The sequence below is a fragment of the Devosia sp. genome (assembly GCF_048261455.1).
GTDB lineage: Bacteria > Pseudomonadota > Alphaproteobacteria > Rhizobiales > Devosiaceae > Devosia_A.
The window spans coordinates 1-55029 of the sequence record NZ_JBLXGA010000001.1; the positions used below are offsets into that span (position 1 = coordinate 1).

The 55029-nt window shown below is 64.7% G+C and carries 54 protein-coding genes, 1 pseudogene and 1 riboswitch; of the genes and pseudogenes, 33 read left to right on the forward strand and 22 right to left on the reverse strand.

Going from position 1 to position 55029, the window contains the following annotated elements:
- Positions 1 to 141, forward strand: a pseudogene (locus tag ACN0TK_RS00005) (signal protein PDZ); the annotation flags it as partial.
- A 104-nt stretch (positions 142 to 245) separates the two neighbouring features.
- Here ACN0TK_RS00005 and ACN0TK_RS00010 read toward each other — a convergent pair.
- On the reverse strand, positions 246 to 1472 hold the full coding sequence (locus ACN0TK_RS00010; protein ID WP_417307375.1) for an MFS transporter: 1227 nt from the start codon (positions 1470 to 1472) through the stop codon (positions 246 to 248).
- A gap of 134 nt (positions 1473 to 1606) precedes the next feature.
- The gene (locus ACN0TK_RS00015; RefSeq protein WP_417307376.1) at positions 1607 to 2638 is read right to left on the reverse strand and encodes a GlxA family transcriptional regulator; all 1032 of its coding nucleotides are present in this window, start codon (positions 2636 to 2638) and stop codon (positions 1607 to 1609) included.
- Between the two features lie 259 nt (positions 2639 to 2897).
- Here ACN0TK_RS00015 and ACN0TK_RS00020 point away from each other — a divergent pair, with 259 nt between their 5' ends.
- Complete coding sequence (locus tag ACN0TK_RS00020) at positions 2898 to 3140, forward strand: hypothetical protein (protein WP_417307377.1); 243 nt, start codon at positions 2898 to 2900, stop codon at positions 3138 to 3140.
- 51 nt (positions 3141 to 3191) lie between these two features.
- Here the strand turns inward: ACN0TK_RS00020 and ACN0TK_RS00025 are convergent, their stop codons facing one another.
- Positions 3192 to 3944: an SDR family oxidoreductase gene (locus ACN0TK_RS00025; protein WP_417307378.1), complete on the reverse strand. Its 753-nt coding sequence runs from the start codon at positions 3942 to 3944 to the stop codon at positions 3192 to 3194.
- Positions 3945 to 4034: 90 nt separating this feature from the next.
- Between ACN0TK_RS00025 and ACN0TK_RS00030 the strand changes: the two genes are divergently transcribed.
- From ACN0TK_RS00030 to ACN0TK_RS00050, 5 genes are all read left to right on the forward strand, one after another.
- Complete coding sequence (locus ACN0TK_RS00030) at positions 4035 to 5033, forward strand: phosphotransferase family protein (protein ID WP_417307379.1); 999 nt, start codon at positions 4035 to 4037, stop codon at positions 5031 to 5033.
- Between the two features lie 32 nt (positions 5034 to 5065).
- A complete protein-coding gene (gene eno, locus ACN0TK_RS00035; RefSeq protein ID WP_417307380.1) occupies positions 5066 to 6346 on the forward strand; it encodes a phosphopyruvate hydratase in 1281 nt (426 codons plus the stop codon).
- A gap of 29 nt (positions 6347 to 6375) precedes the next feature.
- Positions 6376 to 7398, forward strand: a complete 1023-nt coding sequence (locus tag ACN0TK_RS00040) for a LacI family DNA-binding transcriptional regulator (protein WP_417307381.1) — start codon at positions 6376 to 6378, stop codon at positions 7396 to 7398.
- A gap of 156 nt (positions 7399 to 7554) precedes the next feature.
- Positions 7555 to 9369 carry an IlvD/Edd family dehydratase gene (locus ACN0TK_RS00045; protein WP_417307382.1) on the forward strand — a complete coding sequence of 605 codons (1815 nt, stop codon included), beginning with the start codon at positions 7555 to 7557 and terminating at the stop codon, positions 9367 to 9369.
- A gap of 175 nt (positions 9370 to 9544) precedes the next feature.
- Complete coding sequence (locus tag ACN0TK_RS00050) at positions 9545 to 10012, forward strand: Crp/Fnr family transcriptional regulator (protein ID WP_417307383.1); 468 nt, start codon at positions 9545 to 9547, stop codon at positions 10010 to 10012.
- A 6-nt stretch (positions 10013 to 10018) separates the two neighbouring features.
- Here ACN0TK_RS00050 and ACN0TK_RS00055 read toward each other — a convergent pair whose 3' ends face one another.
- On the reverse strand, positions 10019 to 10405 hold the full coding sequence (locus ACN0TK_RS00055) for a DUF3307 domain-containing protein (protein ID WP_417307384.1): 387 nt from the start codon (positions 10403 to 10405) through the stop codon (positions 10019 to 10021).
- Positions 10406 to 10600: 195 nt separating this feature from the next.
- Here ACN0TK_RS00055 and ACN0TK_RS00060 point away from each other — a divergent pair, with 195 nt between their 5' ends.
- Together ACN0TK_RS00060 and ACN0TK_RS00065 are read left to right on the forward strand one after the other, a co-directional pair.
- Positions 10601 to 11425, forward strand: a complete 825-nt coding sequence (locus ACN0TK_RS00060; protein WP_417307385.1) for a FecR family protein — start codon at positions 10601 to 10603, stop codon at positions 11423 to 11425.
- Positions 11426 to 11500: 75 nt separating this feature from the next.
- Complete coding sequence (locus ACN0TK_RS00065; protein ID WP_417307386.1) at positions 11501 to 13648, forward strand: CHASE2 domain-containing protein; 2148 nt, start codon at positions 11501 to 11503, stop codon at positions 13646 to 13648.
- On the opposite strand, the gene ACN0TK_RS00070 is transcribed toward ACN0TK_RS00065, so the two are convergent.
- Entirely contained in the window at positions 13597 to 15033 is a 1437-nt protein-coding gene (locus ACN0TK_RS00070; RefSeq protein WP_417307387.1) for a protein adenylyltransferase SelO, read from the reverse strand. The genes ACN0TK_RS00065 and ACN0TK_RS00070 overlap by 52 nt on opposite strands.
- Positions 15034 to 15163: 130 nt before the next feature.
- Between ACN0TK_RS00070 and ACN0TK_RS00075 the strand changes: the two genes are divergently transcribed.
- The 6 genes from ACN0TK_RS00075 (at position 15164) to ACN0TK_RS00100 (ending at position 20897) form a co-directional block, all read left to right on the forward strand.
- On the forward strand, positions 15164 to 16192 hold the full coding sequence (locus tag ACN0TK_RS00075) for a TIGR03557 family F420-dependent LLM class oxidoreductase (protein WP_417307388.1): 1029 nt from the start codon (positions 15164 to 15166) through the stop codon (positions 16190 to 16192).
- Complete coding sequence (cofE, locus tag ACN0TK_RS00080; protein WP_417307389.1) at positions 16189 to 17034, forward strand: coenzyme F420-0:L-glutamate ligase; 846 nt, start codon at positions 16189 to 16191, stop codon at positions 17032 to 17034. The genes ACN0TK_RS00075 and cofE overlap by 4 nt, the downstream gene beginning before the upstream one ends.
- A 2-nt stretch (positions 17035 to 17036) precedes the next feature.
- The gene (locus ACN0TK_RS00085; RefSeq protein WP_417307390.1) at positions 17037 to 17999 is read left to right on the forward strand and encodes a putative F420-0 ABC transporter substrate-binding protein; all 963 of its coding nucleotides are present in this window, start codon (positions 17037 to 17039) and stop codon (positions 17997 to 17999) included.
- The gene (locus ACN0TK_RS00090; RefSeq protein WP_417307391.1) at positions 17996 to 19021 is read left to right on the forward strand and encodes a putative F420-0 ABC transporter permease subunit; all 1026 of its coding nucleotides are present in this window, start codon (positions 17996 to 17998) and stop codon (positions 19019 to 19021) included. The genes ACN0TK_RS00085 and ACN0TK_RS00090 overlap by 4 nt, the downstream gene beginning before the upstream one ends.
- Positions 19018 to 19827, forward strand: coding sequence for an ABC transporter ATP-binding protein (locus ACN0TK_RS00095; protein ID WP_417307392.1), 810 nt, complete (start codon positions 19018 to 19020; stop codon positions 19825 to 19827). Before ACN0TK_RS00090 ends, ACN0TK_RS00095 begins: the two co-directional genes overlap by 4 nt.
- A 68-nt stretch (positions 19828 to 19895) precedes the next feature.
- On the forward strand, positions 19896 to 20897 hold the full coding sequence (locus ACN0TK_RS00100; protein WP_417307393.1) for a TIGR03842 family LLM class F420-dependent oxidoreductase: 1002 nt from the start codon (positions 19896 to 19898) through the stop codon (positions 20895 to 20897).
- Between the two features lie 175 nt (positions 20898 to 21072).
- Here ACN0TK_RS00100 and ACN0TK_RS00105 read toward each other — a convergent pair whose 3' ends face one another.
- The 3 genes from ACN0TK_RS00105 to ACN0TK_RS00115 all read right to left on the reverse strand — a co-directional run bounded on the left by ACN0TK_RS00105 (position 21073) and on the right by ACN0TK_RS00115 (position 26089).
- Positions 21073 to 22266 carry a class I SAM-dependent RNA methyltransferase gene (locus ACN0TK_RS00105; RefSeq protein WP_417307394.1) on the reverse strand — a complete coding sequence of 398 codons (1194 nt, stop codon included), beginning with the start codon at positions 22264 to 22266 and terminating at the stop codon, positions 21073 to 21075.
- Positions 22267 to 22268: 2 nt separating this feature from the next.
- Positions 22269 to 25130: an FAD-binding and (Fe-S)-binding domain-containing protein gene (locus tag ACN0TK_RS00110; protein WP_417307758.1), complete on the reverse strand. Its 2862-nt coding sequence runs from the start codon at positions 25128 to 25130 to the stop codon at positions 22269 to 22271.
- A gap of 155 nt (positions 25131 to 25285) precedes the next feature.
- Entirely contained in the window at positions 25286 to 26089 is an 804-nt protein-coding gene (locus tag ACN0TK_RS00115) for a PadR family transcriptional regulator (protein WP_417307395.1), read from the reverse strand.
- Between the two features lie 239 nt (positions 26090 to 26328).
- On the opposite strand from ACN0TK_RS00115, the gene ACN0TK_RS00120 reads away from it, so the two are divergent.
- Positions 26329 to 26790, forward strand: a complete 462-nt coding sequence (locus ACN0TK_RS00120; protein ID WP_417307396.1) for a hypothetical protein — start codon at positions 26329 to 26331, stop codon at positions 26788 to 26790.
- On the opposite strand, the gene ACN0TK_RS00125 is transcribed toward ACN0TK_RS00120, so the two are convergent.
- From ACN0TK_RS00125 to ACN0TK_RS00140, 4 genes are all read right to left on the reverse strand, one after another.
- Entirely contained in the window at positions 26763 to 27575 is an 813-nt protein-coding gene (locus tag ACN0TK_RS00125) for an MBL fold metallo-hydrolase (protein ID WP_417307397.1), read from the reverse strand. The two genes, ACN0TK_RS00120 and ACN0TK_RS00125, sit on opposite strands and share 28 nt — an antisense overlap.
- Before the next feature lie 38 nt (positions 27576 to 27613).
- On the reverse strand, positions 27614 to 28210 hold the full coding sequence (locus ACN0TK_RS00130) for a hypothetical protein (protein ID WP_417307398.1): 597 nt from the start codon (positions 28208 to 28210) through the stop codon (positions 27614 to 27616).
- A 92-nt stretch (positions 28211 to 28302) separates the two neighbouring features.
- Entirely contained in the window at positions 28303 to 28848 is a 546-nt protein-coding gene (gene rplS / locus ACN0TK_RS00135) for a 50S ribosomal protein L19 (RefSeq protein WP_417307399.1), read from the reverse strand.
- A 183-nt stretch (positions 28849 to 29031) separates the two neighbouring features.
- Positions 29032 to 29622, reverse strand: a complete 591-nt coding sequence (locus ACN0TK_RS00140; protein ID WP_417307400.1) for a HupE/UreJ family protein — start codon at positions 29620 to 29622, stop codon at positions 29032 to 29034.
- Positions 29623 to 29660: 38 nt separating this feature from the next.
- Positions 29661 to 29861: riboswitch (cobalamin riboswitch) on the reverse strand.
- A gap of 99 nt (positions 29862 to 29960) precedes the next feature.
- Between ACN0TK_RS00140 and ACN0TK_RS00145 the strand changes: the two genes are divergently transcribed.
- The 10 genes from ACN0TK_RS00145 to ACN0TK_RS00190 all read left to right on the forward strand — a co-directional run bounded on the left by ACN0TK_RS00145 (position 29961) and on the right by ACN0TK_RS00190 (position 40562).
- Positions 29961 to 30311: a hypothetical protein gene (locus ACN0TK_RS00145; protein ID WP_417307401.1), complete on the forward strand. Its 351-nt coding sequence runs from the start codon at positions 29961 to 29963 to the stop codon at positions 30309 to 30311.
- 68 nt (positions 30312 to 30379) lie between these two features.
- The gene (locus ACN0TK_RS00150; protein WP_417307402.1) at positions 30380 to 31390 is read left to right on the forward strand and encodes a copper chaperone PCu(A)C; all 1011 of its coding nucleotides are present in this window, start codon (positions 30380 to 30382) and stop codon (positions 31388 to 31390) included.
- 4 nt (positions 31391 to 31394) lie between these two features.
- A complete protein-coding gene (locus tag ACN0TK_RS00155; RefSeq protein WP_417307403.1) occupies positions 31395 to 31997 on the forward strand; it encodes an SCO family protein in 603 nt (200 codons plus the stop codon).
- A 111-nt stretch (positions 31998 to 32108) separates the two neighbouring features.
- Positions 32109 to 32726: a DedA family protein gene (locus ACN0TK_RS00160; RefSeq protein ID WP_417307404.1), complete on the forward strand. Its 618-nt coding sequence runs from the start codon at positions 32109 to 32111 to the stop codon at positions 32724 to 32726.
- 112 nt (positions 32727 to 32838) lie between these two features.
- Positions 32839 to 33129, forward strand: coding sequence for a YggT family protein (locus tag ACN0TK_RS00165; RefSeq protein WP_417307405.1), 291 nt, complete (start codon positions 32839 to 32841; stop codon positions 33127 to 33129).
- Between the two features lie 8 nt (positions 33130 to 33137).
- Positions 33138 to 33434, forward strand: coding sequence for a DUF167 family protein (locus tag ACN0TK_RS00170; RefSeq protein WP_417307759.1), 297 nt, complete (start codon positions 33138 to 33140; stop codon positions 33432 to 33434).
- Between the two features lie 146 nt (positions 33435 to 33580).
- The gene (locus ACN0TK_RS00175; RefSeq protein WP_417307406.1) at positions 33581 to 35752 is read left to right on the forward strand and encodes a sodium-translocating pyrophosphatase; all 2172 of its coding nucleotides are present in this window, start codon (positions 33581 to 33583) and stop codon (positions 35750 to 35752) included.
- A gap of 1550 nt (positions 35753 to 37302) precedes the next feature.
- Positions 37303 to 38481 (forward strand): mandelate racemase/muconate lactonizing enzyme family protein, encoded by a 1179-nt coding sequence (locus tag ACN0TK_RS00180; RefSeq protein ID WP_417307407.1) that lies wholly within the window; start codon positions 37303 to 37305, stop codon positions 38479 to 38481.
- Positions 38478 to 39230, forward strand: coding sequence for a phosphotransferase family protein (locus tag ACN0TK_RS00185; protein ID WP_417307408.1), 753 nt, complete (start codon positions 38478 to 38480; stop codon positions 39228 to 39230). Before ACN0TK_RS00180 ends, ACN0TK_RS00185 begins: the two co-directional genes overlap by 4 nt.
- Positions 39231 to 39326: 96 nt before the next feature.
- On the forward strand, positions 39327 to 40562 hold the full coding sequence (locus ACN0TK_RS00190) for an AGE family epimerase/isomerase (RefSeq protein ID WP_417307409.1): 1236 nt from the start codon (positions 39327 to 39329) through the stop codon (positions 40560 to 40562).
- Positions 40563 to 40598: 36 nt separating this feature from the next.
- On the opposite strand, the gene ACN0TK_RS00195 is transcribed toward ACN0TK_RS00190, so the two are convergent.
- Positions 40599 to 41063, reverse strand: a complete 465-nt coding sequence (locus tag ACN0TK_RS00195; protein ID WP_417307410.1) for a cyclic nucleotide-binding domain-containing protein — start codon at positions 41061 to 41063, stop codon at positions 40599 to 40601.
- Between the two features lie 440 nt (positions 41064 to 41503).
- Between ACN0TK_RS00195 and ACN0TK_RS00200 the strand changes: the two genes are divergently transcribed.
- Complete coding sequence (locus ACN0TK_RS00200; RefSeq protein WP_417307411.1) at positions 41504 to 43333, forward strand: ABC transporter ATP-binding protein; 1830 nt, start codon at positions 41504 to 41506, stop codon at positions 43331 to 43333.
- A gap of 55 nt (positions 43334 to 43388) precedes the next feature.
- Here the strand turns inward: ACN0TK_RS00200 and ACN0TK_RS00205 are convergent, their stop codons facing one another.
- Entirely contained in the window at positions 43389 to 43745 is a 357-nt protein-coding gene (locus tag ACN0TK_RS00205; protein WP_417307412.1) for a hypothetical protein, read from the reverse strand.
- Positions 43746 to 43911: 166 nt separating this feature from the next.
- Between ACN0TK_RS00205 and ACN0TK_RS00210 the strand changes: the two genes are divergently transcribed.
- Positions 43912 to 44910, forward strand: a complete 999-nt coding sequence (locus tag ACN0TK_RS00210; protein ID WP_417307413.1) for an LLM class flavin-dependent oxidoreductase — start codon at positions 43912 to 43914, stop codon at positions 44908 to 44910.
- A gap of 3 nt (positions 44911 to 44913) precedes the next feature.
- On the opposite strand, the gene ACN0TK_RS00215 is transcribed toward ACN0TK_RS00210, so the two are convergent.
- Positions 44914 to 45546: a TetR/AcrR family transcriptional regulator gene (locus ACN0TK_RS00215; RefSeq protein ID WP_417307414.1), complete on the reverse strand. Its 633-nt coding sequence runs from the start codon at positions 45544 to 45546 to the stop codon at positions 44914 to 44916.
- A gap of 250 nt (positions 45547 to 45796) precedes the next feature.
- Between ACN0TK_RS00215 and ACN0TK_RS00220 the strand changes: the two genes are divergently transcribed.
- A complete protein-coding gene (locus ACN0TK_RS00220) occupies positions 45797 to 46795 on the forward strand; it encodes a homocysteine S-methyltransferase family protein (protein WP_417307415.1) in 999 nt (332 codons plus the stop codon).
- Positions 46792 to 47034 carry a DUF1127 domain-containing protein gene (locus tag ACN0TK_RS00225; protein WP_417307416.1) on the forward strand — a complete coding sequence of 81 codons (243 nt, stop codon included), beginning with the start codon at positions 46792 to 46794 and terminating at the stop codon, positions 47032 to 47034. The genes ACN0TK_RS00220 and ACN0TK_RS00225 overlap by 4 nt, the downstream gene beginning before the upstream one ends.
- Before the next feature lie 20 nt (positions 47035 to 47054).
- Here ACN0TK_RS00225 and ACN0TK_RS00230 read toward each other — a convergent pair whose 3' ends face one another.
- The gene (locus ACN0TK_RS00230; RefSeq protein WP_417307417.1) at positions 47055 to 48470 is read right to left on the reverse strand and encodes a pyridoxal phosphate-dependent decarboxylase family protein; all 1416 of its coding nucleotides are present in this window, start codon (positions 48468 to 48470) and stop codon (positions 47055 to 47057) included.
- 43 nt (positions 48471 to 48513) lie between these two features.
- Complete coding sequence (locus ACN0TK_RS00235) at positions 48514 to 49614, reverse strand: LacI family DNA-binding transcriptional regulator (protein ID WP_417307418.1); 1101 nt, start codon at positions 49612 to 49614, stop codon at positions 48514 to 48516.
- Between the two features lie 37 nt (positions 49615 to 49651).
- Between ACN0TK_RS00235 and ACN0TK_RS00240 the strand changes: the two genes are divergently transcribed.
- Complete coding sequence (locus ACN0TK_RS00240; RefSeq protein ID WP_417307419.1) at positions 49652 to 50089, forward strand: hypothetical protein; 438 nt, start codon at positions 49652 to 49654, stop codon at positions 50087 to 50089.
- Here the strand turns inward: ACN0TK_RS00240 and leuB are convergent.
- The 4 genes from leuB to ACN0TK_RS00260 all read right to left on the reverse strand — a co-directional run bounded on the left by leuB (position 50086) and on the right by ACN0TK_RS00260 (position 52881).
- Positions 50086 to 51183, reverse strand: a complete 1098-nt coding sequence (gene leuB / locus ACN0TK_RS00245; protein WP_417307420.1) for a 3-isopropylmalate dehydrogenase — start codon at positions 51181 to 51183, stop codon at positions 50086 to 50088. The two genes, ACN0TK_RS00240 and leuB, sit on opposite strands and share 4 nt — an antisense overlap.
- A gap of 92 nt (positions 51184 to 51275) precedes the next feature.
- On the reverse strand, positions 51276 to 51698 hold the full coding sequence (locus tag ACN0TK_RS00250) for a GNAT family N-acetyltransferase (protein WP_417307421.1): 423 nt from the start codon (positions 51696 to 51698) through the stop codon (positions 51276 to 51278).
- The gene (locus ACN0TK_RS00255) at positions 51698 to 52087 is read right to left on the reverse strand and encodes a RidA family protein (protein WP_417307422.1); all 390 of its coding nucleotides are present in this window, start codon (positions 52085 to 52087) and stop codon (positions 51698 to 51700) included. The genes ACN0TK_RS00250 and ACN0TK_RS00255 overlap by 1 nt, the downstream gene beginning before the upstream one ends.
- A gap of 104 nt (positions 52088 to 52191) precedes the next feature.
- Positions 52192 to 52881 (reverse strand): DUF899 family protein, encoded by a 690-nt coding sequence (locus ACN0TK_RS00260; protein WP_417307423.1) that lies wholly within the window; start codon positions 52879 to 52881, stop codon positions 52192 to 52194.
- Positions 52882 to 52986: 105 nt separating this feature from the next.
- Between ACN0TK_RS00260 and ACN0TK_RS00265 the strand changes: the two genes are divergently transcribed.
- Positions 52987 to 53436 carry a MarR family winged helix-turn-helix transcriptional regulator gene (locus ACN0TK_RS00265; protein WP_417307424.1) on the forward strand — a complete coding sequence of 150 codons (450 nt, stop codon included), beginning with the start codon at positions 52987 to 52989 and terminating at the stop codon, positions 53434 to 53436.
- Positions 53437 to 53471: 35 nt separating this feature from the next.
- Here ACN0TK_RS00265 and leuD read toward each other — a convergent pair whose 3' ends face one another.
- Complete coding sequence (leuD, locus tag ACN0TK_RS00270) at positions 53472 to 54077, reverse strand: 3-isopropylmalate dehydratase small subunit (RefSeq protein ID WP_417307425.1); 606 nt, start codon at positions 54075 to 54077, stop codon at positions 53472 to 53474.
- A 136-nt stretch (positions 54078 to 54213) separates the two neighbouring features.
- Here leuD and ACN0TK_RS00275 point away from each other — a divergent pair, with 136 nt between their 5' ends.
- A complete protein-coding gene (locus ACN0TK_RS00275; protein WP_417307426.1) occupies positions 54214 to 54996 on the forward strand; it encodes a metallophosphoesterase family protein in 783 nt (260 codons plus the stop codon).
- The last annotated feature ends 33 nt before the right edge of the window (positions 54997 to 55029 follow it).

Here is a 55029-nt window from a genome sequence, read left to right on the forward strand (position 1 = left end):
GACATGTATCGCAAGGTGTGGAGCATCGGCCCGGCCGGCGCCGAAGTGCCCATGCGCATCGTGCGCGATGGCCGCGAAAACTGGGTGCGCGTCAAATCCGCCGACCGCAACGATTTCCTCAAGCGCCCGCTGCTGCAGTAGCGGGGTTGCGTGTCGGACGCTGAGCCGTCCGCCATCCAGAGCTAGTGCGATTTGCATGGATCACCGGGACGAGCCCGGTGATGCGGAGACCACGTGAGAACCTGCTAGCCCTCCAGGGTGTCCACCTTGCGAAGGTCGGGGAAAATCTTGGCCCAGACCGCGACCACGACCAGCGTGCCGATGCCGCCGAAGACCACCGCGCCGACCGGGCCCATGAACCCTGCGAACGTGCCGGCGCGGAACTCGCCGAGCTGGTTCGAGGCGCCGACAAACAGTGCGTTGACGGCATTGACGCGGCCGCGCATTTCGTCGGGCGTCATCAGCTGCACTAGCGAAGAGCGGACGACGACGCTGACGGTATCGGCGGCGCCGAGGATGGCCAGCATGGTCACCGACAGGATGATGTTGGTCGACAGCGCAAAGACCAGCGTCGCGACGCCGAAAATGGCGACGGCGATCAGCATGTCGCGCCCGACATTGTGCTTCAGTGGAAAGCGCACCAGCAGCAGCGACATCACCACCGCCCCAACGGCGGGCGCGGTTCTGAGAAAACCCAGCGCCCAGGGCCCGGCGAACAGGATATCGCGCGCATAGACCGGCAGCATGGCCGTCGCACCCCCCAGCAGCACGGCGAACAGATCGAGCGAGATGGCGCCCAGCATCACCGGCTTCGACCGGATGAAGGCCAGCCCGGCGAAGACGCGCTTGAGGGTGACCGGCGCCTTGATGGGGATGGATTTCGGCGGTGGCAGGGCGGTGACGGCGAAGCTCGCTGCCGCGAAACAGCTTGCTGCGAAGACGAAGGGCACGACAGGCCCCAGTCCATAGAGCAGACCGCCAAGCGCCGGGCCGATGATCATTGAGGTCTGCATCACCGAGGTGGAGGTGGCGACCGCCGTCTGCAGCTGGTTCAGGGGCACGATGGCCGGCAGCAGCGCCGCCATGGTCGGCCGCTCGAAGGCCTGCGCCGCACCGATCACCGCGACCCCGACGAATACGCCCCAGACCGGCAGCCAGCCCTGGAATACGCCCAGCGCCAGCACCCCCAGCGTCGCCGCTTCGATGATCTGGCACACGAGCCCGATGCGGCGGCGGTCGAACTGGTCGGCCACATGCCCCGCCACGAAGGCGAGGATCAGCATGGGCAGGAATTGCGCCAGCCCGACGAGCCCGAGATCGAAGGGGTTGCGGGTCGTGTCGTACACCAGCCAGCCGATGGCCACGGCCGAACCTTGAAAGCCGATGGACGACAGCGCCCGTGACACGAGGAAGAGCCGGAAGGCCGGCAAGCGCAGCACATGCGCCTCAGCAGCAGGGGCGGGGTCGGTCATGGTTCAGCCAGAAGGCGCCGGCCAGGGCGGCGCAAAGGTGGGAGGCCGAGGCTAGGCCGCGCCGCGCCTCTCGGCAAGCGCACGTTTCACGTGAATCCGTAACCAAAGCGATTCACGTGAAACGTTCCCCTCAGTCACGCCGCCATATTGCGCTGGTAGCGGCGGCGATAGGCCGAGGGCGTGACGCCGACGAGCCGTCGGAACAGGTGGCGGAAGGCCGAGGGCTCGGAATAGCCGACATCTTCGGCGATCTCGTCGAAACTTGTGTCGGTGGTCTCCAGCGCCTGCTTGGCTTCCTCGATCCTCAGCGTCTGCACATATTCGAGTGGCGACTGGCCGGTGGCCTTCTTGAAGCGGCGGTGAAAACTGCGTTCGGTCAACCCGCTCTGCGCCACCATGCAGGCGACCGGATTGGGTTCGCGATACTGGTCAGCAGCCCAGAGCTGGGCGTCCGAGACGATCTGGTCGTCGTGCTTGCGGCCGGCATTGAGGGCGGCGAAAGGCAATTGCCCTTCGACATGCCAGTCGAGCAGGAAGACCTTGGCGATACGGCGGGCTTCCTCGGGGCTGACCAGCCTGCCGATGAGGTAGAGCAACAGGTCGTTCCAGGACGAGAAGCCGCCGGTGGTGATCAGCCGGTGTCCTTCACCGGCGGGCACCAGCATTCGGTCCTTGCGGATGCGGATTTCGGGATGGCGGCGGGCGATGGTATCGCAAAAGCCCCAGTGCGAGGTGGCCTCGTGCCCGTCGAGCAGTCCCGTTTCGCTCAGCAACAGGGTGCCCGAGCAGATCGAGGCGACCATGGCGCCCCGGTCATGCGCGTCCCTGATCCACTCGGCAATTGGCCCCATGCTCTCGGGGATGGGGTCATCCGGCAATATGCCGAGTTCGGGTATGACGACGATGTCGGGATCGGGCATATCGGCCAGCGCGCCATGCGGAACGATCTGCAGCCCGTGCGGATCGCGATAGGGTTTGCCATCCAGCGACAACAGGCGCGGGGCAAAATGGGGCGTCGGCGTCTCGTCGTGCAGATGCTGCCAGATGCGCCCGACCGCAGCCAGCACATCCATGAAAATGAAGGCCCCGGCCGACCCGGTTTCAGGGCTCACGACCACAGCGGTCTGCAATGGGCTGAATGCGGCACGGGTGGGGAATTGCGACATGGGATCTGTCCGATTTGAACCGTTTGTGTCCGAACGCAGCCTATCTGGCCGGCCGTTCCAAGTCTAAAAGGCCGGCATCTCATACGCCTCAGGCGTCACACAGTCAAAGGACTTGCAAGATGAAGTCGAACGCAAATCGATTTGCGATCATGTCATCCGCCGGGGCGGGTGGTGTCATGGTCGATATTGCCCTGCAGCAGCTTGTGGTACGGGACGTCCGGAATGAATACCGGTCGATATTTCCGCCAGGAGCTGCGCCATGGACTTGCTGATCAACGCGGCCAATATCCTGTATGTCATCGCCTACTTCACGACGGACATGGTGATCCTGCGTGTGCTGACGATGATCGCGGCATCCTGCCTGGCGCTCTATTTCGGCACCCGGCCTGAACCGATGCTGAACGTTGTCGGGTGGAACCTGTTCTTCCTGGGGTTGAACGGCGTGCAACTGACCCGGCTGCTGCGGTCGCGGCGCCGCGATGCTGCCAGCGCGGCGGCGTAAGCCGTCACACGCGAATGGGCGCGGCTCTGGCTGCGCCCATCCGACTATTGCTCAAAGCGTAATGCCGCCGTCCGCGATGAAATTGGCGCCGGTCGCATAGGCGCTTTCGTCGCTCGCGAGATAGACGCAGAGGTTTGCGATCTCTTCGGGCGCCGCCATGCGGCCCATGGGCTGGCGGGCGACGAACTGCTCCCAGATCTCGTCGTGATCGCCCAGTTCGTGCGCCCGGGCATGCAGCGAGGGGGAATCGACGCTGCCGGGGCAGACCGCATTGGCGCGGATGCCATGCTGCATGTAGTCGAAGGCCACGGATTTGGTGAAACCGATCACCGCCGCCTTGGTCGACATATAGCTCACCCGGTTGGGCACGCCTTTCAGCGAGCTGGCGACCGAAGCGATGTTGATGATCGTCGCGCCGCCCTGGGCGATGAAGCCGGGCAGGAAGGCCTTGGTCAGAACGAACATCGGCGTGACGTTGATATCGAAGCTGCGCTGCCAGTCGGCCAGCTCGGTCGTCCCGAGCATCCCCTGATGTACCCAGCCGGCGCCATTATAGAGCACGTTGACGCCATGGTGCCGTTCGGCGGCATCGGCGAGCGCAAAATGGTCGGTGACGTCCAGCACTTCGGTCTGGTGGCCGGAACCGATTTCTGCCAGCTGCGCGTCCATCCGCGCGATGGCCTCGGCGTCGCGATCGGTGGCGATAACCCTCGCGCCCTCCCGGGCGAAGGCCAGCGCCGCCGCCCCGCCAATCCCCGCTGCCGCCGCGGTCATGAATATGGTCTTCCCGTCCAGCCGTCCCATGGCGTCCTCCTCCTGGTCGCTGCCCGCCTGCGCGGGTCTGTTGTTCCCATGCCTTCCATCGGCTAACATGTTAGTCAAGGGAGAGACGACATGCCGGAGGATAGCTGGGAGGGCTTGCTGCCGCCCCTTTTTGCGGCTGCAGGGTTGCAGGAAACGTCCGGGTTCACGGTCACGCCGCTCACCGGCGGTGTCTCGTCCGATATCGTGCGGATCGACCTTCAGAACGGCCGGCAGCTCTGCGCCAAGCGGGCGCTGGCAAAACTCAAGGTCGCCACCGACTGGCAGGCGCCGACCGAGCGCAACCATTACGAAATCGCCTGGCTGCGCTGCGCCGGGGCCATCGTGCCCGGTGCGGTGCCCGAAGTGCTGGGCGAGGATGCCGAGCACGGCGTGGCGCTGCTCGAATATCTGCCGGCCGAGGACTATCTGCTCTGGAAATCCGAGCTGCTGGCGGGCCGCGCCGATCCCGCTGTTCCCGTGGCGGTCGCCGACGCGCTGGGGCGCATTCATGCGGCGACGCGCGACGACGCTACGGTCGCCGCGGCCTTTCCCACCGACGCGCTGTTCGACGCGCTGCGGCTCGACCCTTACCTTCGCCATACCGCCGGTCGCCATCCCGAGCTCAGCGACGCGATCCTCATGGTGCTCGAGACCACCGCCAGCACCCATCAGGCGTTGGTCCATGGCGATGTCAGCCCCAAGAACATTCTCGTCTCGAAAGCCGACGGCCACCCCGTACTGCTCGATGCCGAGTGCGCCTGGTATGGCGATCCGGCTTTCGATGCCGCCTTCTGCCTCAACCATCTGGTGCTGAAATCCGTGCATCTTCCGGCGCAGCGCGGCGAGCTGCTGGCCCAGGCGGACGCGTTCGCACAAACATGGCTTGGCCATTTCCCCGCGGCGGGGCGCCCGGCGCTCGAAGCGCGCGTGGCCGCCTTGCTGCCCTGCCTCATGCTGGCGCGCGTCGATGGCAAGTCGCCGGTCGAATATCTCGACGCTGCGGCGCGCGAAAAGGTACGGGAGCTGGCCATTCCCGCCATTCGCACGCCGATGCCGGAACTCGCCCCGCTGTTTGCCACTTTTCACTAAGTCGACATCATCCTCAGGAGCCGTTCATCGCCATGGCAGGCATAAGGCAGATTTTGGGCCGTCAGGTGTGGGACTCCCGCGGCCGGCCCACCGTCGAGGTCGAGATCACGCTCGATAGTGGCGCCACAGGTCGGGCCATCGCCCCCTCCGGCGCGTCGACCGGACGGCGTGAGGCGCTGGATCGCCGTGACGGCGGCACGCGGCTCGGCGGCTATGGCGTCAATGGCGCGATCGATGCCGTCAACGGCGAAATTGCCGAACGTTTGCGGGGGTTTGCCTCGACCGAACAGGCGGCGATCGATCAGGCGCTGATCGCCTTAGATGGTACGGAACAGAAGTCGCGTCTTGGCGGCAACGCGCTGGTCGCGACATCGCTGGCGGTCGCCTGGGCCGCCGCGGCGCACCAGAAAATCCCACTGTGGCAGCACCTTCGCAGCCTTGCCGGGCTGGATGGTCCGGTGCAGATCCCGGCTCCGATGATCCAGATCTTCGGCGGCGGCCGCCATGCCGGTAACCGCATCGATATCCAGGACTATCTGGTGATCGCCAGGGGCGCCACGAGCTTCGCGGAGGCCGTCGAGTGGATCGCCGAAGTCCATATGGCGGCCAGCACAGCCATGAAGCAACAGGGCAAGCTCAATGGCGTTGCCGACGAAGGCGGGGTCTGGCCGGACTTTGCCTCGAATGCCGAGGGGCTGGAGCTCACCACCCGTGCCATCGAACAGGCCGGTTTCAAGCCGGGCGAAGACATTGGCATAGCGCTCGATATCGCCGCGAGTTCGTTCTTTGCTGATGGCCGCTATCGTCTGCAGCTCGAGGACCGGGCGCTGGACAGCTCTCAGATGGTCGAGCTGCTGGCCGACTGGGTCGATGCCTATCCCATCATCTCGCTGGAAGACCCGGTGGCAGAAGATGACGACGAAGGCTTTGCCGAAATCACCCGCCAGCTGGGTCATCGGGTGCAGATCGTCGGCGACGACTATCTGACGACCAATGCCGAGCGGATCGCCCGCGCCGGGGCGCTTGGCGCCTGCAACACCGTTCTGCTGAAGGCCAATCAGTGTGGTACGGTGAGTGAGCTCATTGCCGCGTCGGCAGCCGCCCGCCGGTTGGGCTGGAACACAATCCAGTCAGGGCGGTCGGGTGAAAGTGAAGATGTTAGTCTCGCGCATCTTGCAGTTGGATTGATGTCTGACCAAATCAAGGTTGGATCAATGACGCGGTCCGAGCGTACGGCGAAGTGGAATGAAGTCATACGGATCGCGTATAACTGCGTAAACACCCACTATTGGAATTTCGACGTTTCGATGTAGTGTTGTGTTAACAACGCCGGGGGGCGCAATTGAGCGATAAAAAGACTGACGGCACGAGCCGCAGGGTTCGCGTCGAAGATGTTGCGCGGGTCGCCGGGGTTTCGCCAATCACCGTTTCACGTGCGCTGTCCAATCCTGAAAAGGTCAAGGAAGAGACGCGTCAGCGGGTCGCCGAAGCGGTGGCGCAGACTGGTTATGTGGTCAACAGCTTCGCCTCGACTCTACGGTCGGGCCGCTCTTCGATTATCACGGTCTTCGTTTCCAGCCTGCAGAACCCGCATTACGCCGCGTCGATCCAGGGGCTGATCGATGCGCTGGAGGGGTCGCGGTTCCGGCTGATGTTCGCCCAGACCGGCTTTTCGGTCGATGCCGATAGCGATCTGTTCAACTCGCTGATGTCTTTCCGGCCCGCGGCGGTTGTGCTGTCCGAGGGCGTGCGCAGCGAAAGCCTGCGCAACACCCTGACCGATTTCGATGTGCCGGTGCTCGAGATGTGGGATGACGACCCCGACCCCATCGACATGCTGGTCGGCTTTTCCGTCGCCGACGCCTCGCGGATGGTCGGCGAGCATTTCGCCGAGCAGGGCTTCCGCCATGTCGCCTATTTCGGACATTCGAGCGGGCGCACGGCGGAGCGGCTGACGGGGTTTCGTGCCGGGCTGGCCCGGCATGGCATCGACGAGGTCTATGTGCACTCGTTCGAAGGCACCGGTACCATGATGATGGGCATGTCGGCCTTCGAGGAAATCGTCACCGAGCACCCCGATTGCGATGCGATCTTTTTTGCCACCGACCTTTTGGCCACCGGGGCCCTGTTGCGGGCGCGCGAAATGGGTATCGACGTTCCGGGCCGTGTCGCCATCGCCGGCTTCGGCGATCTCGATTATGCCGCGCACACCCAACCGCCCCTCACCACCATCCACGTCTCGGCCTATGAACTCGGCAAGGATGCCGGCCAGATGCTGCTGAAACGCCTCGACACCGGGCCGCTGCCGAACCGGCGGCTGATCCGCCCGGTGCGGCTCGAGGCGCGCGGCAGCACGGCGCGATAGACGGTTCGGGCGCGTCCCGTCCTTGCCGACCCGTCGGGCACCTGATATCGAAGTCGACCTATAGAGGGGCCGGCCGAACTTTCCAAAATTCGTACCGAATACTGCCGCGAAACGCAGCAGGGGAGGGCGCCGGACGCACTGCATGAGGAGAGCAGCATGAGTTCGGACAACGGAGCCAGCCCTGACGGGGCCAAGAAGCTCAGGTCGCGGGCGTGGTTCGATAATCCGTCCAATCCGGACATGACGGCGCTCTATCTCGAGCGCTATCTGAACTACGGCATTTCCCGCGAGGAACTGCAGTCAGGCAAGCCGATCATCGGCATTGCGCAGACCGGTTCGGATCTGAGCCCGTGCAACCGGCACCACATCGAACTGGCCAAGCGTGTCCGTGAAGGCATTCGCGACGCCGGCGGTATCGCACTCGAATTCCCCGTGCACCCGATCCAGGAAACGGGCAAGCGCCCAACCGCGGGGCTCGACCGCAACCTCGCCTATCTCAGCCTCGTCGAACTGCTCTACGGCTATCCGCTGGATGGCGTGGTGCTGACGATCGGCTGCGACAAGACCACGCCGGCCATGCTGATGGGCGCCGCGACGGTCAATATCCCCGCCATCGCCCTGTCGGTCGGCCCGATGCTGAACGGCTGGTTCCGCGGCGAGCGTACCGGTTCGGGCACGATCGTGTGGAAGGCCCGCCAGATGATGGCGGCTGGCGAAATCGGCTACGAGCAGTTCATCGAGCTGGTGGCGTCTTCGGCGCCGTCGACGGGCTATTGCAACACCATGGGCACCGCCTCGACGATGAATTCGCTGGCCGAAGCCCTGGGCATGCAGCTGCCGGGCTCGGCTGCCATTCCGGCGCCCTATCGCGACCGTCAGGAAATGGCCTGGCGCACCGGCATGCGCATCGTCGACATGGTGCATGAGGACATCAAGCCGTCGGATATTCTCACCGCGGACAGTTTCCACAACGCCATCGTCGTCAATTCGGCGATCGGCGGATCGACCAATGCGCCGATCCACATCAATGCTATCGCCCGCCATATCGGCGTCGAGCTCGACATCATCGACTGGCAGAAAAAGGGCCACGACGTGCCGCTGCTGGTCAACATGCAGCCGGCCGGCGAATATCTGGGCGAGGACTTCTATCACGCCGGTGGCGTGCCGGCCGTGGTCAACGAGCTGATGAAGCACGGGCTGATTAAGGAAAACGCGCCGACCGTCAATGGCAAGACCATGGGCGAGAACTGCGCCGATCGCACCATCCAGGACGCCAATGTCATCCGCTCGTTCGAGCATCCGATGATGGAAGAGGCCGGGTTCCTGGTGCTCAAGGGCAATCTGTTCGACAGCGCCATTATGAAGACCTCGGTGATCTCGCCCGAGTTCCGCCAGCGCTACCTGTCCAATCCCGAGCATCCCGATATGTTCGAAGGCAAGGCCGTGGTGTTCGACGGGCCGGAGGACTATCACCACCGGATCGACGACCCGTCGCTGGAGATCGACGAGAACACGCTGCTGTTCATGCGCGGCGCCGGGCCGGTCGGCTATCCGGGGGCGGCGGAAGTCGTGAACATGCGGCCGCCGGATTACCTGATCAAAAAGGGCATCAGCTCGCTCGCCTGTATCGGCGATGGCCGGCAGTCGGGCACATCGGGGTCACCCTCGATCCTCAATGCCTCGCCGGAAGCTGCCGCGGGCGGCAACCTCGCCATCCTGAGGACCGGCGACCGGGTGCGGATCGATCTCAACAAGGGTGAGGCCGATATCCTGATTTCCGACGAGGAGATCGCCAAGCGGCGGTCCGAGCTCGACGCGTCGGGCGGCTACCAGTATCCGGACCACCAGACGCCCTGGCAGGAGATCCAGCGCGGTATCGTCGACCAGCTCGGTACGGGCGCCGTGCTCAAGCCGGCGGTCAATTACCAGCGCCTGGCGCAGACTGCCGGGCTGCCGCGCGACAATCACTAGTCGCAAGCAGGTCACAGTCGCACAGCATCATGGGGTCGCCACTGGCGGCCCCATTTTCATTGTCACGATTTCTTCTTGGCGGACGCGCGGTTCTGAGCCAATAAATGGCCGCATCATTGAGCGAGACTGACCATCCTGGCGCGTTGTGCGGCGCCGTTGCCGGTAAGGATACTGAATGTCGGAGATTTTGGACTATTGCCAGGGCCGCAAGGCGGTCACTTTCGCAGCTGGCGAGACGCTGATCCGCGAAACGGACGCCGAGGCCCGTCTGTTCGTGCTCATCGAAGGCCATATCGAAGTGCTTCGCAAGGACACGCAGGTTAGCTTCATCGACGAGCCGGGGTCGATCTTCGGCGAGATGGGTGTGCTGCTCGAAATGCCCGCCAGCGCGACGGTCAAGGCACTGTCGGAGGTTGAGGTCTATGTCATCGAGGATGCGCTCGAGTTCCTGGGCAGCAATCCCGAGATCGCGCTGCACGTGGCTTCGCTCTTGGCGCGGCGGCTCTATTACACCACGTCCTATTTGGTCGATCTGCAGCAGCAGGCCGAAGGCAAGCGCGAGGATCTCGATCTGGTCGACACCATCCTGTCGCAGCTGGTCGCCAAGCCCGAAAAGCCCAAGCGCGGCCGCTCGGGCAAGTAAGCCCGGTCACGCGTAGCCGGCGGCCAGCGCCGCCGCATAGATCATCGCGCCATAGGTGAGCTGGTGGGCCAGCTGGTCGATACCGTGCAGGCTCCAGTAGCGCGCCGGCAGGGCCTGCATCTTCACGCCCTCGGAATAGCGGATCTTGGAATAGTCGAGCGCGTAGTGGACGATGAACTCGCCCACAATGATCGCACCAGTGGCCGGCAGCGGGGTGCCGGCGATGAGAAGGACCACGCCCGACAGCGCCGCGTGAATCGCCGCGTGCGCGTAACCGCCTGGCGCGCGCCAGTTACCCTTGCCCGCCAGGATCCACTGTGGCTGCAAAAAATAGTCGGCAACACAGTGCTTTATCTCCAGGCCAAGAAACAGCACAAAGAAAAAGCCGACCATCCTCGCGATTGACCTCGCATTTGTGGCGTCATCATTTACCGGACGCCCTTGCTCGCGACATGCTGGCAACCTAGTCTGCCCCGCGCAAGCGCAAGTTTTGCAAACACGGCAAGTGGACGCTGCCCGGGTTCAGGTGCAGTTCAGGTTTGGTGTAGTCAACCGCGCTGGGGTGTTGGTGCGTTGGAAGGGATCACTATGAACAGAACACGAAGTTGCGTGCTGGCCATGGCGGCAATGATGCTGATGCCTGGCCTGGCGGAGGCTGCAAGCGGGACGGCTCTGGGCGTCGATCCCGATGCCACAGCCGAGCGCAGTTCCGGCAATACCGTCTTGACGGTCGGTGCCGATATCTTCATCGGCGACAGGGTGGTCACCGGCGCCGACGGGCTGGTGCAGATCAAGTTCGAAGACAAGACCGAGCTGGTGGTGGGACCGGATTCCGCGCTGGTGATCGAGGATTACCTGCTGCGCGACGACGGTTCGGCCGGCAAGCTCGCGGTCGACGCGCTGTCGGGCACGTTCCGGTTTGTCACCGGCGCGGCGCCGAAGGACCGATATGCGATTACGACGCCGAGCGGCACGATCGGGGTGCGCGGCACGGCCTTCGATTTTGTCGTCAAGGAGGACGAGACCTCGGTGCTGCTCTACGAGGGTGCGGTCAACCTGTGCAACAATGACGGTGAATGCGTCGTGGTCGACGACTATTGCGAAGTCGGCGTGGCCGATTTCAGCGATTCCGAGATCCTCGGCTTCACCGACAATATCAGCGGCGAAGACCGGGTTTCGCTCAAATCGCTGTTCCCCTATGCGACGGATGAATCGGACCTGATGACCATCTTCCGCATTGCCGAAGCCCGCCGCTGCCTCAACAAGCCGCCGGCACCGGCAGGTGGGGGCAGCCCGGCGACGAGCACGGGGGGCGGAGGCGATGGCTGCATCACCGTCGGCAGCGCGGAGCCCGAGACCTATTGTCCGGGCGATGCAGGCTATGACTACATTAAGGCTGGGGGCCTCGATTAAGTTGGGGAAGGGCGCGCGCGAAAAATGAAACTCCGCCGCCTTCTGCCTTTGCTTTTCGGCCTCGTGATTGTCCTGTTGCTGACAGGACTGCGCGGGGCCGATCCCTATCCGGTGCAGGTGCTGCGCGAGATCGCCTTCGACAGTTATCAGCGCCTGAAGCCGCGGGTGGCGGGCGATCCGCCGGTGCGGGTCGTCGATGTCGACGAGGCCTCGCTGGCGCAGCTGGGGCAGTGGCCCTGGCCGCGCAGCATGCTGGCGGAAATGACCGACCGGCTGACCGAACTCGGCGCTGCGGCGATCGGTTTCGACATGCTGTTTCCCGAAGCCGACCGAATGTCGCCCAGCCGCATCGCGGAGACTTTGCCCGGTATCGATGTCTCGGCGCTGCCGGACAATGACGCGCTCTTTGCCTCTGCGCTCGCCCGTGGACCGTCGGTGCTCGGCTTCTCGCGCTCGCCGCAGGGGCCGCCGATGACGGGACGGCCGAAATCCGTTCCCGCCGTCAGCGGGCTGGATCCGCGCGCCAACATCCCCCTGCTGCAAGGCGTCGCGGCGCCATTGCCGGCCTTGCGCGACGCGGCGCCGGGGCTTGCCGCCGTCAGCCTCAACACCCGCGCGTCGATCAGCGCCGTACGGCAACTGCCGATGCTGTGGACCGATGGGGAGCAGATCTACCCGACGCTTTCGGTCGAAACCCTGCGCATCGCGCTCGGCCTCGGTACCATGGTTGTGCTCGGCGACACCGAGCAGGCGGGCTATGTCGACGGGTTGCGACTGGGGCCCTTCACCATCCCGACCACATCGGATGGCGGGCTCTGGCTCTACTACAGCGAGCCGCAGCCGCAGCTGGTGATCTCCGCCGCCGATCTGATGGGCGACGATTACCTGCAGCTCGCCGACAAGGTCGCGGGGCGAATCATCCTCATCGGCACCTCGGCCAGCGGGCTGCTCGATCTGCACAATACGACGCTGGGCGACAATGTCGCGGGGGTGACGGTCCACGCCCAGGCGATCGACCAGATCGTTTCGAATACCTATCTCACGCGGCCCGACTGGGTGCGCGGGCTGGAACTCGTTTCCTTCTTTGCGCTCGGGCTGCTGCTCGTCGCGATCGTTCTCTATTTCGGGCCGACCGTCGGCCTGATCGGTGGCACGCTGGCGCTTGGCGCGGCGATCGGCTTTTCGTGGTGGATGTTCAGCACCAGGGGCATCATGCTCGATCCGAGCTGGCCGCTGGTCGGTGCGGTCCTCACCTATACCGCCATGGTGTTCCTGCGCTTTGCCACCACCGACGCGGCGAAGCGCCAGATCCGCAAGGCCTTCGGCTATTACGTGTCGCCGGCGCTGCTGAGCGAAATCGAAAAGTCCGGCAGCGATCTGAAGCTGGGCGGTGATACGCGCCGCATCACGGTGCTCTTCTCCGACATGCGGGGCTTCACCGCCCTCAGCGAAAAGCTCGACCCGCCGCGCATCCTGCGCATTCTCAACACGCTGTTCGGCGCTCTGGGCAATGAGATCGTCGGCAAGTTCGGCACAATCGACAAGTTCATCGGCGACGCGATCATGGCGTTCTGGAATGCGCCAGTCGACGTGCCGGATCAGGAGGCCCGCGCCATGGAGGCGGCGCTCGGCATGCGCGAGCGGCTGGCGGCGCTCAATGCCGAAGACGCCTTCCGGCTGAAGGCCGACAAGGCGCCGGTAGAGGCCTTGGGCATCGGTATCGGCATCAATGCCGGCGATGCGCTGGTCGGCAATATGGGGCTCGATACGCGCTTCGATTATTCGGCTCTGGGCGACACGGTGAATGTCGCGAGCCGCATTGAAAGCGCCACCAAGGACGTTGGCTACGACATTGTGGTGACCGGTGCGGTGGCGGATGCGGCGCCAGAGTTTGCCCTGCTGCCGGCCGGGGCGCTGGCGCTCAAGGGCAAGGCCGAGCGGGTTACCCTGTTCGTGCTCGTGGGCAGCGAAGCGCTCGCCAGCAGCGCGGCGTTCAGCACGCTGCGCAGCGCGCATGAGCAGCTCGTCGCGGGCCTGCACGCCGGCGCTGATGTCACTGAGCAGATGGCGCGCTGTCGCCAGCTCGCGGCGGATGTCGAGCCCGGACTGCCGCGGTTCTATGACGCCATAGCGGAGCGGCTGGCCGATTTCGGCCCGCCCGTCGATGCCGATCAGTCCGTGGCTGCTGCGCCCGCGGCATCCGAGGTCGTTCCGGCACAATAGGCCTGCCGCATCTCTTCGATCTCATCGAGCGCTGTGTGAAAGGCGCTCCAGTCATCCGTCTCCGCAATCGGCGCCCAAAGGGTCTCCATCTCGTCGATCAGCATGGTGCGCGGTGATTCACGTGAAAAATACGGGCGCGCCAGGGCTTGGGGGACGGCGCTGAAGTCCGAGATCATAGCGCGCAATGACGCGAACTCAGGCGTCTGGTAATGCGCCGCCGCGGGGCTTTGCAGGGCCCGTTCGGCATCGCCGCCGCGCCAGTCGAAGAAGAACCGCTCATAAGGGGCCTGGGTGGCGTGCAGGGCGGCGAAGATTTCCGCGACCAGCGCCGAATCCGCTTCGGTGCCCGCCGATTTCAGGCCCAGCCGCTCCAGCATCGCCGTCCAGATCGCCTGCTGAAAGGCGGGCCAGAAGCGGTTGAGCGCTGCCTCCAGCTTGGCGTGTTCACCCAGCGGTACCAGGCATTCGGCGAGCCGCGTCAGGTTCCAGGCGAGGACGTCTGGTTGGCGCCCGAAGGCATAAAGCCCTGTCTGGTCGAAATAGGCTGCGGTGAAGGCCGGGTCATAGGTCGGCAGGAAGCGCCAGGGGCCGTAGTCGAAGCTCTCGCCGGTGATGTTGATATTGTCGGTGTTGAGCACGCCATGAACGAAACCCGCTGCGATCCAGCGCGCGCCGGTCACTGCCACCTTTTCGGCCACGGCGCCGAGGAAAGTCGCCGCGCGGTCCGGATCGCCGTCGCGCCAGAGCGCCGGGTAATAGTGCTTCACCGCATGGTCGAGCAGCGTCGCCATGGCGTCGGTCTCGCCCAGATAGTTCAGCCGCTGGAAGCTGCCGATGCGGATGTGCGAATGGCTGAGCCGCACCAGCACTGCGCCGCGCGTCGGCGAGGGCTCGTCGCCGCGCTCCAGTTCCTCGCCGGTCTCGATCAGGCTGAAGCTTTTCGAGGTATCGACGCCGAGCGCTTCCAGCATCGATGTCGCCAGCACTTCGCGCACGCCGCCCTTGAGGGTCAGCCGGCCATCGCCACCGCGCGACCAGGGCGTGCGGCCCGAGCCTTTGGTGCCGAAATCCAGCAGCCGGCCGGTGCCATGTTCCTCGGCCTGGGCAAACAGAAAGCCGCGCCCATCGCCGAGATCGGGGTTGTAGCTCTGGAACTGGTGGCCATGATAGCGCAGGGCCAGCGGCTGTTCGAAACTGCCGGGCAGGGGCGCAAAACGGCCAAAATGGGCAATCCATTCTGCGTCTGTCAGCCCATCCAGTCCGACCGTCGCCGCGGCGCGCTCGTTGCGATAGCGCAGGCGGGTTTCGGGAAAGTCGGCGGCGCTGACGGCGTCGTAAAATTCGGGACCGAGATCGGCATGGGTGCGGCGGGGGATAAAGCTCATCGGCGCAGTCTGGACAATTTCCGGTGCAATGGCCACGGGGACTATTTTTGACCTTTCGGTCAAAAAACATCTGTGCTGATATCGTGAAAGAGTGGCTGGGCGAAAAGGATGCCGCTCAAGGAGGCGGAAAATGACCCAATCGGCGTTTCGAACCGAGCGCGACGGCCTGATCGGCTACGCGGCCATGCTCGAGCAGTTCCATCCCAAAGAGGTGGTCGACCTCAGCGTTTATGCCGAGGAAAAAGGGTTCAACGGCGTGATGGCCGCCGACCACTTCCAGCCCTGGGTGCCGCAGCAGGGCCAGAGCGCGTTCGTGTGGAACGTCCTTGCGGCGCTGGGCGAGCGCACCAAGGGCGATTTCGGTCCCGGCGTCGTCGCCCCGACCTTCCGCTGGCATCCGGCGATGGTGGCGCAGGCCGCTGCGACGATGTCGGCCATGTATCCGGGCCGTGCCTGGCTCGGGCTCGGGTCAGGCGAAGCGCTGAACGAGCACATAATTGCCGAGTACTGGCCCGATGTCGGCGAACGCTCGGCGCGGATGTTCGAAGCGATCGAGATCATGCGCAAGCTGTTCGATGCCTCGATCGCCGGCAAGGACGTCAAGCACAAGGGCACCTATTACAAGATGGAGGCGACGCGGCTGTGGACCATGTCGGAAGAGCCGCCGGAAATCATGCTGGCCACCGCAGGTCCGCTCAATTCCAAGAAGGCCGGCAAGTTCGCCGACGGGATGATCACCGTGGGCGCGCCGCTCGAAAAGATCGAGATGCTGTTCGGCCGTTTCCATGAAGGCGCGCTTGAAGCCGGCAAGGACCCGGACACCATGCCCAAGGTGCTTCAACTGCATCTGAGCTGGGCCGAGACCTATGAACAAGCGCTCGAAAACGCCATGGTCGAATGGCCCAATGGCGGCATGAAGTTCCCCAAGGCCGATATCCGCTCGCCCTTCGATTTCGAACAGATGGCCAAGCTGGTGCGGCCCGAGGACTTCAAGGGCCGCATGGTGATCTCGCCCGATGTCGACGAACACCTCGCCTATATCCAGAAATTCGCCGATCTCGGCTTCGATCGCATCTATCTTCACAATGTCGGGCGCAATCAGCGCGAGTGGATCGACGTTTTCGCCGAAAAGGTGCTTCCCAAGCTGGTGCGCAAATGAGCATCAACCGCCTCAGTTTCTGGGGCGTGCCGGGGATCCCTGAAATCCCGGCGGGGGCCGATCTCGTCGCCGTCATCGGCGATGCGATCGCGGCCAGTGCCGCTGACGATCCAGAGGCGGCGCTGCGCGATGGCGATATCCTCATCGTCACCAGCAAGATCGTTTCCAAGGCCGAAGGCATGCAGGTGCCAGCCGAGGACCGGGATCGCGCGATTGCCGAGGATACGGTGCGGGTCGTCGCGGAGCGCGTCCACCCGCGCGGGGTGATGCGCATCGTCGAAACGCGGCAGGGGCTGATCATGGCCGCGGCCGGCATCGACATGTCCAATGTGCCCGATGGCGTGGCGCTGCGCCTCCCCGCCGATCCCGACGCATCGGCCAGGGCGCTCTGCGCCGGGCTGCGCGACCGCTTCGGCGTTACACTGGGCCTCATCATCACCGACACCTTCGGGCGGCCGTGGCGCATCGGGCAGACCGATGTGGCGATCGGGGCCGCAGGACTGGTGCTGACCGATGACCTGCGTGGTGGCGTCGATGCCAACGGGCGTCCGCTCGATGTCACCGTCGCCGTCCTCGCCGACGAGCTCTCCGGCGCTGCCGACCTCGTCAAGGGCAAGGCTTCCGGTGTGCCGGTCGCGGTGGCGCGCGGCATGGGGCGGCTGGTCATCGGGCTCGATGCGCCCGGCGCCCGTACCCTGGTGCGCGGTGTCGACGATGACATGTTCCGCTTTGGCAGTGCCGAAGCCTATCGGCTGGGCTATGAGGCGGCTCTCGCCGAACAGCGCGAAGCGGCGCCCGAGCGCCGCGACGCACCAGCGTCAAAGAAACAGGAAAAGGTGTAGCCATGCGTCATGCTGGCCAGATAGCCCTCGCCGCGGGTCTCGCGGTGCTCTCGCTCGCGGCTGCGCCGGCGCGCGCCGAAACCGTCTACCCGCTGACCCTCGACAATTGCGGCTTCACCGTCACCATTCCCGCTGCGCCTGAGCATGTCGTCACCATCAAGTCGACGGCGACCGAAATGCTGGTGGCACTGGGCCTCGGCGACCGGATCATCGGAGTCGGCTTTCAGGACGGCCCACTGCCGCCGGAGCTCGCGGCGCAGGTCGGCGGGTTGCCGGTACTGGCCGACAAGCTGCCCGGGCCCGAAGTCGTTCTGGCGACCGAGCCCGACTTCATCTATGGCGGCTGGGAGAGCAATTTTGCCGGCGACGGCGCAGGCGAACGCACGACCCTCGCCGAGCTCGGCATAGCGAGTTATGTTTCTCCCGCGGCCTGCCGCACGCCCGGCTATGTGCCCGAAGACCTGTCCTTTGCCGATGTCTTCGCGCAGATCACTGAGATGGGCGAGATCTTCGACGTGGCGGACCGCGCGGCAGAGCTGGTCGCCAGCCAGCAGGCACAGCTCGATGCCGTCGATCCGGACACGCGCGGGCTGACGGCGCTGTGGTATTCGTCCGGCACCAAGACGCCCTATGTCGGCGGCGGCGGTGGTGCACCGGACATGATGCTCGACGCGCTGGGGCTCGAGAACATCATGGGCGAAACGCCGGAAAGCTGGCTCTCGGCCAGCTGGGAAGCCATCGTCGATGCCGATCCGGACGTGATCGTTCTGGTCGACGCGGCGTGGAACCCGGTGACCCAGAAGATGCAGTTGCTGAAGGAAAATCCGATCACCAGCCAGCTCGATGCGGTGCGCCACGAGCGCTATCTGGTCGTTCCCTTCCCGGCCTCCGAAGCCGGGGTGCGCAATGTCTCCGCAACGGCCGACATGGCGGCGCAACTGGCCGCACTCGACTTTTCCAAATGAGTGAGGCGCCGCGGCGGATCCGGCTGCTCCCCGCGGCTGCGGCGCTGGGCCTGCTGCTCGTCGTCTCGATGCTCGTCGCGGTCACCCTCGGCCCGGCCGATATCGGCACGGGGGAGGTCTTTTCGGCCATTGCGCACCATTTGGGGCTGGCGCCCGACAGCACCGTGTCGCGGCTGCGCGATGCGATCATCTGGGAGCTGCGCCTGCCGCGGGTGCTGGCTGCTGCCGGTGTCGGGGCGGGGCTGGCGCTTTGCGGTGCGGTGATGCAGGCGCTGACGCGCAATCCGCTGGCCGATCCCTATCTGCTCGGGCTTTCGGCCGGCGCCTCCCTCGGCGCCGTCGGTTTCCTCCTCGCCGGGCTCGGCCTGCTGCTCGGGGTCGGGGCCTTCCTCGGCTCGGGCGCGGCGCTGGTGGTCACGCTGCTCATCGCCCGGTCGCTGGGCGGCATCACCCCGGCCCGCGCGGTGCTGGCCGGCATCGCGGTTTCGGCGCTGGCCTCGGCGCTCACCTCCTTCCTGATCTTCTGGTCGGCGACCGGCGATTCCTATCGCGAGATCCTCAGCTGGCTGATGGGGTCGCTCAGCGGCACCGGGTGGTCGGATGCCGCACTGGCGCTCGGCGCCGCCCTGGTGCTCGGCCTGCCGATCATTGCCGGCGCCAAGGCGATGGATGCCTTTGCCTTCGGGGATCGGGCCGCAGCGGCGCTGGGTGTCGATGTGGCCCGGATGCGCTGGTTGTTGCTCGGCGCCACGGCGCTGCTCACCGGCCTGCTGGTCGCGGTCTCGGGCGCCATCGGCTTTGTCGGTCTCGTCGTGCCGCATGTGGTGCGGCTCGCCACCGGCACGCAGCACCGGCGGCTGTTGCCGCTGTCGGCGCTGGCCGGTGCGGTCTTCATGGTGTGGACGGATACGGCGGCACGGAGCCTCTTCGCGCCGCGCGAACTGCCCGTCGGCATCCTCACTGCGTTGATCGGCGCGCCGGTGTTCTTTGCCGTGCTCATCCGCTACCGGAGGGCGACATGAGCCTCGTCGTCGCCGATGCGCGGCTGACCCGCGACTCCAAACCGATCCTCGATGGCGCTGGCCTCACAGCGCCGTCCGGGAGCCTTCACGGCCTGATCGGGCCCAATGGCGCCGGCAAATCGACCTTGCTGCGCGCCATTCTCGGGCTCGAGCCGCTGGATCGGGGCAGCGTGCAGTTCGACGGCGCGGATTTTCTCAGCCTGCCGCGTGGCGCCCGGGCGCGCCGCGCCGCCTATGTCGAACAGATCAGCGGCACCGAAACGCCGATGGCGGTCAGCGACGTGGTGATGCTGGGGCGCATCCCGTTCCAGTCGGTGTGGCAGGCGACACCGACGCGCGACGACGAGGCGGCGGTCACCCAGGCGCTCGACGCCGTCGGCATGACAGCATTCGCCAATCGCAGCTTTACGACGCTCTCCGGCGGCGAGCAGCAAAAGGTGCTGGTCGCCCGCGCCCTGGCGCAAAGCCCGTCGCTGCTGGTGCTGGACGAGCCGACCAACCATCTCGATGTCGCGGCGCAACTGGGCATGCTGGCGCTGCTCCGCCGCCACGCCGCTTCGGGCATGACCATTGTCGTCGCGCTGCACGATCTCAATCTGGCGGCGCAATATTGTGACGGGCTCACCGTCATGGCGGCCGGGCGCACAATTGTCGCCGGCGCGCCGGAGGCAGTGCTGACGCCTGAACTGCTGCGCACGGTCTATGGCGTCGATGCCGATATCGTGGTGCATCCGCGCAGCGGCAGGCCGCTGATCGCCTATGCGCTGCCGACCGCGCCGAACGCCTCGGGCCCCAAACAGCATTGACAATCGCCGCCGCCCGGCGTGAAATTTGACCAACTGGTCAAACACTGTGACGCGGGACGGGGTTCGCAATGGAATTCGGTATCACCTTCAAGGGCTTCATCGATCACGAGCGGGCGCGCTACCTGGTGCGCGCCGCCGAATATGCCGGGTTCTCCTATTGCTGGTTCTATGACAGCCACATCCTGTGGCGCGATTGCTATGCGGCGATCGCCATGTGCATGGAACACACCGAAACCATGCGCTTCGGGCCACTGGTGACCAACCCAGATGTGCGCGACTGGTCGGTTGCCGCCTCGATCTTCGGTTCGCTCTCCAAGCAGTCGGGCGGCCGCTTCGATCTCGCCGTCGGGCGCGGCGATAGCTCGATGCGCGTTATGGGCAAGAAGCCGGCGAAACTGGCGCGCGTCGCCGAGTTCATCCACAAGACCAAGGCCATGGTGCGCGGGGAGGAGGTTTCCTATTCCGACATCCCGGAAACGGTTAAATTCCCCTGGGCGGTCGGGCACGAAATGCCGAGCTGGATCGCGGCCTATGGCCCGCTGGCGCTGAAGACCGCCGGCGAAAATGCCGATGGCGTGGTGCTGCAGATCGGCGATCCGGGCCTGTGCAAATGGTTCACCGACCAGTGCATCGATGCCGGCAAGGCAGCCGGGCGCGACATGTCCGGCTTCCGCTCCATGGCGGCCGCTCCCGCCTATTTCGGTGACAAGGAGCGCGCCATCGCGGCGACGCGCTGGTTCCCGGCCATGGTCGGCAATCACGTCGCGGACATCGTCGAAAAATACGGGGCGGACAGCGACAAGGTGCCCGCCAGCCTCACGAGCTATATCGAAAAGCGCCGCGGCTACGATTATTCAAAGCACGGCCAAGCCGACAATCCGTTCCTCGATTTCATCACCGAGGACGTGGTGGAAAGCTTCTGCGTCCTCGGCACTCCGGCCGACCACATCGCCAAGCTGCACGATCTCGAAGCCGCGGGCGTCACCCAGTTCAACATTTATCTCGACAGCGGCGACGAAGAAGAAATCATCGCCACCTACGGCCGCGAGGTCATCCCGGCGTTCCGCTAGGTCAAGGTGAGCGACGACCGCTCATATCGGTGCCGTTTGTCCCTTGCCTCGCCTCCCTCATCGCCGGGCTTGTCCCGGTGATCCAGGGGCGATGGCGGTGATGTGTCGAGATGGCTCTGGATGGCCGGGACGAGCCCGGCGATGAGGGGTCGGCAGTCAGGCGATGGACCGGCTGCTAGCGCTTGAAGGTCGCCACCACTTCGACATGCGGGGACCAGGCGAACTGGTCGACCGGGGTCACCTTGCGCAGCTTGAAGCCGCCGGCGACCAATAGGGCGGCGTCGCGGGCGAAACTCTGCGGGTCGCAGGAGACCGCCACGACGCGCTTGACCTTGGATCGCGCCAGTTCGCGGGCCTGATGTTCGGCGCCGGCACGCGGCGGGTCGAACACTATGACGTCATAGGGGTCCAGTTCCACCGGGGCCAGCGGGTCGCGGAACAGGTCGCGCACCATGGCGGTCACCGGCTTCAGTCGCTGGGTGTGGTTCACGGCCTTTTTCAGTGCCTCGATGGCCGGGCGATCGCTGTCGGCAGCATAGACCTTGGCCTGCGCCGCCATGCGCAGGGTGAAGGGTCCCATGCCACAGAAGAGGTCGGCGACCGATTTGGCGGCGCCGATCCCTTCGAGCACCAGATCGCCGAGCCTGGTTTCCGCGGCAGCCGTCGCCTGCAGAAAGCTATTGGGCGGCAGCTCGACCAGGCTCGCGGCCATGCGCACCGCCGGCGGGCGGCTCATGAACACCACTTCGCCGTTGAAGGTCATCCGCGCCAGCTTGTGGGCCCGGGCGAATTCCGCGGTCGCCGTCGGCTTCAGCTTGCGCTCCGATTTGACGGAAAGGTCGAGCCCGGTGTCGGTTGCGGTGAAATGCGCGTCGGCGTCGCCCACCAGCGTATGCAGGGCATGGGCAATGCGCGGCGCCGCCTCCCGCAGCGCTGGCACGAGGATCGGGCAGACCTCGATATCGAGCACGTCGTGGCTCTTGGCGCGCATATAGCCAGCGGCGTCGCGGCGAACATGCAGCGTCGCCCGCCGCCGGCCCGCGCCACGCGCATCGATCAGCGGGTCGACCTCCACCTCGTCGAGGCCGTGATGGTCGAGCGCCGTGCGCACCAGGTCGCGCTTGAACGCTGCATAGGTCGTCGGGCCGACATGCTGCAGGCTGCAGCCGCCACAGGTGCCGAAATAGGGGCAGAAGGGCTCGATCCGGTCGGGCCCCGGATCGGTGACGGAAACCAGCCGCATCCGGCCGTCGTCGGCTTCCGCTTCGATCTGGTCGCCCGGCAGGGTGAAGGGCACGAAATAGCGCTCTCCGCCTGCGTCGGCGATGCCATCGCCATACTGGCCGAGTGCGCTGATCGTGAGGTTCATCATCAAATTGCCGGTCGGCTGACCTTTTCGAGCAGGCTGGCCAGAGACACGAAGGGGATTTCCATCCGCTCGCTCAGTCCGGTCGCACAGGTCGAAACGGTGGAAATGCCGACGGTGCAATCGGCGGGGATCTGCGCCTTGCCGAAACGGGTGGCATGGGCATTGAGTTCGGGCACGAACAGGCCCTTGTCCCCCGCATAGCCGCAACAGCTGATGGCGTCCAGCACCACGACCTTTTCGGCCATGGCGGCTGCGAGCGTGCCGATCAGTTCCTGCTCCTTAAGCCGCTGCGCCGAGCAGTTGAGGTGCACGGCAACGGCGGGGATCGGGCTGGTGATGGTGATCCGCGGCAGCACTTCGTTCAGCAGGAATTCGGCGGAGTCGGCGACGGCGGCCTTGCCGGGGTGTTCGCGCATGTGCTTGGCGCAGGTCGAGGCGTCGGTGACCACCGGGGTCTTGCCGTCATGCGACAGGTCGTCGAGCTCGGCGCGCGTCGGGCCGCCAACGCGTTCGGCTTCCTCGGGAAAGCCCTTGGACTGGAAGGGCTGGCCGCAGCACTGGCCGTCGAGGTGATCGGGCACCACGGGAGCAAAGCCGGCGCGTTCGAGCAGCGCGATCATCGCGTCGGTGGCGGGCAGCATGCCGAGCCGGTTGGTCGGGGCGCCGAACATGCGGGTGGCGCAGGAGGGGAAATAGACCACCTTGCCATTGGGCGCATCCATCGGCTCGGGCCGCTTCGGCGCACCGGGGCCTGGCCGCAGCGCCGGGCTGACGCGGGGAATGCGGTCGCCGCTGACCTTGCGGGCGAAGCGGGCCAGCGAATCGGTGGCGCCATTGCCGATGATGGTGCGGCTCAGCGCCTGGGCGCCGACACCCAGTTTCATCGCGTGCTCGACCGGGCCGGTAAGCCCGCCGATCGTATGGGCGAGCTTGCGCTCGCCGTCGGTGCGGCGGCGCGCCCGCTCACCGATCACCATGGTGCCGGTCTCGATGCCCACCGGGCAGCGCAGGGCACAGACATTGCCGGCGGCACAGGTCGCGAGGCCGGCATATTCGAAGCCCTCGTCCATGGCCTTCAATCGCTCGGGGTCCTCGCCTGTGCTGCGCAGGCGGGCGCGCTCGCGGGTCACGGCAATCCGCTGGCGTGGCGACATCGTCATGTGGTGGCTGGGGCAGGCGGGTTCACAGAAACCGCACTCGATGCACAGGTCGACGATATCGTCGGCGAGCGGCATCAGCTTCAGATTCTTGACGTGGATATCCGGGTCGGGGTTCAGCAGCACGCCTGGGTTCAGCAGGCCTTCGGGGTCGAAGATCTGCTTGATGCGGTGCATGAACACATAGGCCTTGCTGCCCCACTCGGCCTCGACGAAGGGCGCGATGGCGCGGCCGGTGCCGTGTTCGGCCTTCAACGAGCCGCCATAGCGGATCGAGACCAGCTCGCTCAGCGCCTTGGAAAAGCGGTCAAACTTGTCCGCCGCCTCGGGGTCCTTGAAGTCGTCGCTCATCTGGAAATGCAGGTTTCCAGCCAGCGCGTGCCCGAAAATGATCGCGTCGTCATAGCCGTAGTCGTCGAGCAGCTGGCGCATGGCAATGACGAAATCGGCGAGCTTGTCGATCGGCGCGGCCACGTCCTCGGTGAGCATCGAGGTGCCCTTGGGCCTCGCGGCGCCGCCGGTGGCGAAAAAGCCCTTCCGCACGTCCCACAGGTCGTGCGAGCGCTTCTCGTCGGGCGAGAAATCGATATGCGTCGCGCCTTCCGACTTCAGCGTGGCGATGCATTTCTGCGTCTCGGCCGCCAGCGCCTCCGCATCCGGCGCGGTAACGTCGATCAGCACCGCCGGCGAATTCTCGGTGAAATAAGGCACATAGGGCGCAATCGCCGGCAGGTGCTCCACCGTGGCCAGTGCGCGGCGCTCGATATATTCGGCGGCCGTGACGCCCGTCGTCGTCTGCACGCCGCCATTGGCGAGCTTGGAGATGGCGCGGGCGCAAGAATGCGGATCGGGGAAGGGGATCAGCCCGGTCACCCGGAAGGGGTGCTCGTCGATGGTGTTGTAGGTCACCTCGGAGACGAAGCCGAGGGTGCCTTCCGAACCGACGATCAGGTGAATGAGGATATCGATGGGGTCGTGGAAATCGACCAGCGCGTTCACCGCGTAGCCGACAGTGTTCTTGATCCGGTACTTGTGGCGGATCAGATCCACCAGTTCCTGATCGGCGGTCACCTCGCGGTGCAGCTCAAGCAGCTTATCGAGGATGTGCGCGTGGGTCTGGCGGAAGCTCGCGACCGACTCCTCGTCGCCCGAATCGAGCACCGTGCCGTCCACAATCATCACCCGCAGCCGGTGCATGGTGTAGTAGGTGTTGTAGGCGACGCCGCAGCACATGCCGGACGAATTGTTGTTCACCACGCCGCCTATCTTGGCGGTCGCCTGGCTGGCAGGGTCCGGGCCGAGCTTCTTGTTAAACGGCTTGAGCAGCTTGTTGACGTTGGCGACGATATTGGCCGGGCCCAGCGTCACGCGCTCCCCGTTGTCGTCGATCCTCACCTTGCGCCAGCCATCGCCGAGAACCGCGAGCACACCGTCGGTGATCGACTGGCCGGACAGCGAAGTGCCGGCGGCGCGGAAGGTCAGCGGCAGCTTTTCGGCCCGCGCGGCTTCAATCACCGCGCGCACTTCGTCCTCGGTGTTGACGATCACCACCACCGCCGGCACCAGCCGGTAGGAGCTGGCATCGCCCGAATAGGCATAGGTCATCACCGCATCGGTCATGATGCGGGACTCGAGGATCGTGGTGTCCGCCAGCCGCGCAACAACGCCGGCAGCCGCCTTTGCCTTGTCCACCCCGATGGGGGCCATCTCGTTCACGTCACTACATCCTCAGGTGAGATTTGCACCCATGGTAGAGCGATTTGGGGGCAATAGGGAGTCGGCGCACGCGCTTGTGGTTCCGCAGCGCGAAAAGACAGCAAAAAAGCGACGATACCTTTTCGGTACCGCCGCCCTTATTGATCTTACCGGCCGTTGCTGTCCTGGCGGATATCCGCAGCAGCCCGGCGCAGAATGGCCGCGACGCGGCGCTGCGCCCCCGGATCCTCGGAGACGGCCTGCCGAATCGCCTTTTTCAGCGCCTTGCGCGCCGCCTTCACATCGGGATCGAGATCCTCGCCATCACCGCGGGCGTCCTGACGGGGCGGCTCGGACGGGCGCGCCGAGGTGTAGTGGTCTTCGTACTCCACGTCGGTGTGGCCATACATGCCGGCGCCCTGGCCGGCCTCGCCATCGCGGCCGCCATCGTCCTCGCCCGAGTTGAAGGGCCAGCCGGGCTGGCTCATGCGGTCGCGCCAGTCGTTCATCCGGCTGCCGGCCTTGCCGAGGAAATCGAGGGTCGAGTCGATCGCCTCGCGATTGTCGTCGAGATGCGTCCGGCCCGTGTCGGTGATCGTATAGAGCTTCTTGTTGCCCTCCGTCGCCGAGGTCACATAGCCGGCCTCCTCGAGGAAAGTCAGGGCCGGATAGACGATGCCCGGGCTCGGCGAATAGAACCCCATCGAGCGCTCCTCGACGGCCTTGATGATGTCGTAGCCGTGACGCGGCTGCTGCTCGATCAGGTAGAGCGCCACCAGCCGCAGGTCGCCCGAGGCCAGCATGCGGCCAATGCGGAGATTGCCGCCCAGGCCCATGAAATTGCTCATCTTCGAGGTGTCGAAGTTGAGATCGATGTTCGAAAAATTGCGAAACCCGCGGCGCGCCATGCCTTCCATGCGGCGCCACTGGCTTTCCCAACGGTCCCAGCGGTGATCATCTTCGTCGCGCATATCCGTCTCCCAAGATATATCTTAGCGTTGCTCAAGAGGTGATGCCGCAGCCATGAGGTATCAAGACCTATCGCAAGATATATCTTTTGGTGGGAAAGCCGCATATCTGCGCTTGGGCGGCGTTAAGGGGTTCAGTGAAACCATGGCGCGTCGCGATCCTTCGGCTTGCTCCAATGGTTCCCACTTCCAGCGCTGCGCTCGATCGGCTCCGGTCTCACTGGCATCGCCCGCTAGTCGGCATGGCTGAGGCCTGCGATCTGCTGGGCATCAATCTCAACACCTTCAAGACGCGGCTGAAGCGCGGGCAGGCGCTGGCGCGGCGGATGCCGGGCGATACGGGCCGAGTCACGCTCGGGTTCACCGGTTTTCAGCTGGTCCATAACCTCTTGTCGGACCGGCTGCTGCGCTATGGCTTTGCCGCTGCGCCCTACGATCCCGACAGCACGGCGCGCGCGCCGCATGTTCATGCCGAATGGGTGTTCGATACCGTCCTGTGCCCGCCGCGCCACCTTGGCGCGGTGCTGGAGTTCCGGCGCTATGCGGATGGCACCGTGGTGGCGCTCGGCCACGACAGTCTCGACCCTTTGCCGATGGCCAGCGACGGGGCGCTGGTGCTGCCGATCGGGCGGATGGTGACACAGCTCGCCGAAGCGCTGCCGATGGAGGCCGCAGACTATTCCGGCGCGATGGCCGCGATGTAACGATCGGCGGAGGCGCGCACCCGGGCGGATGCATCGCCGCGCAGCACCCGGTCCCACCAGCCGGCATAGATCGTGTCGGAAGCGAAGGGCGCCACGGCGCCGGCAATGCGCGCGACTGCCCGTGCCGGTAGCGGGATCAGGTTGGGGTAGGAATACATGAAGCTCACCCAGCGGCTGTCCGGCACCACCATGATGGTGTCACCGGTCGTCAGCACGCCCTCACCCCCGGCGCCGCCGGCCCAGTGCAGGGCGCTCGAACCGGCAAAATGCCCACCGCAGCGGATGAGCGTGATGCCCTGGCCCAGATCCAGCGTTTCGCCCGTCCAGTGGGTCACCCGCTCCGAGGGCCGCATCACATGGGCGCGGTCATCCGCGTGCAGATGGATCGGAATGCCGCCAAAGGCCTCGGACCAGTCCACCATTGATGCATAAAAATGTGGGTGCGAAATCGCGATGGCGCGCAAGCCGCCATGCGCCTCGATATGGGCGACCGCCTCGGGCGTCACCAGCGGGGTGCAATCCCACAGCACGCCGCCGCCCGGCTGGGCGATGAACAGGGCGCGCTGGCCGATGGCGATCTGCGGGCTGGCGCCGATGCCGAAGAGGCCCGGTTCAAGTTCGCGGATGTCGTTTTCATGCGTCGCCTGCAGCGCCGCGAGCGTCGTCCAGTCCTGGCCGCCTGCATTCACGTATTGACGTTCGTCACTGCAGATCCTGCAGCTTTGGGGTGGCGTGTCCGAAGGGGCATAGCCGACGCCGCAGGTGGTGCAGATGAAGGATGGCATGGCGGTCGGTCTCCACGGTGATCGGCGGCGCGCTGACCCTAGGCGAGGCCCTTCCAGGCTTCCAGCTCCGCCACCGAGGCGCCGGCGCCTTCGATCACGAACTGATAGATGTCGAAGCTGGTGATCTGGCCGGCATAGTCACGCGCGCGGACCTCGTGCTTCAGCGCCAGGATCAGGTCGCGGTCGCAGCTCGACAGGTCGGCGCGGAAATTGGCGTCGCGCGCCTGACGCACGGCAAAGTCGAACGGGTCCCAGGCCCAGATTTCCCAGCGCCAGTCATTGCCGGCGAAATCGGCGAACTCGATGGCCCAGCACAGGCCCGCGCCTGCGGGGTGGGGATCGACATAGTCGTTGAGAAAGCTCGCGCGGTGCAGGCTCAGTCCAACCTGCTCGAGCTGCGCGGCCAACTCCCCGGCGAGGCTCGCCCATTCCACGGTGCGCTCGGCGTCGCAGGGCAGGTGAAGATCGAGGTTGCGGTCGACCATCAGGTCATAGCCGGCGCTGCCGGTCACAGTCGCTTCGCCAAAGCGCGCGGTCAGCAGCTCCAGAACGCCCGTCTCGATCAGCAGGGTGCGCGCCTCATCGCGCAGCTCTGCCGCGATACGTCCCCTCTCCTCGCGATCCCCCACGATCATCGGCTCCCAATTGCCCTCGGCCAGAATCAAAAACCCGGCACGAATGCCGGGTTCCAGAATGTGTCAGCGACGTGTGTCGGACAAAAGGCGGCTCATTCGCCTGCCTTCTCCTCGGGCGCAGCGGTCTCGGCCTCGGCAGCAGCAGCGGCTTCGGCGGCATCCTTGGCAGCCAGCTCGGCGGCCAGCGCCTCGGCTGCGGCGACCTTCTCGGCCTCGCGTGCGGCCTTGGCCTCGCTGGCGGCAGTGCGCTCGGCAGCTTCGATCTTCTTGGTGCGGGCACCCGTGTTCTCGAAGATACGCGCCGACTTACCGCGACGATCGCGCAGGTAGTACAGCTTGGCGCGACGCACCTTACCGCGCTTGATCACTTCGATGCGGTCGACGTTCGGGCTCAGGATCGGGAAGACGCGCTCGACGCCTTCGCCGTAGGAAATCTTGCGGACGGTGAAGCTCTCGTTGAGGCCGCTGCCGTTGCGGGCGATGACAACGCCCTCATAGGCCTGCAGGCGCTCTTTTTCACCTTCACGAATGCGCACCCACACCTTCACGGTATCACCATGGGTGAATTCGGGGACGGGGCGCTTGGCGATCAGAGCGTCGTACTGCTCTTTCTCAAGTTCGGCGATAATGTTCGACATGGTCGAGTCCGTTCTATCTTTTCATGGGGCGTTTCGCCGACTTGCGCCGACCGCCCGGTCTTGGTTGCACGGATTGTTATCGTGATTATTGGCCGAGCCGTTGGCTCAGGCGTCGCGGGCTATAAATGAAGAACGCCCGCGAGTCCAGTGGCTCGCGGGCGCTCGAAGCAGATTTGGGGAGGCTTAGAGCCAGCCAGCCAGAACGCCTGCGCCGGCAACGGCGAACAGGCCCCCGGCGATGCGGGCCAGCGGACGGCCGTAGCGGGCGGCCAGCGCCGAAACGCCGGTCGCGGCGCCAATGCCGGCGGCGTGCAGCAGCGCAGTCGCAGCGATGAAGCCCAGCGCATAGCCGAGGCCCGAGCTGCCGGCAGGCATTTCGGCGCCATGCGCATGGCCATGGAAGATCGCGAAGACGCCGACGAGGCTCATGGCCGCAGCGACAGGCATCGGGCGGCCCAGAGCGGCCGCGCCACCGATGACGATGCTCGACAGCGCAATGCCCAGCTCAACGAAGGGCAGGTCCATGCCGGCAATGCCAAGGCCGAAACCGACGGCCATCATGGCAACGAAGGCCAGCGGCACGAGCAACATCGCGCGGCCGCCGAGCACGAAGGCGAAAACGCCGACCGCCACCATGGCGAGGATATGGTCGAGCCCGCCGATCGGGTGCATGAAACCGTGCACCAGGTCATGGGCGTGGGCATCGCCCGTGCCGGTATGGGCCAGCACCGCCGTGGGGGCGAGTGCGATGAAAAGGGCCAGAATTGCGCGCATAAAATGTTCTCCTTGGCGGGACCCACCGTCCCGTGTCGCGGTTCTCAGTCGGTGACGGCCGGTCTCCTGGCTCCGGGCCTCTCCCTCCGCCTTCCCAGTCGCAAACCAGTGGCGCTGGAGGGGATCGTGGCCCGATACAGTCGCGGGGGCGGCGCCAGCTTGCCTGCAGTCGCAGGAACCGGCTTCCCGTTTCACGCGGAGGGGTCTGGCCTCCACGCACCGTCAGGTCGATCTTTGGCAGGTTCGATCCGCCAGATCAATCGCATGTGATCGCATTTGCCGCAGGACAAGCGCGGCGGTCTGCGCTAATCAGCGCCGGTGTGATGGAGACCAGCAGCTTGCGCCTCTTCGGGCAAATGATCGGCGAAACCCTGCGCGCACTGGCTGTGCTGGCGCTGGTGTTCCTGTCGTTCGGTCATCAGCCGGTCTCCGTCCTGCCCGACAGCGACACACTGTCGCTCGCCTCGGCCAGCATCAGCTTCTGTGGTGATCCGGTCAGCGGCGAAGACCATGTCCAGGGGCCGTGTCATGCCTGCCGAATTGCCGGTGCCGCGCTGCCCCCGCCGCAGGGCGGTCTGCTACACCTGCCCCGCTCAGCACCGGTCGTCGAAAGCTGCACGGCAGGTGTCGCCGTCACGCCGATGCTGCCCGGCCTGCCGGAAGCGCGCGGTCCACCCCGTCTCGTCTGATTTCCCTTCGATTTCAGATCTATCTCCCGCCGCCGGCCGTGCCGGAGCGGGCTATTGCGAGACATATCATGACCCGTTCTTTCTCTGCGGCGCTGGCCGCCTCCCTGGTGCTGCTGCCGTCGCTGGCCTTCGCCCATGCCGGTATCAGCCCGAAAACCGCCGCCAATGGCAGCAGCGTCAAGTTGGCCGTCCTCGTGCCGCATGGCTGTGACGGCGCCGCCACCGATACGGTGATCGTCACCGTCCCCGAAGGCTTCGTCTCTGCCAAGCCGCAGGCCAAGGCCGGCTGGCAGATCGAAACGACCACTGGCGACTATGCCGGCGCGTACACGGTCCACGGGCGCTCGGTCACCTCTGGCGTCACCCAGATCACCTGGTCGGGTGGCAACCTGCCGAACGATCATTTCGACGAGTTCGTGCTGCGCGGCAGCCTGATGGGCTTCGAGGTCGAAACCCAGCTTCCCATCGCCGTCACCCAGCTGTGCGGCGACGGCTCCGTGGTCTGGGACGAAGTCGCTGCCGAGGGCGTCGATCCGCACAGCCTGGCGCATCCCGCTCCGGTGCTGACGGTGACGATGGCCGATGCGGCGCACGGCCATGACCACGCAGCGATGGCCCATGATCATTCCGCGATGGCGGCGACCGACACCGTGACGATCGGCGATCTCGAACTCTCCGGTGCCTTTTCGCGCGCCACGGCGCCCAATGCGCCGGTTGCGGGCGGCTATGTGACCATCACCAATACTGGTGACAGCGACGATCGTCTGGTCGCCGCCAGCTCGCCTGTCGCCGGCATGGTGCAGTTGCATGAAATGAAGATGGATGGCGACGTCATGAAGATGGGCGAGCTCGAAGACGGCATCTCGGTGCCGGCCGGCGAAACCGTCACCCTGGCGCCCGGTGGCTTGCACCTGATGTTCATGAAGCTCAATGATCAACTGGTCGAGGGCGAAACCGTGCCCGTCACACTGACCTTCGAAAAGGCCGGCAGCGTCGACATCGATCTCGCGATCGGCAGCTCGGCCGCCACCGAGCCGGGCCATGATCATTCTGCCCACACCCACAATCACGGAGGCTGACCCAGTGGCCACTGCCAATCCCCAACCGCATCCCCGTCTCCGCCAGTTCCGCATGATTCTTTGGGCGCTGGTGGCGGTGGCTGCCGTCGGCGCCACGGCCCTGTTCGTGTTCGCGCCGCCGCGCGGACCGGGCGCCGGGGCCGCCTTTTCGGTGGTCGACCAGTCGGGCGCGCCGCTCGATCAGTCGATGCTGACCGGTCATCCCTCGCTGATGTTCTTCGGCTACACGCATTGCCCGGACGTCTGCCCGACCACCATGGCCGATCTGTCGTTGTGGTTCGAAGATCTCGGCGCCGATGCCGATGACCTGAAGGCCTATTTCGTCTCGGTCGATCCCGAGCGAGATACGCCGGAGGTACTCGGCGACTATGTCGGTTGGCTGAATGGCCGGGTGACCGGGGTCACCGGCGATCCGGACGAGATCGAAAAGCTCGTCAAGGCCTGGGGCGTCTTCCACGAAAAGGTCGGCGAGGGTGACGACTATCTCGTCAACCACACGGCCTCGGTGTTCCTGGTCAATCCCGATGGCAGCTTTGAAGGCACCATTGCCTATGGCGAGAACCGCGATGTCGCGGTCAACAAGATCCGGAAGCTCCTCGCGGGCTGAGCTTTTGCGCAAATCGCGCCGTCCCGAACCGGGGCGGCGCATCCATCTGGTTGTCGCCTTGCGGCCCCGGCTCATGTAACAGGGTGCGCAACACCCTTGGCGGAGCGCGACATGGCAGGCTGGATCACCGAAACCATCACCAATATGGGCTATCTGGGCATCATGGCGCTGATGCTGCTCGAGGCGGTGTTTCCTCCCATTCCGTCGGAACTGATCATTCCCTTCGCCGGCTTCGCCGCCGGGCAGGGTGACCTCAACTTCATCGGCGTGGTTCTCGCCGCGACGCTCGGTTCGATGCTCGGCATGGTGCCGTGGTATTTCATCGGCCGGGCCTTCGGGCTCGAACGGGTCAAATGGCTGGCCGACAAGTTCGGGCGCTGGTTCGCCTTCAATGCCGACGAGATCGATCTCGCGGCGCGGATCTTTTTGCGCTGGGGCAAGCCGATCGTCATGGTGGGGCGGCTGTTCCCCATCATCCGCACGCTGATCTCGGTGCCGGCGGGGCTGGCGAAGATGAACATCATCACCTTCACGATCTTTTCCGCCATCGGCATGCTGATCTGGAACACGGTGCTGGTGACCGCCGGTCTGCTGCTGCACGAGCATTACCACCTCGTCGAATCCTGGCTCGATCCGCTGACGCTGGTGGTGCTGGTGGTGGTCGTCGGCGTTTATTTGTTCCGGGTCGTCACCTGGAAGCCGAGCCGCTCGCAGACCACCGAGAGCTGAGCGCGGTTTTAGGGGCGCAATGGCGGCACACAGCAATTTGCCGCCACCGCTTGCCGCACCGGCTTTGCCGCACTAGATAGAACCGCAGCGTCACACGACCCCGGAGACAATCATGCGCGCCCTTTTAGACGTCATCCTTGTCGTCCTGCAGATGTACTGGTGGGTCGTGCTCGCCATGATCATCATGAGCTGGCTGATCAGCTTCAACGTGATCAATACCCGCAATAATTTCGTCGCCGCCGTGTGGCGAATCCTCAACCAGCTGACCGACCCGGTGCTGCGGCCCATCCGGCGCTACATGCCGAATTTCGGCGGGCTCGACCTGTCGCCGCTGGTGCTGTTCCTGATCATCTATCTGATCCAGCGGGTCATCATGTATTACATCTATCCCAACGTCTTCTGACGCCGCTGCTGCCCTATACCGCGGGCCCTGACGGGCTGAAGCTGCGCCTCAGGGTGACGCCCAATGCCGGGCGGACGCTGATCGAGGGTGTGGAAGCCCTGGCCGATGGCAGTGCCGTCCTGCGCGTGCGCGTCGCCGCGGTGCCCGACAAGGGCAAGGCAAATGCCGCCGTGATCGCGCTGCTGAGCAAGACCGTCGGCGTCCCCAAATCCGCCATCACGCTCGTTGCCGGCGAGACCGCGCGGCTGAAGACAGTCGTGATCGCGGGCGACGCCCCATCCCTCATCGCCCGTTTGCCGCAATAAGGGCTCCCCCGCTGCCCATTGCGCTCTGTGCGACATTTTGGCACAAATTCGGGATGAACTCCGGGGACGGGGAGGGGTGTCGGGCTGGGGAGCCCAAACCTGCGACTACGGAGCGTCCCCTGGGGTAGGCAACCGAGGGGATTTTTATGACTTTGCTACTTTGGGCGATCGTCGTGTGCGGCGCACTGTCGATCGTGTATGGCGTCGTTACGACGCGGGGGCTCATGGCCGCCGACGCCGGCAATGCCCGCATGCAGGAAATCTCGGCCGCGGTGCGCGAAGGCGCCTCCGCCTATCTGCGCCGGCAATATATGACCATCGCCATCGTGGGCGTGGTCATCCTGGTGCTGGCCTTTCTGCTGTTGGGCATCTATGCCGCCATCGGCTTTCTGATCGGGGCGGTGCTGTCGGGCGCGGCGGGCTTCATCGGCATGAACGTCTCGGTGCGGGCCAATGTGCGCGTTGCCCAGGCGGCGACCAAATCGCTGGCCGGCGGGCTCGATCTCGCCTTCAAGTCGGGTGCGGTGACGGGCCTGCTCGTCGCGGGCCTCGGCCTTTTGGGCGTGACGCTCTATTTCATCGTCCTCACCCAGTTCATCGGCTTCGCACCGACCAGCCGCACCGTCATCGACGGTCTGGTGGCGCTCGGCTTCGGCGCCTCGCTGATTTCGATCTTTGCGCGCCTGGGCGGCGGCATCTTCACCAAGGGTGCGGACGTCGGCGGCGACATGGTGGGCAAGGTCGAAGCCGGCATCCCCGAGGATGATCCGCGCAATCCGGCCACCATCGCCGACAATGTGGGCGACAATGTCGGCGATTGCGCCGGCATGGCGGCCGACCTGTTCGAAACCTATGTGGTCACCGCGGTCGCCACCATGGTGCTGGCAGCGATCGTTCTGCCCGATGCCTTCAAGCTCGCGGGCATGGTGCTGCCGCTGGCCATCGGCGGTGCCTGCGTCGTCACCTCGATTGCCGGCACCTATTTCGTCAAGCTCGGCAGCGACAACAACATCATGAACGCGCTCTACAAGGGGCTGATCGCCACGGGCGTCCTGTCGCTCATCGCGCTCATTCCGGTCCTGTGGTGGACGTTTGGCGACATGGGGGCCGAACTCGGCGCCACCGATGCCGAAGGGGTGGTCCTGCGCTCCTTCACGCCGTGGAGCCTGTTCTTTTGCGGTGTCGCCGGCCTCGTGATCACGGCGCTGATCGTCGTCATCACCGAATATTATACCGCGACCGGCAAGCGGCCGGTGAATTCGATCGCCGAGGCCTCCGTCACCGGGCACGGCACCAATGTCATCCAGGGTCTCGCGGTGTCGCTCGAAGCCACCGCCCTGCCGGCACTGGTCATCGTCATCGGCATCGTCGTCACCTACAATCTGGCGGGGCTGTTCGGCATCGCCTTTGCGGTTGCGACCATGCTGGCATTGGCCGGCATGATCGTCGCGCTCGACGCCTTCGGGCCGGTCACCGACAATGCTGGCGGTATCGCCGAAATGGCCGGCCTGCCCGAAGAAGTGCGCCGCAATACCGACGCGCTTGATGCGGTGGGCAACACCACCAAGGCCGTAACCAAGGGCTACGCCATCGGTTCGGCCGGCCTCGGCGCGCTGGTGCTGTTCGCGGCCTATACGCAGGACCTGATCTACTTCGCGGGTCTGCCCGATGCGCCGGCGATCTTTGCCGGCATGGGGACGCTCACCTTCTCGCTGGCCGATCCCTATGTGGTCGTCGGCCTGCTCTTCGGCGGGTTGCTGCCGTTCCTCTTCAGCGGCATGTCGATGACGGCCGTGGGCCGCGCCGCGCAGGCGGTGGTGGTCGAGGTGCGGCGTCAGTTCAAGGCCGATGCGGGCATCATGGCGGGCACATCCAAGCCCGACTATGCCCGGGCGGTCGACATGCTCACCAAGGCGGCGATCCGGGAAATGATCATCCCCTCGCTGCTGCCGGTGCTGTCGCCCATCGTCATCTTCTTCGTCATCTACTGGGTGGCCGGCGCAGCCGCAGGCTTCTCGGCCCTCGGCGCCATGCTGATGGGCGTCATCGTCACGGGCCTCTTCGTCGCCATCTCGATGACGGCGGGCGGCGGCGCCTGGGACAATGCCAAAAAGAGCTTCGAGGACGGGTTCACCGACAGCCAGGGCGTCAAGCACCTCAAGGGCTCTGACGCGCACAAGGCCTCCGTCACCGGCGACACCGTCGGCGACCCCTACAAGGACACGGCGGGCCCCGCCGTGAACCCGATGATCAAGATCACCAATATCGTGGCCCTGCTGCTGATCGCCGTGCTCGCGCATCTCGGCGGGGTGGCGTGAGGGTCATCTGCAGTTTGACGTGAAACGCGAGGCCCGGGGGTGGGAACTCCCGGGTCTTCCATCAGTCAGAAGGATAGTGTAGCGTGTTTGTTAATTGCTACCTTTGGAGGCGAACGTTAACCACGTTGGCTTGCAACCTTTCATCGAAGGGCGCATTTAAGGTAGAGATAGAAAAAAGGGCCACCTAACGGTGGCCCTAGTCTATACTGACTTTGGAGGTCAACCATTGTCAGTGGACGCGTGGCAGAAGACTAGTTTCCGCCAGGCAACATCTTGATAACGAACGCGAAAAGGCCGTGCTTGACGTAGTCAGGCACGGCCCTCCATGCATCGTCGCACGCCCTCCAACGCGCAAAATTTTCGGCACGCGATGTGGACGTTTCGGATACCAAACGGCGATAGCTGGTAAGGTATTCGCGATAGTCGTAGTAGCGCGTACTGCAGGGCAGCAGCGCATTGACCACTCTCGACGCTAGCCTTGGGGGCCAGCGTTCAGTTTCACGGTTAGGCTTTTTCATTACTTTAGTCCTTTCCCGCTTTCCCTGAGTATTCGGCGGAATGCCGATCTGGCAGTTAGCGGTTATGACTCAGGGACCCGCCAGAATTTCATGCAAACAGTGGATCGGCCTCCGACTGTTTATTCGAGTCACTACCTAGAAGTCGTGTGCCATCGGCAGTGAAACTGTATACGATTCGACTTCGATAGTGCTTCTTTCCAGGTGCGGCCGAAATCTTCTCGGACTTGATGACACCTGTCCGAACCAACGCCGCCAACGCTCTGCTGGTCTGTCCGGCGGAGACTGTTCGACCTAGAACCGACTCGAGGTCAGATGTAATCGCAACGCAGTACGCACTGTCACCTAGTCTATCGATGGAGCTCAGCACTTCTCGCTCAAACCGCCCAAAGCGGCTTAGGAATAGCTGTGCAAGGACCTTCATTTGGTTATCTCCTGATACTCCCCAGATTCTGCACACCCCGTGGTTTCGGCGTGCACGCTCAGATTATCCGAGCAATCGCACTCTAATCTCCCTTGCATATCGTGTCAAACTGATAGGCGAAACCTGGGTTATCCTGGCTTTGCATTGGTATGGTCAGGGGCGGTCGGCATCGGAGCTAGTTGAGGCGAGAGTGCTTGTGCCGCCCCACCCTCGGTGTCACCCCGGGCTTGACCCGGGGCCCATCCCGGAAGCCGTCAACCCGCACACAGCAAGCGCGGCGCCTGCCGTAGCCTCATCCTGAGCTTGTCGAAGGACGAGGCGTGACACGGCCCGTGCGCCCGCCCTCGTGGTTCGACAGGCTCACCATGAGGGCTCATTGCGGTCCCGATCTTCCGTCTCATGGCCGGGCGCGTCCCGGACATCCAGAACAATCTTGTCTCCTCACCGGCTCCGCGCTGGATCACCGGGACACGCCCGGTGATGAGGGGGCGCGGTATGAAGAATTGCCGGGCGACGGCGCGGTACGTCGCCCCACCTAGAGCGTCCAAATCCCCTATCCGCCGCCTCGCCGCCCGGCTAAGTTCTTCAAAAGACTTGGAGGACCCCCGATCATGATCCCGCTCGACACGGCTGCCGCCGCCAATCGCCGGCAGGCGACCATTACCGATATCAAGGCCATGCGGCTCGACGACGGGTTCTGCGTCGTGCGCATCGACACCGACGCCGGCATTTCCGGCTATGGGGATTGCGGCCCCAATGACGGCGATCTGGTGCGCGCGGTGATCGCCGGGCAGGCGGCCGGGGGCGGGCGGTTGCCGCATCTGAGCCTGATCGGCAAGGATCCGCTGGCGATCCGGGTGCATCACCACAACATGTTCAGTGCCTATCCGCAGCGCCGGCCGCATCTGCAGGTGCTGTCGGGCATCGACATGGCGTTGTGGGATCTCGCGGGCAAACTGCTCGGCGTCTCGGTGGCATCGCTGCTCGGAGGGCCGTTCCGCGACGAGATCGAACTCTATTCGCATTGCCCGCAGGGCGATTTCACCGACGCGGGCGCCTGGGCCGACCGGGTGGCGGAGCTCAAATCCGAGCCCTTCGGCTTCACCGCCTACAAGGTCGATATCCATTCCTGCCTTGGGCTTCATATGCAGGAATATGTGCCGAGCCTTTCGCCCGGCGACATCCGCAAGGTGCGGCGCTCCTACGCGCTGGCGCGCGAACATTTCGGCGAGACCGACATCATCGTTCACTGCCACAACGAGCTCGACACGCCGAGCGCCATCGCGGTGGCCGAGGCGGTCGAAGAGATCAAGCCGCTCTATTATGAGGATCCGCTGCAGCCCGGCTTTGCCGAGAACTGGGTGGCGCTGCGCCGCGCCACCAATCTGCCGATCATGACCGGCGAGAACATCGAGCTGGTGGATCAGGCGCTTCCCTTCCTGACGCGTCAGGCGGTCGATTGCCTTCAGCCCGATATCGTCAATTCGGGCGGCATCACTGGCACGCTGCGCATTGCCGAGCTGGCCTCGGCATGGCGCATCCCGATCACGCTGCACAATGTCAACGGCATCCTGCTCAACATGGCGAGCCAGCAGCTGGGTGCGGCGATCCACAATTGCCCGCGCATCGAATGTACGCGCGGGGCAACGCGCCTCGAGGGCGCGGTTGAGAACCCCATCGTCATCCGCGACGGCAAGATGCAGGTCTCGAGTGCACCCGGCCTCGGCGTCAGTTTCGACGACGACTGGCTCAAGGGCCACCGCTTCGCGGGCGAGGACTGGTGGGGGTGATCGACGCGGCCCTGGTCGGGTCGCTGCTCGGGGCCGGCCAGGTGGCGGAGGTATTCGCCTATGGCGATCACGTCCTGAAGCTCTATCGCAGGCCGGAGGCAAAGGCTTCCGTCTTCACCGAGGCGGCGGTGCTGGCGGCGATCGCCGATCACGGCTTGCCGGTGCCAGATGTTCACGCGGTCGGGCAGTGGCAGGGGCGCTGGGGGCTGGTGATGGACCGGGCCGAGGGCGAGACGCTGGCGCGGTTCACCCCGTCCGGCATTGATCTGGTGCCCGGCGCGATGGACGAGATGCTGCGCCTCCACCGGCGTTTCCACGCCATCACCGACGTGCGGCTGCCCAGCCTGCGGCAGCGCCTCCATTTTCGCATCGCGCGCTCCGATCTTCCGCCGGAGCAGTGCGAGGCTCTGCTGGGGCGGCTGGCGGGTCTGCCCGACGGCACCCGGCTTTGCCACGGCGATTTCCATCCGTTCAACATTCTCGGCAGGCCCGGGCAGACCCTTGTTGTCGATTGGCTCGACGCCGCGAGCGGCCCCCCGGCGGCCGATGTGTGCCGCACGCATCTGCTGGTTTCCGGCGTCGCGCCCGATCTGGCCGATGCCTATGTCGCCGCCTATGCGGCAGCGTCAGACCTCAGCACGGCAGAAATCCTCGCCTGGCGGCCGGTCCTCGCTGCCGCGCGTCTCGCCGTCGAGGGTGTCGACGATGCAGAACGACAGCGGTTGTCGGAGATCGCCGCGACGGCCTGACGCCGGCATCTGGCGCCGCACAGTGGGGCACAATCTGGCCAATCGCCGGCGTCCGGTGTAGGTCTCGTGACGACTATTCGAGGGAGCCGCCGCACCATGTCCATCACCCCCGCCACCCCCTGGCTCGCGCGCCCGGGCCATCGCCAATGGCTGCGCGATCGGGCCGAAGCGCTGTTCGCCTTTTTCGCCAATCGGGCCTTCAATCCGGCGGGCGGGTTTCACGAACTGACCGGCACGGGCGAGCCGATCCAGCCCGACAATCCGGTGCGCGGCATTCATGGCACGGCGCGCATGGTGCATTGCTTTGCCATCGGCAGCCTGCTCGGCCGGCCCGGGTCGCAGCCGATCGTCGACCATGGCATGCGTTACTTGTGGAACGTCCACCGCGACGCCCGGCATGGCGGTTACTTCTGGGCGGTCGACGACAATGGCGCTGCCGACAATGGCCGCAAGCAGGCCTATGGCCACGCCTTTGCGCTGCTCGCCGCATCGAGCGCCAAGCTGGTCGGGCATCCGCTGGCCGACCAGATGATCGCCGATGTCACCGAGGTGATCGAGACGCGCTACTGGGACGAGGCCAATGGCGCCGTCAACGAGCAGTTCAACGCCGATTGGTCGCCTATCTCCGATTATCACGGCCAGAATTCGAACATGCATATGACCGAGGCGCTGATGGCCGCGTTCGAGGCGACCGGCGAGCAGGGCTATCTCGACAAGGCCGAGCGCATCGCCGATCTGATCATTCGCCGCAAGGCAGGCGAGAACGGCTTCCGCGTCGCCGAGCATTTCGATGCCGACTGGCAGGTCGACAAGGCTTACGAGGGCGACGAGATGTTCCGGCCGCCCGGCACGACGCCGGGCCACTGGGTGGAATGGGCGCGGCTGGTGCTGCAGCTGTGGGCGCTGGGCGGGCGCAAGCACGCCTGGATGCCGGATGCCGCCGAAGCGCTGTTCCGCCAGGCGGTCAGCATCGGCTGGGACGAGCGCAACGGCGGGTTCTTTTACAATCTCGACTGGGCCGACACGCCCGACATCCCGCACAAGCTGTGGTGGCCGATGGCCGAAGGCGTGGGGGCCGCGGCCTTCCTCATCGCGCATCGCCCGTCAGACTTCCACGAGAGCTGGTATCGGCGGATCTGGGACGTCATCGCGCGCCATCATATCGACGAACGCAATGGCGCCTGGCACGAGCAGCTGACCGCCGATATGCAGCCGGCGACGACGCTGTTCAAGGGCAAGGGCGATATCTACCACGCGCTGCAGGCGTGCCTGATTCCGCTCTATCCGGCAGAAGGCAGCGTGACGCGCGGCATCATCACGGCCGGTGCCTGACGCCAGGGCGCGCCTTTCGCCCCCGAGGGGTCGGCGCTATTCGTGGTTCGGAAGCGCTTCGGGCTTGGGCGGCGTCAGGATGCTGGAGAGCAGCCGGCCGGCCCAGCCTTTCTGGTCGGCACCGCCGGATTTGTCGCTGTTCATTTCGACCAGCAGGGCCGAGGTGGCGTCGAGCCGCTCGCACAACAGCGTCGCGAGGTGCAGGGTCAGCAGCGGCTGGCGCTCCAGAATGCGGATGGCGTCCTCGACCACCCGCACCTTGGTCGGCTCCACGGCGCGCACCGTGGCGGTATATTCGCGGCCGAGCAGCACCGACATTTCACCGATCAGCGAATCCATTTCGGTGATGGTGGCGATCTCGACGCCGTCCCGCTCGACCGACAGGGTGCCCGTTTCGAGCACGAAGATATCGCCGCCCTCATCGCCCTGGCTGATGAGCACCTCGCCCTTTTCGAGCGTCCGGGTGGGCGCGGAGTAGATGAGCGTGATCAGGCTGGCCATCGCGTAGTCCCCCTAGGTTCGTGTCGCGAGCTTAGCCAATTGTCGCGGTGCGATGAAGAGATCAAATCGCGCCGTCGCTGACAGAGACCGTTCATATCCAGGCATCTGCGGCCGAAAACTGTTCAGCCGGCATTCATCGGGCTGGCTATCGTGCGGCAAATTCGTGGCAATCGTGCCGCACTGTGGGTCTTGCCGGGCGGATGAAAACTGGGCTATGCAGCTTCACCCCGATCACACGCACATCAAGGAGGGGCGATATGGCAGTTATGGCATTCCCAATCCTCCCTCGGCGCCCGCTCGCCTGAGACCTGTCCGTCCGGCCGATAGGCCCTGACCGACCCGTAGCGTGAAAAATCTCCGGATTTCCGGGACTTTTCAGTACATATCCATCTTTCTTCCAGGGACCGGTCATGCGCGTCATGCGTCGCCGGACACATCCAATGCCCACGAAGTCCTCACGCCATCGCCGGCAGGCCTATGGCAAGGTTCTGAATTTCGCATTCTCGCACTGGCGCCAGCAGCCGCTGGGCATCGCCGGTCTTGCCGGGGCAATCATCCTGTCGACCCTCGCCGACGTGCTGACGCCCTACTATGCCGGCCAGCTCGTCAACGCGGTGGCCTCGAGTGCCAGCGCCGACGCCATCGCCTGGGACGCAGCGCTCGCCGCGTTCTGGCTGCTGATGGCGCTGGGCCTCGGCGGCCTGGTGCTCCGGCATTTCGCCTGGTGGGGCATGATCCGCGTCACCTTGCGGATGATGACTGAGATCACGGAGAGCGCCTTTGCGCGCGTGCAGCGGTTCTCGTCTGACTGGCATGCGAACGCCTTCGCCGGATCGACAGTGCGCAAGATCACCAGGGGCACCGGGGCGCTCGACCTGCTCAATGATACGCTGCTGCTGGCGATGCTGCCCTCGGTGGTCATGCTGGTCGGCACGACGGTGATGCTCGGGGCCTTCTGGCCGGTGATGGGGCTGGTGATTGCGATCGGCTCGATCATCTATGTCGGGTTCACCGTGCTGCTCTCCGTCTATTGGGTGGCGCCTGCTGCCAGCCTTGCCAATCAATGGGATACACGGCTCGGTGGGGCACTCGCCGACGCGGTGACCTGCAATGCTGTCGTCAAGGGCTTCGGGGCGGAGACCAGCGAAGACAGGCGGTTGCAGCATACGGTTGCCAAGTGGTGGCAACGCATGCAGCGGACCTGGGAGCGTGGGACCTATTCGGGCACCGGGCAGTTCCTGCTGCTGCTGCTCCTGCGCTTCGGCATCGTTGCGGTGTCGCTGTACATGTGGGCGCAAGGGCTCGCTGAGGCGGGTGACATCGCGTTCGTTTTGACGACATCATTCGTGCTGCAGGGCTACCTGCGCGACGTCGGCATGCATGTGCGCAATCTGCAGCGCTCGGTGAACGACATGGAGGAACTGGTCGAACTCTATGACCAGCCGCTCGATATCGCCGACAATCCGGGCGCCTTGCCGATCGTGATCCATGAAGGCCGCATCGGTTTCGAGACAGTCGACTTCCACTACGGCAAGCACGCTACACCGCTCTATCAGGACCTGAATATCGCCATTGCACCGGGCGAAAAGGTCGGGCTCGTTGGGCATTCCGGCTCTGGAAAGACGACGTTCGTCAAACTGATCCAGCGGCTGCATGATGTTTCCGGCGGGCGGATCATGGTCGACGGCATCGATATCCGCGAGGTGACGCAGGCATCGCTGCGGCAGCAGATCGCTATCGTGCAGCAGGAGCCCATCCTGTTCCACCGCTCGCTGGCCGAGAACATTGCCTATGGCAAGCCGGGCGCCAGCATGAAGGAGATCATCGCGGCGGCCGAACTCGCCAATGCGCATGGGTTCATTGCCAAGCTGACCAAGGGCTACGAAACCATGGTCGGCGAGCGCGGCATAAAGCTGTCGGGTGGCGAGCGTCAGCGCGTCGCCATTGCCCGCGCCTTCCTGTCCGATGCGCGGATCCTGATCCTCGACGAGGCTACATCCAGCCTCGACAGCGAGAGCGAACGGCTGATTCAGGAGGCGATGGAGCGGCTAATGGAGGGGCGGACCACCATCGTCATCGCGCATCGGCTGTCGACCGTGCGGGCGCTCGACCGGCTGCTGGTCTTCAGTCACGGCAAGGTGGCCGAAGAGGGGACGCACGAGCAGCTGATTGCGCTCGAGGGTGGCATCTATCGTCAGCTGTTCGAGCGGCAGGCGATGGATCTGGTCCGGGGCATGGACCTCAGCCCCGGTCTGCAGGTGGCGGAGTAGAAGAACGGGGCGGCGCTTCGGTGCCGCTCCCCCAAGGGTAAGCGCCAACCGCGCCCTAGTTGCTTGGCTTGCCGGTTTTCTCGAAATCGCCCGCCAGATTGTCCATGAAGGTCGCGATCGGCATGTCCGGCACGTTGGGACAGATCTTCAGCAGCGTCGCATGCACGTCGCGCAGGTCTTTGTCGAAGCTTTCGGCGCTGAAACTTGCACTCGGCAGGGTCCCCAGCCGCGCCTGCAGATAGCCGAGCGCCCAGAACAGCACCGCATTGGCCTCGCCACGGTTCTCGCTCTGCTGCGCCGCAAGATAGGCACTGCAGGTGTAAGTGTAGGGATTGCTCACGGTCTGTGCCCCGGCATGTGACGTTGTGAAACCGGCTGACAAGATTGTGGCGATGACGGCAAGTATCTTCATGTCTGCTTCCATCCCACGCGTCACTACTCGCCGAGAGTCCCCATAAGACGTCAAATCAGCCTGCAGGACAACCGGAGCGGCGCGTGCGTGTTTGTGCGTTGAAGAGCTTCGGATAATCGCTGCGGGCGATCTTGGAATTCATCGGCAAATGCCGATATAAGCCGGCATGACCTTACCACTCTCCATTCTCGATCTCGCCCCGGTCGCCGAGGGCACGTCTACTCCCGGCGCGCTCAAGCAGATCGTCAAGCTGGCCCAGCACGGCGATGCGCTCGGCTATACCCGCGTCTGGTATGCCGAACATCACGGCATGCCATCGATTGCTTCGTCGTCGCCTGAGGTTCTGATTGCGACGGCCGCCGCCAATACGCAGCGCATCCGCGTCGGCTCAGGTGGCGTGATGCTGCCCAATCATGTGCCGCTGCGGGTCGTCGAAACCTACCGCACACTCAATGGCATGAACCCTGGTCGGATCGATCTCGGGATTGGCCGGGCGGGTGGCAGCGACGGGCGCACGCTGCAGGCGCTGCGTTCGGTCGGCGGCGAGTATTTCGCTCAGGAACTGGCAGAGGTGCTGGCCTTCGAAGAGGGTAATTTCGCGCCCGATCATCCGTTTGCGCCAATCATGGTGTCGCCGGAGCAGGTCGAACTGCCGCCCATCTGGCTGCTCGGTTCGTCCGGTGCCAGCGCGCAGGCGGCGGGACAGCTTGGCGTCGGCTATGCCTTTGCGGCGCATTTCAGCCAGACACCGGCAAAGCCGGCCTTCGAAGCCTACAGGGCGGCCTTCACACCGAGCGCGGCCTTTCCCAAGCCGCATGCCATCCTGGCGCTATCGGCTCTGGTCGCCCCGAGTGATGAGGAAGCAAAGTTCCTCTCCGGCTCGCAGGAGTTGAGCTGGGCGCTGTTCCATTCGGGGCAGATGCGCAAGCTCGTCTCGCCTGAGGACGCGGCGGCGCACGCCTATACCGACCAGGAAAAGCGCATCATCTCCAGTCATTCGCCGCTGTGGATCGTCGGCTCCCCCGAAACGGTGAAAGCCGAGATCGAGGAAAAGGCCACGGCTGCTGGGGCAGACGAGGTGATCGTCACCACGACGGCGTGGGACTACGACCTGCGTCGGCGCTCCTACACGCTGCTCGCCGAGGCTTTCGACCTCGGCGAATAGGTATCAGGCAGCGGCGCGATCAAGCAGGGGTGGCTGAAAGGTGAGCTTGATCATCTGGCGCGCCATCAGCATCTGCTCGGGCAGGATCTGCGGTTGGTTCAACGCCTTGGCCATGATGATGCCGCCGTCGATTGCGCAGCAGATCGCCCTCGCGAGCGCCGCGGAATCGACCGGGTCACGCGTCGGGTAGACGGCAATGATGCTGTCGATCATCCGCGTGAAGTAGGCGTTCCAGTGCTCGGCGACCTCGGTGATCATCTCGCGGACATCGCGATCGAACAGCCGATCCTGATAGCTCATCGTTGCGACGATGCAGCCAGGATGCCCCTCGGGAATCGCGGCCATGCGCTCTGCAAAAAGGTTGAGGCCGATCAGCAGCTGCTGAAGGGGGTCCTCTGTCAGCTCGCCTGCGCGGCCGAAGACCTCCGCAAGCAAACGATCGTTCTGGTCATTGTAGCGGCTCACCAGTCCGCGGGCCAATTCGTTCTTGTCCTTGAAGTGATAGAAAAAGCCCGACTTGGTGATCTCCGCCTCTGCGATGATTTCCTCGATGGAAGTCGCGCCAAAGCCCTTGGCCAGCACCGAAGCCTCGGCGATCTCCAGTATCCGTTCACGCGTCGCGTTGCCCTTGCGCATCACACTTTCCCTCTTGCGATTACTGTACCTTGAGTCTGGTTTTCGCCTCGAAAGCGATCTTCCCGGTGGACTTCGCCATCGGCAGAACGAGCCTAAGACCCTGCAGACAAACAGCAATTCAACGTCACTCAGTGACTTGACCACGACCCCGCTAGTTTTGGACGTCGGTCAAGGTCACAACTCGCGCCATCCCGCAGCAACGCCAATAACGGCGAAACGGGCTGCAATCAAGCATTGATGGAGACTTGAGATGACGACGAGACAGCATGTGCTGCCGCAGCAAAAGGGCCAGATGTTCGTGACCGATGGTGGTGTGGAGACGCACCTCATCTTCAACGAGGGCCAGGACCTGCCCGAAATGTCGGCCTTTCTGCTCAACGAGAGCGAGGACGGTCGCGAGCGGATGCGCAATTACTATCGTGCCTATATCCCCATCGCGCAGGAGGCGGGACAGGGCTTTCTGTTCGACACCAATACCTGGCGAGCCAGTGCCGATTGGGGCGCCAAGGTCGGTTTCGACGCCCAGCGGCTTCGCGAGGCCAACATCAAGGCGGTGCAGTTTTGCCGCGAGATGCAGGCCGAGTTTGCCGCTGCCGGCGTGACCTCGATCGTTTCGGGCGTCGTCGGGCCGCGGCGTGACGCCTGGCAGTATGATGACGCGATGACGGTCGAGGAAGCTGTGAGCTACCACACGGCGCAGATCGAAGCGTTTGAGGCCGCCGAGGCCGATTATGTGTCGGCCTATACGCTGACCAATGTACCCGAGGCGGTCGGCATCGGGCTGGCGGCGCGCGAAGCCGGTCTGCCGGTTGTGCTCAGCTTCACGCTCGAAACCGATGGCAATCTGCCGGGCGGCAAGCCGCTCGGGGTCGCAATCGCGGAAACCGACGCGGCGCTCGACGGCTACCCGGCCTACTACATGATCAACTGTGTGCACCCGATCCACTTCGCGGGAACGGTGCGTCAGGGCGGTGACTGGGTGAACCGTATCGGCGGCGTCCGGGTCAATGCCTCGATGATGAGCCATGCCGAGCTCGACAATTCTCCGGAGCTCGACAAGGGCGACCGTCGCGATCTCGCCAACCGCTATGCGCGGGTGATGCCGCTCTTGCCAAACCTCAGGGTGATCGGTGGGTGCTGCGGTACCGACCATTCGCATATCGATGCGATCAGCCGGGCCTGCCTGCCAGGGCATGATCACGGCCACGCGCATCATCGTGGGCATGCGCACGAGGGAGAAGTGGCATGAGTGTTCTGGCTTTAACAGGACCGTCGGAGCGTATTGGCAGTGGCCTGATCCAGCGGGCGCGCGCCCGCTTCGACGACTGGCTTCGCTCGCGACAGCGGCGCAAGGCAATCTCAGATATTTCGCAGCTCGATGACCATGTGCTGCGCGATATCGGCATTTCGCGCGCGGACATTCAGGACGCGCTCGATGGCCGCGGCGGTTCAGTGCTGTTCGAGCGGTTCCGAGCCAACGACTATTGAAGCAGCGCCGGAGGCCGGTCCTATCGGCCTCCGGCGTCTCGTATCCGGCGCCAGATGGCGACAATCGCCTCGGCACTGCGGTCGATATCGGCTTCGGTGGTGGCCATCGAAGTGACCGACAGGCGCATGATCCAGTCGTCACGCCATTGGGCGCCGCCTGCGTAGCAGACTCCGTCGGCCTGTACCTTTTCGATAACCGCTTCGGTCTGTGCCTTGCGCGCCGCGGCGTCGCCGCTGCCGAAACTGACGGCAATCTGATTGAGAACGACGTCATTCAGGATGCGCACACCGGCTTCGCTTGCCAGGCGATCCGCGAAGCGCCGGGCAAGCGCGCAATGTCCGGCCACGAGTTCGGATACGCCTTCGCGGCCCAGAACCTTCAGCACGGTCCATACCGGCACGCCTCGGGCGCGGCGGCTGAGTTCGGGCACAAACGCCGACGGCACGCGGTCGCCCTGCTGAATGATCGGCAGATAGGAGGACCATTGCGTCATTGCGCGCTGCGCCACCTCACGATCGCGCACGATGGCAAAGCCGCAATCATAGGGGACCTGCAGCCATTTGTGTCCGTCGGTGCACCAGGAGTCGAAGAGCTCAATGCCTTCGGTCAGATGCAGTTCGTGCGGCGAAACCCGCGCCCAGAGGCCGAATGCGCCATCGACATGCAGCCAAGCGCCGCGGGGCTTAGCGATGGCGGCAATCTCCGCAAAAGGGTCGAAGGCGCCCGTGTTGATCTGGCCTGCCTGGGCGATGACGATCGCCGGATTGTCGCGACCGGCCATGGCGGCCTCGAGCGCGGACGGGATCATCCGGCCTTCGCTATCCGTCGCGATGGTAATCACGCGCCTGTAGCCAAAGCCGATCAGTTGCAGCGACGAAAACAGCGAGGAATGGGCGTCAGCGCCGATGAAGACATCGACCTGCGGGGCGCCGAACAGCCCGTCGGCATCGGCATCCCAGCCTGCCTTCAGCAGGACCCCGGTGCGCGCGGCGGCAAGGCAGGTGCCGTTCGCGACTGTGGCGCCTGTCGCAAAGCCGACCGAGCTGCCGGTCGGCAGGTCGAGCAGTTCGACAAGCCAGCGTTCGGCCTGATCCTCGATGGCGGATACGGCGGGGGTCGGCGTGTGATAGCCGGCGTTCTGCCCCCAGGCCGACACCAGCCAGTCGGCTGCAACACCGGTCGGGTGGGATCCCCCCATCACCCAGCCGAAGAATCGCGGGCCGGTAATCGGCATCAATCCGCCGTCCGCTGTCGACAACAGTTCGTCCAAGGCTGTCTCGGGCGCCGTGCCCGACTGCGGCATACCTTCGTCAAGGGTCGCCAGAATATCGTGATAGCTGCGGTCGGGTCGGGCAGGAGCATCGGCGACCGACTGTCGATAGTCGAGCGCTGCCAGCATGGCGGTCTCGAACAGAGCTTTCGGATCCGTGGTCATCGATTTCCTCCCTGCCGTCTGTGTGCAGATTGGATCATGCGTATCACATAGGTGAAGCGCTGGAACCACGGACGAGCAGGGTGAGCGGCAGGATGTCCTGTCGCGGCTCGTCGATAGCTGCGGTCGGGCTCAGGATCGTGGTAACGGCCTGGCGTCCGATCTCGCGGATCGGTTGGACCATGGTGGTCAGAGGCGGCTGGGAGGTTTCCCCTTCGGGCACGCCATCAAAACCGACGACGGAGATTTCCTCGGGTACCCGGAAGCCCCGCTTATCGAGCCACTCCAGGGCTTCAAGGGCCAGCCGGTCGGACATGGCCAGAAGGGCAGTGGGGTGATCGGGTCCCGAAAAGAGCTGCTCCAGTCCCAGAGGGAGATCCGGGTGACGGTGCCTCACGGCAATACTCGGCGAGGCCCAGACAGGCACCTTGCTGGCGTCGATCCCCGCAGCGGCGAGCGTCTCGAGATAGCCCCGCAGACGGTTGCGCACCGTATGGTACATTGCGTCGCCGACCTGGTCGGGGTGGGCCCAGCCCGACAGTTCCGTGTCGTTGTATTCGAGCGACAGCACGGAAAAGCGCCGATGCCCGAGATCCAGCAGATGCTGCGCAGCGCTGCTCGCCCCGCCGTAGTCATCGATCCCGATGGTTGCGATCGTCTTGTCCGGCCGCCCCAGGTCGATGGCGACAAAGGGCAATTGCCGCGCCTTTGTCAGTTCGACGAGTTTCTCGCCCCCCTCGATGCACGACAGGATAAAGCCGTCGACCAGGGCACTTTCGATGTTCCAGGCGAGGCGTTCCGGGTTGACGGTGGAAATCAGGGAAACGCCAGCCCCCGCGGCGTCTGCCGCCTCGGTCACGCCGCGCATGAGTTCTCGGGAATAGGGATCTTCGAAAAAGACGCTGAGGGGCTCGACGGTCGCGACACCGATGGCGTTGACCTTGCCGGCACGCAGCATGCGGCCGCGCGGGTCCGGGCCGGCATACCCCACAGACTGCGCAGCAGCCAGCACGCGTTCCCGCACTTCGGGACGCACCAGTTCGGGCCGGCTGAAGACATTGGAGGCGGTGCCCTGCGACACGCCGGCCGCTTTTGCCACGTCTGAGAGCCGTGGGGACTTGGTCTTGGCGGATGCGGCTTTGATCATGACCTTTCGTATCAGGCTGTTTGAACCGGTTCAATAAATGCTTGACGTGGACAGTGCGCGCTGCATATTGAAACGATTCAATGAATCGGTTCAATTGAGAGGGGAGTGGAGAACGATGATTGCAGGTCATGGAGAGATTGCTGGACTCGTGCCCGATTGCGCTGAGCAGACGGCAACGGCGCGGCGGCCGGTGAAAAGCGACGCCATGTCAGCGGAATCGCGGCTGCGTGCGACTGTGGCGAGGCCGCTCAGCGGGTCAACGCTATGGGCGGACCTGGCGCAGGTGGTGCGCAATATCGTGGCGCGCCATCGGGAGCGCCAGCTGATCATTGCGCTATCGCGGCGTAATTCGCGGCTGCTCGACGATATGGGGTTCGACCCGGAGGCGATCCGTAAAGCCGTTGAGAACAGCTGGGACGAATATCGTCCCGAGCTGATGTCGCGCGAGCCCTGGGCGCGTCGTGGGCGCGACTAGGCCTTGAGCTTGGCGAGGACTGCGGCGCCCATCTCTTCGGTCCCGACGGTCTTGCGGTTGTCCTGGGCAATATCGCCGGTACGCAGGCCATCATCGAGAACCGCAGCGATTGCCGCTTCGAGACGGTCGGCAAGGGCGACCATGTTGAACGAATAGCGCAGTGCCATGGCAAAGCTTGCCAGCATGGCGATCGGGTTGGCGGCGCCGGTGCCGGCAATATCGGGAGCCGAGCCGTGCACGGGTTCGTAGAGCGCCTTGCGGGTGCCAGTCACCGGGTCGGGCGCGCCTAGCGAGGCGGACGGCAGCATGCCGAGCGAGCCGGTCAGCATGGCGGCGGCGTCGGACAGGATGTCGCCGAACAGATTGTCGGTGACCATCACGTCGAACTGCTTGGGATTGCGCACCAGCTGCATTGCCGCGTTGTCGGCGAGGATGTGGTGGAACTCAAGATCCGTGTAGTCCTTGGCGACGGCCTGGGCCACTTCGTCCCACAGAACGCCCGACTTCATGACATTCTTCTTGTCGGCTGAGTGCACCTTGCCCGAGCGGGTGCGGGCGAGATCGCAGGCGACGCGGACGATGCGGTCGATCTCGTAGGTCTCGTAGACCTGGGTATCGACGGCGCGCTTTTGGCCGTCGCCGAGATCGGTAACTTCCTTGGGTTCGCCGAAATAGACACCCCCAGTCAGCTCGCGCACGATCAGAATGTCGAGGCCTTCGACCAATTCGCGCTTCAGCGACGAGGCATCCGCGAGCGCCGGATAGCAGATGGCCGGACGCAGGTTGGCGAACAACTGCAGGTCCTTGCGCAGGCGCAGCAGGCCGGCTTCGGGGCGGTGCTCATAGGGCACCTTGTCCCACTTGGGTCCGCCCACGGCGCCGAAGATCACCGCATCGGCGGCGAGCGCTTTCTGCATGTCCTCTTCGGAAATCGCGACGCCGTGCTTGTCATAGGCGCAGCCGCCGACGAGACCGGAGTCGGTTTCGAAATCGGTCTCACCCTCGCTATTGAGCCAGAAAATGACCTTTTCGACTTCCTTCATGATTTCGGTACCGATGCCGTCGCCGGGCAGCAGGAAGAGCTTCTTGGTCATGAGGATCGCCTTTGATCATGTCGGACTTTGCGCTGCTGTTTATCGCCTGCATCGGCGTGGCGAAAGTCCAAACACACCAGAGCCGGTACGGCTCAGAGTGGCTTCTTGAGAAAATAGCGGGTGTCGCCGCGCGGATGTTCGGGGATCTCGCCGAAAACGGAAAAGCCGAGCTTCTCGTAAAAAGGGCGCGCCTGAAAGCTGAAGGTGTCGAGCCAGATACCGCCCAACCCCTGCTCACGCGCCCAGTTCTCCGCCTTGGCCATCAGCTGGCGACCTATGCCTTCGCCCTGACGGTCGAGTGGCACGGCGACATATTGGATGAACAGCCACTCGAAAATGGCTGCGCCATAGAGCCCGCCGATGATCGGCCCATCCGCCGTGTCGCGCAGCAGAACGGAGTAGGGCAGGTAGGTCGCCTGGCGGCCGGCCGCCACTTCCGACGTCACCAGCGATGCAAAGATCGCTTCGATGTCTTCGGCCGTGGGCTCTTGCTTCTCTTCAAATATTAGGCTCATCAGCTGCTGCGTGCTCCGATCCGGGCGGTCACTTCGATCTCGAGTTTCATCTCGGGTGTCGTCAGCCCGCAGACCACCATGGTTGCCGCGGGGCGAATGTCGGCGAAGACCTCGCCGGCGACGGCGCAGAGCGCCTCGTAGTGGTCCATGTGGATGATGTAATAGCGCACGCGCAGAACGTCGGCGAGGCTGGCGCCCGCTTCGGCGAGGGCCTTCTCTATGGTCGCAAAGGCATTGCGCGCCTGGGCGGTGGCATCCTCGGGCATGACCATGATGGCATAGTCATATCCCGTGGTGCCGGAGACATAGACCATGTCGCCATCAACCACAGCGCGGGAGTATCCGATGCTGGCTTCGAACGGGGAGCCGGAGGAAATATGCTGGACCATCTATTCACTCGCGATTGATGCTCACGCGTCGACGGGCGAGCATAGCGTCCGCCCTGAAGCAGGGTCCAGCCCGTCGCCAGCAATTTGCCTGCAGGCGCAGTGCGTCAGTAGGACAGCCGTGGTCGCCAGTCAGGATCGCGGCCCTGAGGCAGCGAATCTTGCACCAGCCAGAGTGTGCTCATCTCGATGGCGCTGCGCGGGTCCTGGCCAGGATCGGCCTCGGAAATTTCCTCGCTCCAGAAGTGTCGTATGGCGTCGCCATCGCGACGGAAGACGTTATAGGCGGGCCTATCGGCATCGTCCTGGCTTACCCAGTCACGGGTGTAGTCGCCGCTTGGGTCAGAATAGATCGGCATATGCGACCAGCCACGAGCCGCTTTCCATTCGCGGAGGCGTTCGATGGGCGAGCGTGCGACGAGGGCGATGCCGGTCCGCTGCAGGATATCGGGTATCGAGCCTTCGAGCGATGCCATCATCGCAGTGCACATGGGGCAGGGGCGCTGACGCTGCGGGCCGAACATGTAGGAGTAGATGACGAGCGAGGGGTGGGCGCCGAACAGCTCGCCGAGCGAAACTTCGCCGTGTTCGCCTACAAAGCGGTAGTCCTTTTCCAGAATTGCGCCCGGGGGCAGGGCACGGCGCATCTCGGCGACGTGCTCTATCTGTCGTCGCAATTCGATTTCGGCCGTCAGCAGGTCCTGGCGAGCAGCCCGATAGGCGGCGGACTCCCCTGGATGGCGGGTCGGGTTGCTTGCCGCTAGCTCGGCGGCGGGCGTCAACATGGGCCGGTCCATCGCATTCTCCCAAAACGGTACGATGATGTGGGAAACGGCCAGTCGGATTGATGAGCCGCGCGACCGCCATTGACTGATAATGTTGATATCAACATATTGAGGCGCATGTCAAACCTTCCGGCCCAATTCGCAACCACGCTCGAAGTGCGCGACAGTTGTCTTTGCCTCGCCGTGCATCGGGCGGCGCGTCGTCTCGCCCGCCGATTCGACAAGGTCTTCCGACCCCTCGGCATCACCCATGGCCAGTTCTCACTGCTGAACGGGCTCAACCGGCCAACGCCCCCGACGATGGCAGAGGTGGCGCAGTTGCTCGCTATGGACCGCACCACGCTTACGGCGGCGCTGAAGCCACTGGAAAAGAGTGGGCATGTACGTGTGGTCATTGACGCGCAGGACCGGCGGCAGCGGCGCCTGCTGCTGAATGACAGTGGCCGGACGATGCTGGAGGCGGCCTGGCCGCTCTGGCGACTGGCACATCAGGCGCTAGAGGCTGAGACCCTCGCCGAGGGCGAGGCCGCTGCGCTGCGGCAAGGCCTCGCAGCACTTGCCGCCTGATTGGCGTTCAGCGGCGCAAAAGCGCCCTCAGGAGGTCACAGCCAGGGGCGATCGGAAGCCATCTTGGTTTCGAAGCTGGCGATCGCCGGGTCGGACTTCAGGGTCGCGGCGATATCGTCGAGGCCCTCGAGCAGCGTCTGCTTGCGGGAGGGGTCGATATCGAAATGCACTTCGCCACCGTCGGGCCCCTTGATGGTCTGGGCCTCGAGGTCGATGGTCAGCGTCGCGTTGCTGCCGCGCTCGGCGTCATCCTGCAGCAAGGCGAGCTGCTCGGGGGTCACGACGATGGGCAGAATGCCGTTTTTGAAACAGTTGTTATAGAAAATGTCGGCGAAGCTGGTGGAGATGACGCAGCGGACACCAAAATCCAGCAGCGCCCAGGGCGCATGCTCACGTGAGGAGCCGCAGCCGAAATTATCGCCCGCGACAATGATCTTGGCGTCGCGATAGGCGGGCTTGTTGAGGACGAAATCGGGGTTCTCCGAGCCATCCTCGTTGTAGCGCATCTCGGAAAACAGCGCGGTCCCGAGGCCGGTGCGCTTGATGGTTTTCAGATATTGCTTGGGGATGATCATGTCCGTGTCGATATTGATGATCGGCATCGGTGCGGCGACACCCGTCAGCGTCGTGAACTTGTCCATGAGCATACCCCTGTGACATGCTGCCGAGCGCGCAGAAACCGGCGATCCAGGCAGGCGGCAGATAAAGCCGAGTGCTTAATGGCTCAACGGGACCTGCCCGGTCAAGTCTGGCCGGAGGCGTGACGAGGGGGCCGTCATGAGGATTCTGCTGGTAGCCGATCTGCACTATTCGCTGCCACAGTACGACTGGCTGCTGGGCACTGCCGCCGCCTATGACCTCGTGGTGATCGCCGGCGATCTGCTCGAGACCAATGCGATGGTCGACATGAGTACGCAGACCGTGGTGGTGGTCAATTATCTCAAGCGCCTGCGCAAGGTGACCGAGGTTCTGGTCTGTTCCGGCAATCACGACCTGACGGCACCGAACAGTTTCGGTGAAATGAGCGCCGAATGGGCACGTGGGCTGCGACGGTTCCAGGTCGGCACCGACGGCGACACATTGCGCATCGGGGATACGCTGTTCACCATGTGCCCGTGGTGGGATGGCCCGCAGACGCGCGACGGGATCAGCCAGCAGCTGGCTGCCGCCGCCGAGCAGCGCCAGGGTGCCTGGGTCTGGGTGCACCACGCCCCGCCGGCCGACGTGCCGATCAGCTGGAACGGGCAGCGGCATTATGGCGACGTCGAACTCGTGAACTGGATCGCGCGCTACAAGCCGGACGTGGTGTTCTGCGGGCATGTGCACGAAGCGCCGTTTTCGCGCGGCGGCTCCTGGGTCGAACGGATCGGGGACACCTGGGTGTTCAATGCCGGCCGTCAGATCGGGCCGGTGCCCACCTGCGTCGCGATCGATACCGATGTCGGTGAGGCCGCCTGGTTTTCAATCGAGGGCGCGGAGGCAGTGAGCCTGACCCGGCCCCTGGAGCGGCCGATCCCGCCGCTGACGGCCTTGCCGCAGTGGATGTCCCGGGCCGATTGATCGGCGCGATCAGAGCCTCGGATCAGATTTCAG

Excerpts from the sequence above, each read along its gene's own strand:
- ACN0TK_RS00010 (WP_417307375.1), bottom strand. The coding sequence starts at position 1,472 with ATGACCGACCCCGCCCCTGCTGCTGAGGCGCATGTGCTGCGCTTGCCG.
- ACN0TK_RS00015 (WP_417307376.1), bottom strand. The coding sequence starts at position 2,638 with ATGTCGCAATTCCCCACCCGTGCCGCATTCAGCCCATTGCAGACCGCT.
- ACN0TK_RS00020 (WP_417307377.1), top strand. The coding sequence starts at position 2,898 with ATGGACTTGCTGATCAACGCGGCCAATATCCTGTATGTCATCGCCTAC.
- ACN0TK_RS00025 (WP_417307378.1), bottom strand. The coding sequence starts at position 3,944 with ATGGGACGGCTGGACGGGAAGACCATATTCATGACCGCGGCGGCAGCG.
- ACN0TK_RS00030 (WP_417307379.1), top strand. The coding sequence starts at position 4,035 with ATGCCGGAGGATAGCTGGGAGGGCTTGCTGCCGCCCCTTTTTGCGGCT.
- eno (WP_417307380.1), top strand. The coding sequence starts at position 5,066 with ATGGCAGGCATAAGGCAGATTTTGGGCCGTCAGGTGTGGGACTCCCGC.
- ACN0TK_RS00045 (WP_417307382.1), top strand. The coding sequence starts at position 7,555 with ATGAGTTCGGACAACGGAGCCAGCCCTGACGGGGCCAAGAAGCTCAGG.
- ACN0TK_RS00050 (WP_417307383.1), top strand. The coding sequence starts at position 9,545 with ATGTCGGAGATTTTGGACTATTGCCAGGGCCGCAAGGCGGTCACTTTC.
- ACN0TK_RS00055 (WP_417307384.1), bottom strand. The coding sequence starts at position 10,405 with ATGGTCGGCTTTTTCTTTGTGCTGTTTCTTGGCCTGGAGATAAAGCAC.
- ACN0TK_RS00060 (WP_417307385.1), top strand. The coding sequence starts at position 10,601 with ATGAACAGAACACGAAGTTGCGTGCTGGCCATGGCGGCAATGATGCTG.
- ACN0TK_RS00070 (WP_417307387.1), bottom strand. The coding sequence starts at position 15,033 with ATGAGCTTTATCCCCCGCCGCACCCATGCCGATCTCGGTCCCGAATTT.
- ACN0TK_RS00075 (WP_417307388.1), top strand. The coding sequence starts at position 15,164 with ATGACCCAATCGGCGTTTCGAACCGAGCGCGACGGCCTGATCGGCTAC.
- cofE (WP_417307389.1), top strand. The coding sequence starts at position 16,189 with ATGAGCATCAACCGCCTCAGTTTCTGGGGCGTGCCGGGGATCCCTGAA.
- ACN0TK_RS00085 (WP_417307390.1), top strand. The coding sequence starts at position 17,037 with ATGCGTCATGCTGGCCAGATAGCCCTCGCCGCGGGTCTCGCGGTGCTC.
- ACN0TK_RS00090 (WP_417307391.1), top strand. The coding sequence starts at position 17,996 with ATGAGTGAGGCGCCGCGGCGGATCCGGCTGCTCCCCGCGGCTGCGGCG.
- ACN0TK_RS00095 (WP_417307392.1), top strand. The coding sequence starts at position 19,018 with ATGAGCCTCGTCGTCGCCGATGCGCGGCTGACCCGCGACTCCAAACCG.
- ACN0TK_RS00100 (WP_417307393.1), top strand. The coding sequence starts at position 19,896 with ATGGAATTCGGTATCACCTTCAAGGGCTTCATCGATCACGAGCGGGCG.
- ACN0TK_RS00105 (WP_417307394.1), bottom strand. The coding sequence starts at position 22,266 with ATGAACCTCACGATCAGCGCACTCGGCCAGTATGGCGATGGCATCGCC.
- ACN0TK_RS00110 (WP_417307758.1), bottom strand. The coding sequence starts at position 25,130 with ATGGCCCCCATCGGGGTGGACAAGGCAAAGGCGGCTGCCGGCGTTGTT.
- ACN0TK_RS00115 (WP_417307395.1), bottom strand. The coding sequence starts at position 26,089 with ATGCGCGACGAAGATGATCACCGCTGGGACCGTTGGGAAAGCCAGTGG.
- ACN0TK_RS00120 (WP_417307396.1), top strand. The coding sequence starts at position 26,329 with ATGGCTGAGGCCTGCGATCTGCTGGGCATCAATCTCAACACCTTCAAG.
- ACN0TK_RS00125 (WP_417307397.1), bottom strand. The coding sequence starts at position 27,575 with ATGCCATCCTTCATCTGCACCACCTGCGGCGTCGGCTATGCCCCTTCG.
- ACN0TK_RS00130 (WP_417307398.1), bottom strand. The coding sequence starts at position 28,210 with ATGATCGTGGGGGATCGCGAGGAGAGGGGACGTATCGCGGCAGAGCTG.
- rplS (WP_417307399.1), bottom strand. The coding sequence starts at position 28,848 with ATGTCGAACATTATCGCCGAACTTGAGAAAGAGCAGTACGACGCTCTG.
- ACN0TK_RS00140 (WP_417307400.1), bottom strand. The coding sequence starts at position 29,622 with ATGCGCGCAATTCTGGCCCTTTTCATCGCACTCGCCCCCACGGCGGTG.
- ACN0TK_RS00150 (WP_417307402.1), top strand. The coding sequence starts at position 30,380 with ATGACCCGTTCTTTCTCTGCGGCGCTGGCCGCCTCCCTGGTGCTGCTG.
- ACN0TK_RS00160 (WP_417307404.1), top strand. The coding sequence starts at position 32,109 with ATGGCAGGCTGGATCACCGAAACCATCACCAATATGGGCTATCTGGGC.
- ACN0TK_RS00165 (WP_417307405.1), top strand. The coding sequence starts at position 32,839 with ATGCGCGCCCTTTTAGACGTCATCCTTGTCGTCCTGCAGATGTACTGG.
- ACN0TK_RS00175 (WP_417307406.1), top strand. The coding sequence starts at position 33,581 with ATGACTTTGCTACTTTGGGCGATCGTCGTGTGCGGCGCACTGTCGATC.
- ACN0TK_RS00180 (WP_417307407.1), top strand. The coding sequence starts at position 37,303 with ATGATCCCGCTCGACACGGCTGCCGCCGCCAATCGCCGGCAGGCGACC.
- ACN0TK_RS00190 (WP_417307409.1), top strand. The coding sequence starts at position 39,327 with ATGTCCATCACCCCCGCCACCCCCTGGCTCGCGCGCCCGGGCCATCGC.
- ACN0TK_RS00195 (WP_417307410.1), bottom strand. The coding sequence starts at position 41,063 with ATGGCCAGCCTGATCACGCTCATCTACTCCGCGCCCACCCGGACGCTC.
- ACN0TK_RS00200 (WP_417307411.1), top strand. The coding sequence starts at position 41,504 with ATGCCCACGAAGTCCTCACGCCATCGCCGGCAGGCCTATGGCAAGGTT.
- ACN0TK_RS00205 (WP_417307412.1), bottom strand. The coding sequence starts at position 43,745 with ATGAAGATACTTGCCGTCATCGCCACAATCTTGTCAGCCGGTTTCACA.
- ACN0TK_RS00210 (WP_417307413.1), top strand. The coding sequence starts at position 43,912 with ATGACCTTACCACTCTCCATTCTCGATCTCGCCCCGGTCGCCGAGGGC.
- ACN0TK_RS00215 (WP_417307414.1), bottom strand. The coding sequence starts at position 45,546 with ATGCGCAAGGGCAACGCGACGCGTGAACGGATACTGGAGATCGCCGAG.
- ACN0TK_RS00220 (WP_417307415.1), top strand. The coding sequence starts at position 45,797 with ATGACGACGAGACAGCATGTGCTGCCGCAGCAAAAGGGCCAGATGTTC.
- ACN0TK_RS00225 (WP_417307416.1), top strand. The coding sequence starts at position 46,792 with ATGAGTGTTCTGGCTTTAACAGGACCGTCGGAGCGTATTGGCAGTGGC.
- ACN0TK_RS00230 (WP_417307417.1), bottom strand. The coding sequence starts at position 48,470 with ATGACCACGGATCCGAAAGCTCTGTTCGAGACCGCCATGCTGGCAGCG.
- ACN0TK_RS00235 (WP_417307418.1), bottom strand. The coding sequence starts at position 49,614 with ATGATCAAAGCCGCATCCGCCAAGACCAAGTCCCCACGGCTCTCAGAC.
- ACN0TK_RS00240 (WP_417307419.1), top strand. The coding sequence starts at position 49,652 with ATGCTTGACGTGGACAGTGCGCGCTGCATATTGAAACGATTCAATGAA.
- leuB (WP_417307420.1), bottom strand. The coding sequence starts at position 51,183 with ATGACCAAGAAGCTCTTCCTGCTGCCCGGCGACGGCATCGGTACCGAA.
- ACN0TK_RS00250 (WP_417307421.1), bottom strand. The coding sequence starts at position 51,698 with ATGAGCCTAATATTTGAAGAGAAGCAAGAGCCCACGGCCGAAGACATC.
- ACN0TK_RS00255 (WP_417307422.1), bottom strand. The coding sequence starts at position 52,087 with ATGGTCCAGCATATTTCCTCCGGCTCCCCGTTCGAAGCCAGCATCGGA.
- ACN0TK_RS00260 (WP_417307423.1), bottom strand. The coding sequence starts at position 52,881 with ATGGACCGGCCCATGTTGACGCCCGCCGCCGAGCTAGCGGCAAGCAAC.
- ACN0TK_RS00265 (WP_417307424.1), top strand. The coding sequence starts at position 52,987 with ATGTCAAACCTTCCGGCCCAATTCGCAACCACGCTCGAAGTGCGCGAC.
- leuD (WP_417307425.1), bottom strand. The coding sequence starts at position 54,077 with ATGGACAAGTTCACGACGCTGACGGGTGTCGCCGCACCGATGCCGATC.
- ACN0TK_RS00275 (WP_417307426.1), top strand. The coding sequence starts at position 54,214 with ATGAGGATTCTGCTGGTAGCCGATCTGCACTATTCGCTGCCACAGTAC.